Genomic DNA, 40899 nt, shown 5'->3' with positions numbered 1-40899 from the left:
CGTATGGAAATCACGCAAACCCTTCGACCAAGAACTCTTCCTGGCCAAGCAGGCTTGCGTGAAACCATAGAATCTACTTATTCACCAACTTGGCCGGCTGCGCCAACGCCACCAGCGCCCCCACCACCAGGCAGCCGGCCAGCATGTAGAGCCCGGTATTGGTCGTCCCAGTCATATCCTTCAGCCAGCCCACCAGGTAAGGACTGACGAACCCCGCCAGATTCCCCACCGAATTGATGAGCGCGATGCCGGCCGCCGCCGCCGTGCCGCCCAGCAAGGCCGTGGGCAGGCTCCAGAACAGCGGCAGCACCGTGCAGATGCCGATGTTCGCCACCGTCAGCGCCAGGATGGCCAGAACCGTATTGCCGCTCCACACGGCCGAGAAGAACAGGCCCAGCGCGCCGAACAATGCCGGCAGCGCGACGTGCCAGCGGCGTTCGCGGTGCCGGTCGGAATTGCGCGAGATCAGGATCATGCCGATCACGGCGAACAGGTTGGGCACCGCGGTCAAGAGGCCGATCGCCAGCGGGCTTTGCACGCCCGTGCTCTTGATCAGCGTGGGCATCCAGAACCCGACCCCGTACAGCCCCATCACGAACGAGAAATAGATCAGCGCCATGGCCCACACGCGCGGCTTGGCCAGCGCGGCGCGGATCGGAGGATCCTCTTTTTCCTGCTCCTCGGCGGCGATGTTGCGGATCAGCACGGCCTTCTCGCTGGCGGTCAGCCACTTGGCGCGGTTGATGCGGTCGTCGAGATACACCAGCACCAGTATCCCGATGATGATGGAAGGGATGCCCTCCAGCAGGAACAGCCACTGCCAGCCCGACAGGCCGTGGTCGCCGTGGAAGGTGCTCATGATCCAGCCCGAGACCGGGCCGCCGATCAGTCCGGACATGGGCACGGCGGTCATGAAGAAGGTGGTGATGCGCCCGCGCCGCGCGGCCGGATACCAATAGGTCAGGTACAGGATGATCCCCGGGAAGAACCCGGCTTCGGCCGCGCCCAATAGGAAGCGCAGGGCGTAGAACATCTGCACGCTGGTCACGAACATCATGCACGCGGAAATGATCCCCCAGGTGATCATGATCCGCGCGATCCAGACCTTCGCGCCGACTTTGTGCAGGATGATGTTGCTGGGAATCTCGAACAGGAAGTAGCCGATGAAGAAGATGCCGGCGCCCAGCCCGTACACCGTTTCGCTGAATTGCAGCTCCTGCAGCATCTGCAGTTTGGCGAAGCCTACGTTGACGCGGTCCAGGTAGGCCACGACGTAGCACACCACCAACAGCGGCACCAGCCGCCAGCCTACCTTCCGGTAGATCCGGTCCTCCTCAGTCGCCGGGATCACCGGCGAGACCCCGGGGGCCATCGTGTTTTCCATCTATGTCTCCATTCCTCTGTCGGGATAGGCCGGCGGCAAGCCGGCGCGGGTGGCGGTCCGAGGTCCCGGATGGGAACGCTTCGGCCGATATGCGCAGCCTAGAACCGCATAGTTGACAAAAGACTGAACAACTTCACCGTATCCAAGGAAACCCTTATCCTTCATCCGTCCCCCACCCTTGCAAGATCGGCCCACGCGCCGGGACCAAGCGCGGTAAAATGCCAGGTTTCGCACAAAAGTCATCAAGACAGGATCAATCATGGAAGCCGAACGTCAGAACCAGCTCGCAGCCCGCCTCGCCGACTACGCGGAGCGCGAACAGGCTCTACGGAGGTATCTTTGACTACGATGCCAAAGCTGAACGCCTGCAAGTCGTAAACGCCGAACTCGAAGACCCGGCGGTCTGGAACGACCCCAAGCACGCCCAGGACCTGGGCCGTGAAAAGAAGGCCCTGGAAGACGTCGTGGAAACGCTGACGGCGCTGGGCTCGGGGCTGGCGGATTCGAACGAACTGTTCGAATTGGCCGCCTCGGATGACGACGACGCCACGCTCGAATCCATCGAGCAGGACGCCACCGCCTTCCAGGAAAAGCTGGAAGGGCTGGAATTCCGCCGCATGTTCTCCAATCCGGCCGATCCGCTGAACTGCTTCCTGGACATCCAGGCCGGCGCCGGCGGCACGGAAGCGCAGGACTGGGCCTCCATGCTGCTGCGCCAGTACCTCAAATACGCCGAACGCAAGGGTTTCAAGGCCGAAGTGCTGGAAGAATCCGAGGGCGAAGTCGCGGGCATCAAGTCCGCCACCATCAAGCTGGAAGGCGAATACGCCTTCGGCTACCTGCGCACCGAAACCGGCGTGCACCGCCTGGTGCGCAAGAGCCCGTTCGATTCGTCGGGCGGCCGCCACACCTCGTTCGCCAGCGTGTTCGTCTACCCGGAAGTCGACGACTCCTTCGAAGTCGAAGTGAACCCCGCCGACCTGCGCGTGGACACTTACCGCGCCAGCGGCGCGGGCGGCCAGCACATCAACAAGACCGACTCCGCGGTCCGCCTGACCCACATGCCCACCGGCATCGTGGTGCAGTGCCAGAACGACCGTTCGCAGCACCGCAACCGCGCCGAAGCCATGCAGATGCTGAAGTCCAAGCTCTACGAGCTGGAAATGCGCAACCGCATGGCCGAACAGCAGAAGCTGGAAGATTCCAAGACCGACGTGGGCTGGGGCCACCAGATCCGTTCCTACGTGCTGGACCAGAGCCGCATCAAGGACCTGCGCACGAACGTCGAAATTTCCAACACGCAGAAAGTGCTGGACGGCGACCTGGACCCCTTCATCCAGGCCAGCCTGAAGCAAGGCATCTGAGTTTCGCGACACTCCCATTCACCGCACCCCGAGGTTCACGAATGTCCGACACCATCGCAATTCTCACCGGCGCATCGCGCGGCATCGGCGCCGCCATGGCCCGCGGCCTGGTCAAGCCGGGCACGCGCCTGATCACGCTGGCGCGCCGTGAAGATCCCGAACTGGCCGCCTACGCGCGCGCCCAGGACGCGCACCTGGAACAGATGTCCGTGGACCTCTCGGACCTGAACGCGGCGCAGGCGGCGGCCGAGCGCATCGCCGCGTCGCTTCCGCGCGACGCGAAACGCTACCTGCTGATCAACAACGCGGGCACGGTGCACCCCATCCTCGGCACCGGCGCGCTCACCGACGGCGCGGCCATCGCTTCCGCCTTCAACCTGAACGTCTCCGCCGTGATGCTGCTCACCGCCCGCTTCCTGGCCGCCGTCCAGGACCTGAAGGCCGACCGCCGCGTGCTCAACATTTCCTCCGGCGCGGGCCGCAATCCCAACGCGGGCTGGGGCGTGTACTGCGCCACCAAGGCCGCGCTCGACATGTACTCGCGCGTGGTCAAGCAGGAACAGGGCGCCGACGGCGCGCGCATCGTCGCGCTGGCCCCCGGCATCGTCGATACCGACATGCAGGTCGCCATCCGCTCCAGCGATCCGGAGAACTTCCCGGCGCTGTCCAAGTTCCAGGACTTCCACGCGACCGGCAAGCTGTCCTCGCCCGCCAACGTGGCCGCCCGCATCCTCGCCTACCTGGATCGCGAAGATTTCGGCACGACCGAAATCGACGACATCCGCAATTACGACTGATTTCCCTACCATGACCGACCACTCGACCGCTCCGGCACCCGCCCAGGATGAAAACCGCTTGATCGCCGAACGGCGCGCCAAGCTGTCCAAACTGCGCGAAACCGGGGTCGCGTACCCCAACGACTTCGTCCCCGACGCCCGTGCCGCCGCCCTGCACGACAAATACGACGGCGAGGAGCAGGAAGTCCTGGCCGCCAACCCCATCGCCGTCAAGGTCGCGGGCCGCATGATGCTCAAGCGCGTCATGGGCAAGGCCAGCTTCGCCACGCTGCAGGACAGCACCGGCCGCATCCAGATCTACCTGGACCGCGGCACCCTGGGCGAAGACAGCTACGCCGCGTTCAAGCAATGGGACATCGGCGACATCATCGCGGTCGAAGGGTCGGTCTTCAAGACGAACAAGGGCGAACTGTCGGTGCACGCCGCCAGCGCGCGCCTGCTGTCGAAGTCGCTGCGCCCGCTGCCCGACAAGTTCCACGGCGTGGCCGACCAGGAACTGCGCTACCGCCAGCGCTACGTCGACCTCATCATGACGGACGCCACGCGCCGCACGTTCGAGGCGCGCAGCAAGGCCATCGGCAGCATCCGCCAGTTCATGCTGAACGCCGGCTTCCTCGAAGTGGAAACCCCGATGCTGCACCCGATCCCGGGCGGCGCGGCGGCCAAGCCCTTCGTCACGCACCACAACGCGCTGGACATGGAAATGTTCCTGCGCATCGCGCCCGAGCTCTACCTGAAGCGCCTGATCGTGGGCGGCTTCGAGCGCGTCTTCGAGGTCAACCGCAACTTCCGCAACGAAGGCGTCAGCCCGCGGCACAATCCCGAATTCACGATGATGGAGTTCTATGCGGCCTACGCGGAATACCGCTGGCTCATGGACTTCACCGAAGAACTGATCCGTCAGGCCGCCATCTCGGCCACCGGCAGCGCCGTGCTCACCTACCAGGACCGCGAACTGGATCTGTCCAAGCCGTTCGACCGCCTGACCATCTGCGAAGCCATCCTGAAGTACGCGCCGGGCTACACCCAGGCGCAACTGGACGACCCGGCCTTCGTGCGGGCGGAACTCAAGAAGCTGGGCGCCGACGCCGACGGCCCGGTGCTGTCGCGCGCCGGCCTGGGCGCGCTGCAACTGGCGCTGTTCGAGGAAACCGCCGAAGCCAAGCTCTGGAACCCCACCTACATCATCGACTACCCGGTGGAAGTGTCGCCGCTGGCGCGCGCCTCGGATACCCGCGAAGGGATCACCGAGCGCTTCGAGCTCTTCATGACCGGCCGCGAGATCGCCAACGGCTTCTCCGAGCTGAACGACCCCGAGGACCAGGCCGAGCGCTTCCGCGCGCAGGTCGAGGCCAAGGACGCCGGCGATGAGGAAGCCATGTTCTACGACGCGGACTACATCCGCGCGCTGGAATACGGCATGCCCCCGACGGGCGGCTGCGGCATCGGCATCGACCGCCTGGTCATGCTGCTGACCGACAGCCCCAGCATCCGCGACGTCATCCTCTTCCCGCACCTGCGCCGTGAAGACTGACGGGCCGACGGCATCATGATCTTCAAGATCCTGATGCTGCTGCTGGTCGTGGCGGGGCTGGTCTACTGGATCAAACAGCCCCGCAGCGTCCAGGCGGCCGCCCCGTACGCGCCGGCGCGGCCGCGCCGGCCGGCCTTCGTCGCCCTGTGCGTGGCCGCCGCGATCTCCACCGTCGCCTCCCTCTTGAGCGTCGTGTTGTGGATGGGCAGCGTGGCGGGCGGCGTCACCGGCGGCGGCTATCGCGGCGAAGCCGATTTCCTGCTGCCCGTGGCCGGCTCCCTGCTGGCCTTGGCCGTCGCCTGCGCCGTGGGCGCCTTCCTCAAGCGCCGCGGCTGAACCCGGCTTTCAGACCGGCCATCTGCCGGCCCCCGCCGGCAGCGCCGGCAGCGAGGCCTGCAGCATGGCGTCGATGAACTCGGCCGGCGGCAGGCGGCCGCCCGGCTTGTACCACTGCACCGTCAGGTTCATCGCGCCCAGCACGCAGCGCTTGATGACCCGCGCGTCGCCCGCGAGCAGGCCCGCGTCCACCGCCGCCGCGACCGCCTCCTGCCACATTGCCTCGTAGCGGCCGCTCAGCGATTTGACGACGGCCTGGCTGGGCGCGGACAGGCTGCGCCATTCGTACACCAGCGCGTTCATGGCGTCGCCGCCCGCGCCGTGCAGCATGCTCCACATATGCACCCGGAACAGCGCGGCCAGGCGGTCCGCCGGCGCCTGGTAATGCGCCAGCGCCTGCTCGCCCCCGTCGATCACTTCCTGGATGCCGTTGTTCATCACGGCCACCAGGATTTCCTCCTTGCTGCGGAAATGATGGAACAGGCTGCCGGACTGCAACCCCACCGCCCGCGCCAGCTCGCGCACGGTGGTGCGTTCGTAGCCATGGCGGCAGAACAACTGCCCCGCCATCAGGATCACCTCCCGCCGGCGTTCGGACTCCGATCGTTCGTCCCGTCCCGCGGCGGCGGCCGGCATCGCGGTTGCGCTCTTCTCCATCGCCGGTCACTGCCTCTGGATAATGGTCGCGCAAGCCATGCCGTGCCCGATGCACATTAGCTGCATGCCCAGTTCGCCTTCGGTGGCCTCCAGGCCCGCGAGCATCTTGGCCATCAATCCCGCGCCGGTCGCACCCAGCGGATGCCCATGGGCGATCGCGCCGCCCCAGGGGTTCACCCGAGCGAGGTCCGCGCCCATCTCGCGCTGCCAGGCCAGCACGACGCTGGCGAACGCCTCGTTGATCTCGATCCAGTCGATATCCCGCAGGTCCAGGCCGGCGCGCGCCAGGGCCAGGCGGGCCGCGGGGATCACGCCGGTCAGTTGCAGCACCGGATCCGATCCCACCGCCACCCGCGCCAGGAAGCGCGCGCGCGGCCGCAGGCCGTCGGCCAGCGCCGTATCGCGGTCCGCCAGCAGCACCGCCGCCGCGCCGTCCGCAAGCTGGCTGGCGTTGGCCGCCGTCACGCTTCCTTCACCGGGCGGCCTCAAGGCCGGCGCCATGGCCGCCATGCGGCCGGGGTCCGTGTTCTCGCGGATGCCCTCGTCGCGATCGGCCTGCGCGTGCGGCCCCGGCAGCAGTTCGGCATGGCGGCCCGCCCGCGCCGCGGCCCAGGCACGCGCATGGCTCTCGCGCGCCCACTCGTCCATGTCCTGCCGCGACAGTTGCCAGCGTTCCGCGATCCGCTCCGCGCTTTCGATCTGGTGTATCAGCGGATAGCGTTCCAGCAGCTCGGGATTCAGCGAATCGAAGCCGCGGAATTCCTCCCGCCCCAGGGTCACGTCCAGGAACATCGGCACGCGGCTCATGCTCTCCACCCCGCCCGCCACCACGTAGCGCATATCGCCTGCGGCGATGGCCTGCGCCCCGAAATGCACGGCCTGCTGGCTGGACCCGCACATGCGGTTCAAGGCCACGCCGGGCACGCTCTCGGGCAGGCCGGCCAGCATCGCGGCCAACCGGCCGATGTTGGCGCCCTGCTCGCCCGCCTGGCTGACGCAACCCGCGATCAGGTCCTCGACCTTGCCGTCCGGCAGGCCGGCGCGCGCCAGCAGGCCCCGCACGGTCCGGGCCAGGAGCGCGTCCGGCCGCGTGTCCGCCCACCATCCGCCGCGCCGGCCGAATGGCGTGCGCACGGCCTCCACGATCACGACTTCGTTCATGCGGTCGTCTCCTCGATGTAGAGCGCCTCGATCTCGCCTGCGTAGCTGCGGTAGATGCTGGCGCGCCTGACCTTCATGGTCGCGGTCACTTCGCCGTCGTCGTGGTCCAGTTCCTTGGTCAGCAGATGGAAGCGCTTGATCTGCGCCACCGGCGCCAGGCCGGCATTGGCGCGCGCGACTTCCTGCTGGATCAGGTCGCGCACCGGCGCGGACTCCGCGAGCGAACGGAAATGCGTGAAGGCGATGCGGCGCGACTCCGCCCATTTGCCCACCGTGTCGAACTCAAGCTGGATCAGCGCCGACACGTACTTCCGCCCATCGGCGATCACGATGCACTCCTTCACGTAGGGGCTGCCCTTGACCGCGTTCTCGATCTCGGAAGGCGTCAGGTTCTTGCCGCCCGCCGTGATCATGATGTCCTTCAGCCGGTCCACGATGCGCACGCGCCCGTCCTCGTCGGCCACCACGTCGCCGGTGTGCAGCCAGCCGTCGCGCACCGTGTCGGCCGTGGCGTCCGGGTTCTTGTAATAGCCCTGGAACACCATGTCGCCGCGCACCAGCAGCTCGCCCGCCTCGCCCATCCGCCACTCCACGCCCAGGATGGGTTCGCCCACCGTGCCCACTTTCACGCGGTCCGGATGCTGGCCGAAGATCATGCCCGCCGACTCCGTCAGGCCGTACACCTCCACCAGCGGCACGCCCAGCTTGCGGAAGTAGCGCACTACGTCCGGGGGAATGGGCGCGGCCCCCGTCATCGCCACGCGCACCCGCCGCAGCCCGATGAAGTTCCGCAGCGCGCGCAGCACCAGCCAGTACCACAGCCAGCGCGTTAGCCGCTCGCCGGCCGTGTACTGCGCCGGCGACTTCTCCAGAAAGGGCGCGCACGACTCCAGCGCTCGGCGGTACAGCCATTGCTGCACGCGCCCCGCTTCCTGCATCTTGATCGAGATAGCGGCGTGCAGCTTTTCCCAGATGCGCGGCACGCCCAGGAAGATCGTCGGCGCCACCTCGCGCAGGTCTTCCTGCACCGTCCGAATCGACTCGCCGAAATTCACCTGCGTCCCCAGGTAGATGGGCACGAAGGTGGACAGCATCTGCTCCGCCACGTGGCACAGCGGCAGGTATGACAGGTGCACGCTGCCGCGGTCCATCGCCAGCCGGTCCGCGATGCCCGGCGCCACGCCGCGCATGTTACGGTAGCTCAGCATCGCGCCCTTGGGCTTGCCGGTGGAGCCGGACGTATAGATCATCAGCCCCGTGTCGTCCAGCCGCTGGCGGTCCAGCATCGCGTCCAGCGCGGGCAGTTCGACCGCCTCGCGCCCCGCGCCGTCGGCCTCGACCTCGGCGAACGTCACGATGCGCTCGCGCTCGGCCGGCCCGTACGAACGCAGGCCCTTGCTCTCCATCATCACGATCCGCCGCAAGAGCGGCAGCCGCTCGGCCACCTGCAGCACCTTGTCGGTCTGTTCCTGGTCTTCGCACACCACCAGTTCCACGTCGGCGTGCTCCAGCACATAACCCATTTCCTCGGCCGGGCTCGTGGCGTACACGCCCACCGCCACGGCGCCGACCGCGCCCGCCCCCATCTGGGCCAGCAGCCATTCCACGCGGTTCTCGGCCACGATGGCCACCCGTCCGCCGGCGCCCAGGCCCAATGCGCGCAGCCCCAGCCCCACGCGGCAGGCCCGCCGCCAGTACTCGGACCACGAGATAGGCTTCCAGATGCCGAAGTCCTTCTGCCGAATGGCGATGGCGCCGGGCTGCCGGCGGGCCTGTTCGCGCAGCATCTGCGGCAAGGTCAGTTCCGGCCATGCGCTGGCATCGGCCGCGAAGAAATTGCGTTCCTTGTCCATCATGAGAGCCAGCGCTTGCGGCGCTTGTAGTGCTTGATATCGCGAAAGCCGCGGGCCTCGCCCGTGCCGCCCACGCCCAGGTAGAACTCGCGCACGTCCGGATCCGCCGCCAGTTTGTCGGCACTGCCGTCTATCACCACCTTGCCCGTCTCCATGATGTAGCCGTAGTGCGCCACCGCCAGCGCCACCGACGCGTTCTGCTCCACCAGCAGCATCGACACCCCCTGTTCGCGGTTGATGCGGGCGATGATGGAAAAAATGCTCTCCACCAGCATCGGCGACAGCCCCAGCGAGGGCTCGTCCAGCAGCATCAGCCTGGGCTGCGCGATCAGCGCGCGGCCGATGGCCAGCATCTGCTGCTCGCCGCCCGACAGGTAGCCGGCCAGCCCCTTGCGCCGCTCGAACAGGCGCGGGAAGTAGGTATAGACCAGGTCGAAGTCCGCGCGCGCGCCCGGCCTGCCCGTCAGCGCGTAGGTCGCCGCCACCAGGTTCTCCTCCACGGTCAGGTCCTCGAACACGCGGCGGCCTTCCATCACGTGCGCCAGGCCGGCGCGCACCAGGTTCTGCGGTTTGGCGCCGGCCGTGTCGCCGCCGTCGAAGACGATGCGCCCGCGCACCAGCGCGCCGTCCTCCAGGTCCAGCAGGCCGGACACGGCCTTCAGCGTGGTGGACTTGCCGGCACCGTTGCTGCCCAGCAGGGCCACGATGCTGCCCGCCGGCACCGACAGGGACAGGCCGCGCAGCACCTGCACCGCCTTGTTGTAGACGACTTCGATGTTGTTGATATCGAGCACCGCCTGCGCGTCGTGTCCGGGGTTCACGGCCGCCTCACTTCAGCACGATCCAGTCGGACGCCGGCACCATCTGCTTCTGCTTCACGTCGGCGCGGTAGATCCGGCCCACGGGAATCGAGTTGCCCTTGATCGTGACCGGCACGCCGATCAGGCCGCCCGTGTCGAAGTCCTTGATGCCGTCGAGCGCCGCCTTCATGTTGGCGCCGGTCAGTTCCTTGCCCGCGTCCAGCGTGCGCCTGGCCACTTCGGTGAACAGCATGGCGGCCAGGAAGCCCTGCATATAGCCGGTGCTCTGGTACTGCGGGCGCATCTCGCGGATCTTCTTCAGCATGGGCGCGTCGCCCTCGGTGTCGTAGTAGTAGCGATAAGGCATCACGCCCATGAAGCCCTCGGCGTCCTCGCCCATCTGCATCACCGTCGAGTTGTCCATCGTCCAGAACGTGCCCATGTAGCGCGTCTTCAGGCCCATGCGCTTGCCCTGCCCCACGAACTCGGGAATCGGCGCCAGCACGTAGCCGTGGAAAATGGTGTAGTCGGGATCGGCGCGGCGCAGCTTGATCACTTCGGTCGACACGTCCACGCTGCCCGGCGGCGTCATGATCTCGGTCGCGACCTTCAGCCCGAGCTTTTCCGCCACCGCGCGCGAACTCGCGATCGGGTCGCGCCCGAACTCCGTGTCCGAATACACGAACGCCACCTTGGCGCCGGGCTGCTCCTTGGCGATGTAGCGCAGCAGAATGCCGAACATTTCCGTGTAGTCGGGCCCCAGCATGAATTGCGCGGGATACTTGGCCGGGTCGTTCAGTTCCGTGGCGAACGACGCGCCGGTCATGAGGATGTCGCCGCTGCGGTTCAGCTCGGCGTTGATCGTCTTGGAAAAGCCGGTCGAATCGCCGTAGTAGAAATTCACTTTGTTCTGGCTGGTGATCTTCTTGAACGCGGCCACCGACGCATCCACCTTGTAGGCGGTGTCTTCTGGCACGTAGCGCAGCTTGCGTCCCTTCACCCCGCCCTGCTCGTTGACGATCTTCACGTAATCGGTGATGCCGGCGTGGATGCCCTGCCCGGCGAAGGCGAAGACCCCGCTCAACGGGATGGACCCGCCCAGCACCAGGTCCTCCGCCGCGTGGGCGGCGGGCGCCGCCAGGGCCGCCGCCAGGCCCAGCGGGGCCAACAACCTCGATAAACCGCTGCCGATCCGGATGCGCTTCATGGTTTGTCTCCTGAGGGTCTTATGGATGGCCGCCGCCGCGCCGCTCGCGCAGGGCTCAGGTGCGGAAGGGCCAGAGGTGGAAGAAACGGCGCACTCGCCGCCAGATTTCCGCGAGCCCGTGCGGCTCGAAGATCAGAAAGCCCACGATCAGCAGGCCGAAAACAATGGTGCGCACCGGCGAGATCAGGCGCAGCGCATCGCCGCCCACCGGCAGCCACCCGACGATGAGCTTCAGCAGTTCCGGCACCATCGTCATGAAGAGCGCGCCCAGGATGGAGCCCAGGATGGAACCCATGCCGCCCACGATGATCGCCGCCAGGAAGAAGATCGACATGATCAGCGGAAAGCTCTCGGGCGTGACCACGCGGAAGAAATACGCCCACAGGCCGCCCGCCACGCCCGCGTAGAACGACGACAGGCCGAAGGACAGGAGCTTGTAGCGCAGCAGCCGGATGCCCAGCACCTCGGCCGAAATGTCGCGGTCGCGGATGGCGATGAAGGCGCGGCCGATGCGCGTGCGGAACAGGTTCGCCGCGCCCAGCACCATCAGCGCGGTCACGGGCACGATCAGCCAATAGATCTTGAACGACGTGTCCAGGTCCACGCCCAGCACCCGCGCCGGCGGCACCTGCAGCCCCGCGGTGCCGCCCGTGAATTCCCAGTTCGCGAAAATGAAATGCGCGATGAACGAGGCGGCGATCGTGGAAATGGCCAGGTACAGTCCCTTCACCCGCAGGGACGGAATGCCGACCAGGATCCCCCCTGCCATCGCCACCGCTCCGCCGCCCAGCAGGTTGACCAGCACGGGCGTGCCCAGGCGCAGCTCCATCACCGCCACCGTGTAGGCGCCCAGGCCCATGAAGGCGGCCTGCCCCAGGCTGACCAGCCCGGTGTAGCCGGTCAGGATGTTCAGCCCCGTGGCGCTGGCGATGTTGATGGCCACCAGGCAGGCCAGGTACAGCCAATAGGCGTCGGCCATGAACGGGAACAGCGCTAGCGACGCGGCCAGCAGCGCCAGCCACGCCCGCTGCACGCGGGTATCGAACAGCGCTTCGTCGGCAAGATAGGTCTGCTTCGCAGTCGCGATGCGCATCGGTCAGAGCCTCTCGATTTCGCGGGTGCCGAACAGGCCGTAGGGCCTGGCCATCAGCACCACGACCAGCACGATGAAAGTGGCCAGCAATTTGTACTCGCCTCCCAGGTAGGCGCCCGCCCAGGCCTCCAGCAGGCCGATGAACACACCGCCCACCAGGGCGCCGGCCACGCTGTCCAGCCCGCCCACGATCACCACCACCAGCACGGACAGGCCGAACACGCCCATCGACGAGGAGATGCCGCCGATGGCGCCCACGATCACGCCCGACACCGCGGCGATCGCGCCCGCCGCGACCCACGCCAGCGAAAACACGCGCGGCACGTTGATCCCCATCGCGTACGCGGCGCCCTGGTCCGACGCCGTGGCGCGCAACGCCACCCCGCCGCGCCAGTAGCGGAATACCGCCAGCACCAGCACGGCCAGCGCCACCGCCACCCAGAACCCGTAGAAAACCTTGGGCGCGACGAAGGCCTCGCCCACCATCACGGGCGAACGCGGCATGAATTCCGGCAGGCGCCGCTGATCGGCCGTCCAGATCAGTTCCACCGCGCCCACCAGGATGGACGCCAGCCCCACCGTGACCATGAAGACGGAGATCGGCGATTCGCCCAGCATGGGCCGGATGGTCAGCCGTTCGACCACCGCGCCGAACACGCCCGAGGCCACGACGGCGCCCGCGATGGCCAGCCAGATCGGCCATTCCATGCCCGCGGCGAAAGCGTAGAACAGGTAGGCGCCCAGCATCAGGAACTCGCCGATGGCGATGTTCACCACCCGCGTGGCCTTGTAGACGATGACGAACGCCAGTGCCGCCAGCGCATACAGCCCGCCGCTGCCCAGCCCGGCCAGGGTTACCTCCAGGAAGAACAGCCAGTCCATCAGGCCGCCTCCCTCAGCCGGCGGCGCAGGTCGCCCACGTCGCCCGCGCCCAGGTAGGCCTTGATGACCTCGGGATCGGCCTGCACCTCGGACGGCGTGCCGTCGGCGATCACCTGGCCGAAGTTCAGCACCACTACGTGGTCCGACAGGTCCATCACCATGCCCATGTCGTGCTCCACCATCAGCACCGTCACGCCCCACTCGGAACGGGCGTCCAGGATGAAGCGCGCCATGTCGTCGGTTTCCTCGCGGTTCATGCCGGCCACGGGTTCGTCCAGCATCAGCACCTTGGGATTCATGGCCAGCGCGCGCGCCAGCTCCACGCGCTTCTGCAGTCCGTAGGACAGCGCCGCCACCGGCGCGTGGCGGATGTGGTCGATCTCCAGGAAGTCGATGATGCGTTCTTCGATGTCGGCGCGCAGCGCCATCTCTTCGCGGCGCGCCCGCCCCAGGTACAGCAGCGCGTCCAGCACGTTGCAGCGCAAATGGGCGTGGCGCCCGAGCTTGATGTTGTCCAGCACGGTCATGCCGCGGAACAGCGCGATGTTCTGGAAACTGCGGGCCAGGCCAAGCCTGGCGCGTTCGGGCGCCGCCACGCGCGTGATGTCGCGACCCAGGAAGCGGATCAGTCCCGACGATGGCTTGTAGAAACCTGAAATGGTGTTGAACAACGAGGTCTTGCCGGCGCCGTTGGGGCCGATGACCGTGGTGATGGAACCGGGCGCCACGCGAAAACCCACGCCCGTCAACGCCTTGACTCCGCCGAACGCCAAGGTAACCCCATCCACCTCCAGCAAGGGAGGCTGCTCGGACCGATCCACCATTTGTCTCCTCGCTTTTCGACGCGAAGTTCTTTTGCCGCTTGGGGCGGCATTTTTATCAGCGGTGGATCAGGGCGAACCGCGAGGCAGGAAATGCAACGAACCTGTCTTTACCTATGCCAGATCAGCACCGGAAAATCGTTCTATGCGTTACGCTACACGTGCTCAAAAGAAAACCAAGCAAGCGCTCGGTTCAGACCATAGCATCGCGGTTTTTGGATCGACAGTTGGTATTTACCCGATAACGGAGACGCGCCATGCCCCCTGGAATTCCAAGCTTCCCGACGCTGCTTCTGGACACCGACGGCGCGATCGCGACCGTGACGCTGAACCGCCCCGACGCGCTCAACGCCATCGACGTGGCGATGGCGCAGGACCTGCAACGGGCCGCCCAATGGATCGAGGCCCGCGACGAGATCCGCGCCGTGCTGCTGCGCGCCGAAGGCAAGGCTTTCTGCGCCGGCGGCGACATTTCCATGTTCGAAGGCGATGCCGGCCAGGTGCGCGGCGCGCTGCTCGACCTGTTCACGCCGCTCAATGATTTCGTCGCCCGCATCGCGCGCATGGACAAGGTATGGCTGGCGCAGGTGCACGGCATCGCCGCGGGCGCCGGCCTATCGCTGGTGCTCGCCTGCGACCTGGCCATCGCCGCGACGGAATGCCGGTTCATGACGGCCTATCTCAAGCTCGGCGCCACGCCGGACGCCGGCATGACGCACGGGCTGACGCGCGTGCTGGGCGCCCGGCGCGCGCTGGACCTGCTGCTGCGCCCCGACGCCTTCACCGCCGGCGACGCGCTGGCCTGGGGCATCGTCACGCGCACGGCGCCCGCCGCCGAACTCGCCGGCGCGGCGCGCGCCTACGCGCGCGACATCGCCCTCAACGCCCCGCACGGCATCGCGGGCGCCAAGGCGCTGCTGCGTTCGGCTGCGAGCGCCACGCTGGAAACCCAGTTGGCCGAGGAAACCGCGCGCTTCCTGGACTCCGCCGCGCGCGCCGATTTCGCCGAAGGCGTCAGGGCCTTCCGCGAAAAGCGGCCGCCGCGATTCACTGGAAAATAAGGCTAGCCCGCCGCGGCCGGCCAGTCCGGCGCCCGCTTTTCCACGAAGGCGCGCAAGCCCTCGCGCGCCTCGGGCGTGGCGGCCGCGTTGCAGAACACCTCCACCGCCGTGGCGACCCGGCGCCGGTATTCGTTGTCGTTGCTGAACACGAAGGCGCGCCGCCCCATCGCCAGGACCTGCGGCGGCTTGGCCGCCAGGGACCGCGCCAGCGCGCGCGCCTGCTCCAGCAACTCCGCTTCCGGCGCGACGCGCGCCACCAGGCCCAGGCCGCGCGCTTCGGCCGCATCGAAGGTCCTGCCGGTGAACAGCAGGTCGAACGCCCTGTGCTTGCCCACGATGCCCGGCAAGTGCACGTAGTGGATGGCGGGCAGCACCCCCACGTCGATTTCCGGATAGCCGAAGGTGGCGGTGTCCGCCGCGACGATCATGTCGCAGGAAACGGCCACCGTCATGCCGCCGCCGCGCACGGCGCCCGACACCACCGCGATCGACGGCTTGCCCAGGTTGAACTGCGCGTCGTAGAGCTTGATGTACAGCGTCGAGAGCAGGCGATGGATCCGGGCCGGCGCGCTGTCCAGCAGCTTCTTCATATCCAGGCCGGCGCAGAACCGTCCCGGCAGGTCGCTGGCCAGCAGGACCGCGCGCACGCCGGGGTCGGCGTCGGCCCGCGCCAGCGCGGCGATCAGTTCGTCCAGCATTTCCACGTCGAGCGCGTTGACGGGCGCGTGGCACAGATGGATTTCCGCGACCTGTTCGCGGACGGCGTAGCGCAGGAACTTCATGCGGCTTCTCCAGGAAGGGTATGGGCCTGCACACTGCCGGCGGCCAGCATCGCGTCGATCTCCGCTTCGGCGTAGCCGAGTCCGGCCAGGATCTCGCGGCTGTGCTCGCCCAGCAGGGGCGCCGGCAGCGCGGCCTGGCGGGGCTGGCGTCCGAACCTTACCGGCAGCCCCACGTTCCGCACCTCTCCCAGCACCGGATGCTCGCTCTTCACGATCAGGTCGCGCGCGGCGACCTGCGGATGCGCCAGCGCCTGGTCCAGCGTATGGATGGCCGAGCAGGCGATGCCCGCCGGTTTCAGCGACTCCAGCCACTGCGCGACGGTGCGCGTCTCCATGCGCGACTGGACCAGGGCCACGGTCGCGTCGAAGTTGCGTACCCGGTCGGCGTTCCTCGCGAAGTCGGGCGCGTCCACGTAGTCCCGCAGGCCCGCCACCGCGCAGAAACGCTGCCATTGCGCGTCGTTGCCCACGCCGAGCATGATGTCGCCGTCCGCGGCCCGAAAGGCCTGGTACGGGCACATCGCCGGATGCCCGGTGCCCATGCGGCGCGGAATCTTCCCCGTGCGCCAGTAGTTCTGCGCCATGTACGACATCAGGCCCAATGACGTGTCCAGCAAAGAGACGTCCAGGTACTGGCCACGGCCGGTCTGGCCGCGTTCCAGCAGCGCGGCGAGGATCCCGCTCAGCGCGAACGAGCCCGTGCCCAGGTCGACCGGCGAGAAGCTGGCGCGCGCGAAGCTGCCGCCCGGTTCGCCCATGGTGCTGATCATGCCGCTGAAGGCCTGCAGCATGACGTCGTAGCCGGGCTCCTCGCCCATCGGCCCTTCCCGCCCGTAGCCCGAGATCTCGCAGTAGACGAGCTTCGGGTTGATGCCGCTCAGCGTCTCGTAGTCCACGCCCAGGCGGGCGGCGGTGCGCCCGCCGAAACCCTGCAGCACCACGTCCGCCTGCGCGGCCAGCCGGTGCACGACCTCCCGCCCCTGCGCCGTCTTCAAATCCACGGCCAGGCTGCGCTTGTTGTGGTTGACCGCCAGGAACGTGGCGGACTGGCCCGCGTCCTGCGGCAGCCAGGCGCGCGTATCGTCGCCCGTGCCCACCGGCTCGACCTTGATCACGCGGGCGCCCAGTTCGCCCAGGTATTGCCCGCAAAGCGGGCCGGCCAGCACCTTGCTCAGGTCCAGGACCATGATGTTCTTGAGCGGCGTCATGCGCTTGGTGTCGGCCATGCGGTCACTCGGCCTTCAGGCCGATGGCGTTCGCGGCCTCGGTCCACTGCGCGGTCTCCCGCTTGAAGAAGGCGTCCAGCTCGGCCGGCGCCACTTGCAGCGCCTCGGCGCCGCGCTCCTGCATCGCCTTGCGATAGGACTCGCTCGCCACGACCCGCGCGATGGCCTCGCGCAGCTTCTGCACCGCCTCGGGCGGCGTGCCGGCCGGCACCTGCAGAGAGAACCAGAACTTGAGGTCCAGGCCCGGATAGCCGGCCTCCTTCAGCGTGGGGACGCCGGGCAGCAGCGGCGAACGTTCCGCCGAGGTGATCGCCAGGGCCTTCAGCCTGCCAGCCTGGACCTGGCCGATGCTGGTGGACATACTGTCGAACAGAAAATCGACCTGGCCCCCGATCACGTCGGTCACGGCATTGGCGCTGCCTTTGTAGGCGACGCCCACCGCCTGGAAACTGGCCAGTTTCTGCAGCAATGCGCCGTAGACATGGGGCGAGCTGCCGGGTCCGAACGTCGCGTAGCTCAGCCCGTTCGCGGTGGCCTGGCCGCGCTGGACAAGCTCGCCCAGCGTGGCGGCCGGCGTGCGCTCGGGATTGACCACCAGCAGATTGGGCATGGCGCCCGTGATGCCGACCGGCACGTAGTCCTGCAGCGGATGCATTTTCGCGCCGGGATACATCAGCGGGTTGATGGCCTGCATGCCCACCGTGTTGTGCATCAGCGTATAGCCGTCGGCCGGGCCGTTCAGCACGCTCTGGTATCCCACGTTGCCGCTGGCCCCCGGCTTGTTCTGCACAATGACCTGCTGCCCCAGTTCGCGCGCCAGCGGCTCGGCCACCAGGCGCGCGATGAAGTCGGTCGGGCCGCCGGCCGAGAACGGCACCAGCAACGTAATGGGTTTGGACGGCCAGTTGTCGGCGAACGCCGGGGCGGACAGGCTGGCCGCCGCGAGGCAGGCGGCCATGATTTTCTTCAGCGCCATGATGTCTCCATAGTCATTTTCCAGGCTTGCGCTGAATTATGCGAAACCGCTTGCTATATTAGAAATACCGTTTGAATATGCAGGCCATAATAAAATTGTGATACCCCTGCCCGCCGGAGTCCGTCCATGTCGATGTCCCTACGCGCAATGCAGTGCTTCGTCGCGGTGGTCTCCACCGGATCGATCAGCCGCGCCGCCGAAACGCTGCACGTGGCGCAGCCCGCGCTGAGCCTGCTGATCCGCAACCTGGAAGAGGACCTGGGCGTGGTGCTGCTGCATCGCAGCGCCCGGGGCGTTACCCCCACCGCCGCCGGTTCGCGCATGCTGGCGCACGCGCGCGAGATCCTGGGCCGCATCGACGCGGCGCGCGCCGACGTGCGCGAAGATGCGAACGCCCCGCGCGGCGCCGTCTCGGTGGCGATGTCGATGTCCATGGCCAAGCTGCTGACCGTGCCGCTGCTGCGCTTCAGCCTGGAGCACTGGCCGGGCGTCTATCTCAAGATCATCGAATCCAGCACCGGGTATATTCCGGGTTTCGTCAGTTCCGGGCATGCGGCCCTGGGCCTGACGTTCAGCGACGACGCCTCGGCCGACCTGAGCTTCCAACACCTGATCGACGAAGAGCTGGTGGTGGTTTCGCCGCCCGCGGGCGCGCGCGGCAGGAAGCCCCGGCCCGCGGATCCGCGCGCCCTGCCCGCCATGAGCCTGGGCGCGCTGGCGCAATTGCCGCTGGTGCTGCCGGGCAACCCGCACAGCCTGCGGCGGCTGCTGGACCGCTATCAGCAGCGCGAGCGCGTGGAGTTCCGCGTCATCGCCGAGGCCAACGCCATTCCGCAGTTGATCGAATTGGCCCAGGCCGGCGTCGCCCACACCATCCTGTCGTACGAGGCGGTGCGCCAGGAGGCCGAGCACGGCAAGGTCGTGCTGCACCGGATCGGCAGGCCCCGCATGACGCGGCCGGTGTATCTCTGCCGTTCGGACGTCCTGCCGCTGTCGATGGCGGCGTCGGCCGTGGCGGACCGGATCGGGCGGATCATCGCCGATTGCCGGACGGCAGCGGCGGCGCCCGCCCCGGCCCGGGTCAGATGACGCGCTTCTCCACCGCCTGCGCCCAGCGCCGGGCCACCGTGGGCGAGGTGGCGCAGGTGGCCGACTCCGTCACCACGCGCACCGCGCGCTCCAGCAACTGGATGTCCGCTTCGTGCTGGCGCGCCACGTGCGGGTCCTCGAAAAAGATCACGCGCTGGCACTGGTGCTCCAGCACCAGTTCCGCGATCTGCGCGTCGCCGCCCAGCGGCCCGCTCAAATAGCGGTGCACCCAGGGCGTGTCCCTGGGCCACCCGCGCGACCAGGCCAGGTCGTTGAGCCGGCCGCCCGTCGTGCCCGTCGCCACGCGCCGCGCAAAGCGCGACAAGACGTCGAAATGCTCGCTGGCGAACGCGACCATCTCGTCCTTCAAGGCATCGTGCGCGATCAGCGCCAGCGTCTGGCCGGTGAAGTTGAACAGGCGCGAGGCCGAGGCATCGGGCGCCAGGCCCGCGTGCACGCGCTCCACTTCCATCCATTCGATGGCGCCCGCCAGCGTCGAGATGAACGGCCGGCCATGCGTGATGCACTGGCGCTTGAGCGCCAGCGCCTCGGGGAAAATCGAAGAAGGATCGACCGGATCGATCAGGTAGATCGCGCCGTCGAACGGCGCCTGTCCGTCGCGGCCCTCGGTGACCCGGGCCACCAGTTTCATCAGGCCGCCCTCGCGGCCGTAGGGATAGCGGACCAGGCCGCTGTAGCCCTGCAGCATGCCTTCGCGCACGATCGCATCGTGCGTGCGGCCCACCGTGTGCAACTGCACGCCCAGCTCGCGTATTGTCGGCGAGCACGCGCGCAGCCAGGTGAACAAGGCGGCGTCGGGAGTTTCATGGTGAAGCCGGTTGGCGGCCAGGCCAAAACGCAATTGAGCAGCGGGCATCTGTGGACTCGGGAAGGAGAACGGCGGGATCGTTCATGATACCGGGAAAGGAAGTGCCCAAACGCGGCGCCTGCAACGAGCGCGGCGGGGTGTCAGACACCCGGGAACGCCGGCTTCGGACTGGACGGGGATCTCGTACGGGTGTCTGACACCGTGTATCTTGGCCCTCGCGCGCTGGTTATCCGCGTCCCCGGCCCCTACACCGCCACGCCAAAAGAAAAGCTCCCCGGGGGGAGCTTCGTCTTCAGTCGGCCTCGTCGATCCAGGCCATCTGGATGGCCTCCAGGATCTTCTCGCCGCAGTGGGCCGGGTCGTCGCTGAAGCCCGGCAGGGCCAGGACCCATTCGCGCAGTTGCACGAAGCGCAGCGTCTTGGGGTCCACGTCGGGATACGCGTCCACCAGGGCCGCGGCGATCTCGTAGGTGTCGGTCCACTTCATCAATGGCCCTCTTTCGCGTGATTGATGGTGTACTTGGGAATCTCGACCGTCAGGTCGGCGTCCGCCACCAACGCCTGGCAGGACAGGCGCGAAGTCGGGGCCAGGCCCCAGGCCTTGTCCAGCAGGTCTTCTTCGTCGTCGGTGGCGTCTTCCAGCGAAGCATAACCCTGCTTGACCACCACGTGACAGGTGGTACATGCGCAGGACAGTTCGCAGGCGTGCTCGATATCGATGTGGTTATCCAGCAGCACCCGGCAGATCGACACGCCCTTGGGCGCGTCCTCGATCACGGCGCCTTCCGGGCAGTAATCGGGATGAGGCAATACAGTCAGTTTCGGCATAACGTCTTATCAGGCGATCTCATCAAGTTTGCGGCCGGCCAGCGCCGCGCGGATGCTGCGGTCCATCCGCCGCGCGGCGAAGTCGTCGGTCGCGGCCGACAGGGCCTGCACCGCGTCCTTCACGGTATCCGCATCCGGGGCGTCCTGGGCCGCGATGGCGGCCTGCAGGCATTCGTCCACGCGCTTGCGTTCCTCCGCGTCCAGCAGGTCGCCGTCCACGGCCAGCGCCGCCTGCACGGACTCCACCAACTGGCGCGCGTCCACTTGCTGCTCGCGCAGCATGCGGGCCTTCGCGTCCGTGTCCGCCTGCGCCACGCTGTCGGCCAGCATCTGCGCGATCTCGTCGTCCGACAGGCCGTAGGACGGCTTGACGGACACCATGGCTTCGACGCCCTTGCTCTGCTCGCGGGCCGTCACGCTCAGCAGCCCGTCCGCGTCCACCTGGAAGGTCACGCGGATGCGCGCCGCGCCCGCCACCATGGGCGGAATGCCGCGCAGCTCGAAACGCGCCAGCGAACGCGAATCGGCGACCAGGTCGCGTTCGCCCTGGACCACGTGGATGCTCATGGCGGTCTGGCCGTCCTTGAACGTGGTGAATTCCTGCGCGCGCGCCACCGGAATGGTGCTATTGCGCGGAATGATGCGCTCGACCAGGCCGCCCATGGTTTCCAGCCCCAGCGACAGCGGGATCACGTCCAGCAGCAGCCAGTCCTCGCCCGGCGCGCGATTGCCCGCCAGCAGGTTGGCTTGCAGGGCCGCGCCCAGCGCCACCACCTGGTCGGGATCCAGATCGGTCAGGGGCTGTGTGCCGAACAACTGCCCCACGGCCTCGCGCACCACCGGCATGCGGGTGGCGCCGCCCACCATCACCACGCCGCGCACGTCGGCCGGCGCCAGCGACGCATCGCGCAGCGCGCGGCGCGCGCAGTCCAGCGTGCGGCCGATCAGGGGCTGGGCCAGCGCTTCGAAATCCGCGCGCGTCAGCACCGCGTCCACCTTGCGGCCGTCCGCCAGGGCGAGCTGCAAGCGGGCCTCGCCGGCGTCCGACAGCGCTTCGCGCGCCGCTCGCGCCGCCATCAGCAGGCCGCGGCGGTCCGACGGAGTCAGTTCTCCGGCGGCCAGTTGGGACACCACGCGGTCGACGATCAGGGCGTCGAAGTCGTCGCCCCCCAGCGCGGTGTCGCCGCCCGTGGAGATCACTTCGAACACGCCCTGGGTCAGGCGCAGGATGGAAATGTCGAACGTGCCGCCGCCCAGGTCGTAGACCGCGTACACGCCTTCGGCGGCATGGTCCAGGCCGTAGGCGATCGCCGCCGCCGTGGGTTCGTTCAGCAGCCGCAGGACGTTCAGTCCCGCCAGGCGGGCCGCGTCGCGCGTCGCCTGGCGCTGGGCATCGTCGAAGTAGGCCGGCACCGTGATGACGGCGCCCACCAGGTCGTCGCCCAGCACGTCCTCGGCGCGTTGGCGCAGCACCGCCAGGATCTGCGCCGACACCTCGACCGGGCTCAGGTCGCCCTGGACCGTGCGAAGGCGCACCATGCCGGGCGCGTCCACGAATTCGTAGGGCGCGCGCATGGCCCGCGCCTCTTCCAGGGACCGGCCCATGAAGCGCTTCACCGACACGACGGTATTCAGCGGATCCAGGGCTTGCTGGGCCAGCGGCTCGCGGCCCGTGGTGACCTTGCCGCCGGGGAAATAACGCACCGCGGACGGCAGCAAGGCGTGGCCCTGCGCATCCGGCAGCACTTCGGCGACGCTGCTGCGCACAGCCGCGACTAGGGAATTGGTAGTGCCGAGGTCGATCCCGACCGCCAGCTTGCGCTGGTGCGGCGCGGGCGATTCACCGGGCTCGGATATCTGCAATAAGGCCATGATTCTGTTTTTCTGGTCAGTGGGCGGCGGCGCCCGATTCGCGGGCGCCCGGCACGTCTTCGGCTATCCGGCGGGCTGGGCGTGCGCCAGCTCTTCCGCCAGCTTCTCCACGAACATCCATTCCCGCACCTTGAGCCCGGCCGCGGCGTAGTCGCGCTCGTCGTCCAGCAGGCGGGTCAGCGTGGCGCGCATGGTTGCGCGCGCCTGCTCCAGTTCCCCCTGCAAGGCCGCCAAGGCGCCCGCGTCGCCGCGCGCATCGTCCAGCATCTCGCGCCAGGTCATCTGCTGCATCAGGAAGGCGCCGTCCATGGACGTGTTGCTTTCGGTCTGCAGGTCCACGCCCGCCTGTTCGCACAGGTAGCGCGCCCGCAGCAGAGGGTCCCGCAGTTGGCGGTAGGCCTCGTTCGCGCGCGCGGCCCACTGCATGGCCACGCGGCGTTCCGCGGGGCTGGCCGTGGCGTAGCGGTCGGGATGCACCTGCGCGGCGACCGCGCGCCATGCGGTTTCCAGTGCCTGGCCGTCCAGGTCGAAGCGTGCCGGCAAGCCGAACAGGCTGAAGTGGTCGTCTCCAGCCAAGACTTACACCGTGAACGACTCGCCGCAGCCGCAGGTCGCCTTCTCGTTGGGGTTGCGGAACTTGAAACCTTCGTTCAGGCCTTCGCGGGCGTAGTCCAGCTCCGTGCCATCCAGGTAGGCCAGGCTTTTCGGGTCCACGAAGACCTTCACGCCGAAGCTTTCGAACACGACGTCATCCGACGCCACGTCGTCCACGTACTCCAGCTTGTAGGCCATGCCGGAGCAGCCCGTCGTCCTAACGCCGAGCCGCAAGCCGATACCCTTTCCGCGCTTCTGCAAGTAGCGGCCGATATGGGTGGCGGCCTGTTGGGTCAGGGTAACGGACATGTTCAGCCCGCCACGGCTTCGGCCGGAACCGAATGCTTTTCTTTGTAGTTCTGCACCGCGGCCTTGATCGCGTCTTCGGCCAGGATGGAACAGTGCACCTTCACGGGCGGCAGGGCCAGTTCTTCGGCGATCTGCGTGTTGCGGATGTTCATCGCTTCGTCCAGCGTCTTGCCCTTGACCCATTCGGTCACGAGCGAGCTGGAGGCGATGGCCGAGCCGCAGCCGTAGGTCTTGAAGCGCGCATCTTCGATCACGCCGGCTTCATTCACCTTGATCTGCAGCTTCATGACGTCGCCACAGGCGGGCGCGCCGACCATGCCGGTGCCCACCGACTCGTCCGACTTGTCGAACGAACCGACGTTGCGGGGATTTTCGTAGTGATCCAGAACTTTGGTGCTGTAAGACATGTTATTTCTCCACGGATTTCTTGGCGCGGGCGCTCAGTGCGCGGCCCACTGCACGCTGTTCAAGTCGATGCCTTCCTTGGCCATTTCCCACAGCGGCGACATATCGCGCAGCTTGCCGACGCGGCTCTTGATGAGCTCCACCGCGAAATCGACTTCCTGTTCGGTCGTAAAGCGGCCCAGGGTGAAACGGATCGAGCTGTGCGCCAGTTCATCGTTGCGGCCCAGCGCGCGCAGCACATAGGAGGGCTCCAGGCTGGCCGAGGTGCAGGCCGAGCCGCTGGACACGGCCAGTTCCTTGATCGCCATGATCAGGGACTCGCCCTCGACGTAGTTGAAGCTGACGTTCAGGTTGTGCGGCACGCGCTGGTCCATGTCGCCGTTCAGGTAGACCTCTTCGATCTGCGACAGGCCGTTCCAGAGGCGGTCGCGCAGCATGCGGATGCGTTCGTTCTCGGTGCCCATTTCCTCGCGGGCCAGGCGGAACGCTTCGCCCATGCCGACGATCTGGTGGGTGGCCAGCGTGCCCGAGCGGAAACCGCGCTCGTGGCCGCCGCCGTGCATCTGGGCTTCGATGCGGATGCGCGGCTTGCGGCGCACGTACAGGGCGCCGATACCCTTGGGGCCGTAAGTCTTGTGGGCGGAGAACGACATCAGGTCGACCTTGAGCTTTTGCAGGTCGATTTCCACCTTGCCGGTCGCCTGCGCGGCGTCCACGTGGAAGATGATGCCCTTCTCGCGGCAGATTTCGCCCAGCGTTTCCACGTCCTGGATCACGCCGATTTCGTTGTTCACCATCATCACGGACACCAGCACGGTGTCGGGGCGCAGCGCGGCCTTGAAGGTGTCCAGGTCGATCAGGCCGTTGTCCTTCACGTCCAGGTAGGTCACTTCGAACCCCTGGCGCTCCAGCTCGCGACAGGTGTCCAGCACGGCCTTGTGCTCGGTCTTGACGGTGATGATGTGCTTGCCGCGTTCCGCGTAGAAGTTGGCGGCACCCTTGATGGCCAGGTTGTCGGATTCCGTGGCGCCGGAAGTCCAGACGATTTCGCGCGGGTCGGCGTTCACCAGCTTGGCGACTTCCTCGCGGGCGCGCTCGACGGCCTCTTCCGACTCCCAGCCGAACGCATGGCTGCGGGAGGCCGGGTTGCCGAAGTTCTCGTACAGCCAGGGCACCATCTTTTCCACGACGCGGGGGTCGACGGGCGTCGTGGCGGAATAGTCCAGGTAGATCGGGCGGGTGGTCATTTCTACAACTCCTGATACTTCTTATACGGTGGCATTGGCAGCGACGGTCGCGGTCGGGGCGTTGGCGGCATTGGCGCCTCCCACCCTGTTCACGCGCACCGCGCAGGCCTGCGCTTGATTGTTGGCTTCCTGCAATTGGCGCACGCGCTGCTGATCGACCAGATCTTGCAGGGACACCGAATCCAGGTAATCGACCATCTTGCGATTCAACGTCGCCCAGAGCTCGTGCGTCATGCACTTGCCGGGCTTGCCGTCGTTGCCGCTCGTACAGTCCCGCTTTCCGCCGCAACTGGTGGCATCCAGGGGCTCGTCGACGGCGAAGATGATGTCGGCGACGGTCACGTTGCGCGCCAGCCTGGCAAGCGAATAGCCGCCGCCGGGGCCGCGCACGCTGTCCACGAGTTCGTGGCGGCGCAGTTTCCCGAAGAGCTGTTCCAGGTAGGACAACGAAATATTCTGACGCTGGCTGATGGCCGCAAGAGTGACCGGGCCGCTATGCTGCCGCATAGCCAGGTCGATCATGGCAGTCACGGCGAAACGCCCTTTGGTAGTTAGCCGCATGGTAGGTTCCCTGTGATTCGGCAATGGCCGCCAGCGAATCCAGCGACCAATACCCGAGTAATTGGCTCAAGTATAGCCTATTCCCGACTAATTTGGTATGGCACCCGGCTAGAAAAAACCGCGCATTTGCGCGGTTTTTGACTGCCAGGCACGTTCCAGAACCGCGCACGGGCGGCTCCCCCGCAACAGCGGATCAGGCCGCCTGGTACTGGGTGGCGCGCTTGCGCACCAGTTCGAGAACCCCCTGACAGGCGTCCTCGAGGTAGTCGAGCACCTTGCCGAAACCGTCGGCGCCGCCGTAGTACGGATCCGGCACGGTGGCCTCTTCGAACTCGTTGGCGAAGCGCATCAGCAGCATCAGCTTGTGCTGGTAGGCCTTGGGGCACTGCTGCTGCATGGCGGACAGATTGTCCCAGTCCATGGCGAGGATCAGGTCGAAATCGCGGAAATCCTCCGCGGTGACCTGACGCGCTTCGCAGTGCGTGATCTCGTAGCCGCGCTTGCGCGCTGCGGCCTGCGCCCGGGCATCAGGCGCCTCGCCGATGTGAAACGCGTGCGTGCCCGCGGAGTCGATGCGAACCACATCGCCCAAACCCGCGTCGTTCACCAAATGGCGAAACACGCCCTCTGCGCTCGGCGAGCGACAGATATTGCCCATGCAAACGAAAAGTACCTTGGTCATCATGAAAGCAAGTGTGCGGGAAAACCCGAGATAAGGCAAGCTTTTTTTGCGCCCGCGCAATTGGTGTTGCGCGAATGCGTCCCCATGAATTTTCCATACAATTCAATGACTTGCATGACAATTCGAAGGCAATGCCGGAACTTCGCTTTTGGAGAATCGCCCGGATTGCGACACCGCGATTGCAGCGCAGCAGATTGCCGGAAAATTCAGCCCTGTGTCAGTAAAAAGACACAACAAGATACGGCCCGCCCCTAGACGGCGCCATCCAGCAGCACCCGCTGTTTCAGCGCCGTCAGGGCGTCGCGCGCGGCCGCGGCCTGTTCGAATTCCAGGTTGCGGGCGTGGTCCATCATCAGCTTTTCCAGGCGCTTGATCTCGCGCGCCAGGGCCTTTTCGTCCTTCAGGAATTCGGCCGGCACCGCCGCCTCCAGCGCATCGTGCTGGGCGGGCGCCACAATCCCGTCGATCAGTTCGCGCACGGCCTTCTGCACGCCCCGCGCCGTAATGCCGTGGTCGACGTTGAATTGCAGTTGTTTGCTGCGGCGGCGGCTGGTTTCCTCCATGGCGCGCTGCATCGAATCGGTGATGCGGTCCGCATAGAGGATGGCGTGGCCGTTCAGGTTGCGCGCCGCGCGCCCGATGGTCTGGATCAGGCTGCGCTCCGACCGCAGGAAGCCTTCCTTGTCGGCGTCCAGGATCGCGACCAGGGACACTTCGGGGATGTCCAGGCCTTCTCGCAGCAGGTTGATGCCCACCAGCACGTCGAACGTGCCCAGGCGCAGGTCCCGGATGATCTCCACGCGTTCGACCGTGTCGATATCGGAGTGCAGGTAGCGCACCCGCACGCCGTGCTCGCTCAGGAAGTCCGTCAGGTCCTCGGCCATCCGCTTGGTCAGCGTGGTGACCAGCACGCGCTCGCCCTGCGTGACGCGCGCCTTGATCTGCCCCAGCAGATCGTCCACCTGCGTGCGGGCCGGCAGCACTTCGACCAGCGGGTCCACCAGGCCGGTGGGCCGGACGACCTGCTCGACGACGTTGTCGGCGTGCTCTTTCTCGTAGGCGGCCGGCGTGGCCGACACGAACACGCACTGGCGCATGCGGGCCTCGAATTCCTCGAGGCGCAGCGGCCGGTTGTCCAGCGCCGACGGCAGCCGGAAGCCGTACTGCACCAGCGTTTCCTTGCGCGAGCGGTCGCCGCGGTACATGCCGCCCAACTGGCCGATGGTGACGTGGCTTTCGTCGATGAACATCAGCGCATCGGCCGGCAGGTAGTCGATCAGGGTGGGCGGCGGTTCGCCCGCGGCCGCGCCCGACAGGTGGCGGGAGTAGTTTTCGATGCCCTTGCAGAAGCCCAGCTCCTGCAGCATTTCCAGGTCGAAGCGGGTGCGCTGCTCGAGCCGCTGGGCCTCGACCAGGTGGCCGTCGTCCGTGAAGCGCTTGACGCGTTCGCGCAGTTCTTCCTTGATGGTCTCGATGGCGCGCAGCACGGTGTCGCGCGGCGTCACGTAATGGGACCCCGGGTAGACCGTGAAGCGCGGCAGCTTCTGGCGGATGCGGCCGGTCAGGGGATCGAACAGCTCCAGGCTTTCGATCTCGTCGTCGAACAGCGCCAGGCGCAGCGCCAGTTCCGGGCTTTCGGCCGGGAAGATGTCGATCGTCTCGCCGCGCACGCGGAAGGTCCCGCGCGTGAAGTCGGCGTCGTTGCGGGTGTACTGCATGGCGACCAGGCGCGCCAGGATCTCGCGGCGCGAGATCTGGTCCCCGGCGCGCAGGATCAGCACCATCGCGTGATAATCGCCCGGATTGCCGATACCGTAGATGCACGACACCGTGCCCACGATGATGGTGTCGCGGCGCTCCAGCAGGCTCTTGGTGGCCGACAAACGCATCTGCTCGATGTGCTCGTTGATGGACGAGTCCTTCTCGATGAACAGGTCGCGCGTCGGCACGTAGGCCTCGGGCTGGTAATAGTCGTAGTACGAGACGAAGTACTCGACCGCGTTCTTCGGGAAGAACTCGCGCATCTCGGCGTAGAGCTGCGCGGCCAGCGTCTTATTGGGGGCCAGCACCAGCGCGGGCCGCCCCAGCCGGGCGATCACGTTGGCCATGGTGTAGGTCTTGCCCGAGCCCGTGACGCCCAGGAGCGTCTGGAACATCAGGCCGTCCTGCATCCCCTGGATCAGGCCTTCGATGGCGGCGGGCTGGTCCCCCGCCGGCGGATAGGGCTGGTACAGGTGAAACGGACTTCCCGGGAAGTCGACAAATCCGGGGCCCGCCGCAATGGCTGGCGCGCCCTCGCCCCCGGGCGCGGGGTTTTCCGCAATCGGGTCTATTGCGCTTTTAGACATGCTAGACTGTTCCAGGGTAAACCCCCCATTATCCACAGCACTCCGTACTGCGTCCACCCACCTCATCAGACTCCCATGAGCACCCTTTTCGATTCCGTCGAACTCGCGCCGCGCGACCCTATTCTTGGCCTGAACGAACAATACAACGCCGATACGCGTCCCGGTAAAGTCAATCTGGGCGTGGGCGTGTACTACGACGATCAGGGCCGCATTCCGCTGCTGGGCGCCGTCCGCAAGGCGGAAACCGCCCGCATCGAAGCCGCCGCCGCCCGCGGCTACCTGCCGATCGAGGGCATCGCCGGCTACAACGCGGGCGCGCAAGCCCTGCTGCTGGGCAAGGACTCCGCGCTGGCCGCCGCCGGCCGCGTACTGACCACCCAGGCCCTGGGCGGCACGGGCGCGCTGAAGATCGGCGCCGACTTCCTGCGCCAGTTGCTCCCCACCTCCAAGGTCCTGATCAGCAACCCGAGCTGGGAGAACCACCGCGCGCTGTTCGAACGCGCCGGCTTCGAGGTCGGCACCTACGCGTACTACGACGCCGCCACCCGCGGCCTGGACTTCGACGCCATGCTGGCGGACCTGAAGGCCGCCCCGGCCAAGACCGTGGTCGTGCTGCACGCGTGCTGCCACAACCCCACGGGCGTGGACCCCACCATGGACCAGTGGAAGCAGATCGCTGCCGTCGTCAAGGAAAACAACCTGGTCCCGTTCCTGGACATCGCCTACCAGGGTTTCGGCGACGGCCTAACGGAAGACGCCGCGGTCGTGCGCCTGTTCGCCGACCTGGACCTGACCATGTTCATCAGCTCCTCGTTCTCGAAGTCGTTCTCGCTGTACGGCGAGCGCGTCGGCGCGCTGACCGTCGTGGCCGGCAGCAAGGATGAAGCCACCCGCGTGCTGAGCCAGCTCAAGCGCGTGATCCGCACCAACTATTCCAACCCGCCCACCCACGGCGGCACGGTGGTGTCGACGGTCCTGAACTCGCCCGAACTCTTCGCCATGTGGGAAGAGGAACTGGCCGGCATGCGCGACCGCATCCGCCTGATGCGCAAGCAACTGGTCGAGAAGATCCAGGAACACGGCGGCAAGCAGGACTTCAGCTTCGTGCTGCGCCAGCGCGGCATGTTCTCGTACTCGGGCCTGACCGCCGCGCAAGTGGACCGCCTGCGCGAAGAGCACGGCGTCTACGCCGTCTCCAGCGGCCGCATCTGCGTCGCCGCGCTGAACAGCGGCAACATCGACAAGGTGGCCGCGGGCATCGCGGCCGTGCTGTAAGCCAGCAGCCGCCCGGGCCCACGGGCCCGCTTCCGCGAACGGGGCCTTCGGGTCCCGTTTTCATTTGTGCACGCCCGCGGCGGCTCTACTTGTCCAGGAACCGGTTCATCTCTTCGCGGATTATCTGGGCCACGGCCTCCTGGCGCTTTTGCGTCATGCGATTGTCCAGTGCCGCGACACTGATGCCGCCCAGCACGTCGCCTTCTTTATTCATCAGCGTCACGCCCACGCCGGTCACCTTGCTGACCGCGTGGCTGCCTATCACGGCGTAGCCGCGCTTGCGCGCGCGGGCGATGCGCATGCGCAGTTGCTCCAGCGTGAGCGACTTGTACTTGAGGAAGCGGGCCCTGTTGACCTTGAGGTAATGCTCCGTGACGTCGTCGTCGAAACTCGCCAGCATGGCCAGGCCGCCCGCGCCCACGCCGATGGGCTGGCGGTTGCCGACCGGGATGGCCAACGCCTGGATGGGATAGGCGCCCACTTCCCGGCCAATGCAGAGGGTATCGAGGTCTTGCAGGATCACCAGGAAGCTGGCGTCTTCGGTGCGGTCGGAAATACGGCGCAGCAAGGGCCCATAGCGCACGGACAACGACGACTGCGCAGCCAGCGATTCCCCCAGTTTCCGGCAATAGTCGCCCAGGTAGTACTTCTTGCTGCGCGCATCGCGGGCCACCAGCCCCTGCGCCAGCAGTTCGCGCAACAGCCGCAGCGCCGTCGGTTTTTCCAGGCCCTGCTCTCGGCATACATCCGTGAGCCGCAGGCCTTCTTCGTGATGGCGCTGCACAGTCTTGAGCACTCGCAGCGCCTTCTGGATGCTGGAGGATTCCGTCATATCGTCCGGGCCCATACCGGGCAGAAAAGTTTCATATGCCGGAACTTTATCCTCTTTTTCACGGGTAAGCAGGGGTTAATCCGGATCGGCCGGCCACGCAGAATAGAGCCACTCATCGACCAGCCGCCTATACCCACCATGAACGTCTATATCACCGGCATCGCCCATACTCCGCTGGGCCGCCACCCGGATCTCTCGGTCAAGCAACTGACCGAACAAGCCGTCAATACTGCCCTGGCCGACAGCGGCCATGGCCTGGAAGACATGCAAGCCGCATGGTTCTCCAACGTGCGCCAGGGCCAGATGGAAAAGCAGAATTCGATCCGCGGCCAGTGCGCGCTGAACGCGATGGGGGTGAGCGGCATCCCCGTCTTCAATATCGAAAATGCCTGCGCCAGCAGCAGTTCCGGGCTGTTCAACGCCTGCATGGCGATCGAATCGGGCATGTTCGACACGGTGCTGGTGGTCGGCGCGGAGAAGATGTTCTACCCCGACAAGAAGACCGAAATGATGAATGCGTTCTTCGGCGGCACCGACATCCATCTGCTGCGCCAGACATGGGATTTCTTCTGCCAGCAAGAGACCGACCCCGCCATCCGCGAGCGGCTGAACTCTCCCGGCGCCTGGAATACGCAGAGCTTCTTCATGGACATCTATGCGGCCATGGCGCGCCAGCACATGCGCACTTACGGAACCACGCAGCGGCAGATCGCCAGCGCGGCGGCCAAGAACCACGCGCACTCGACCATGAACCCGCTGGCCCAGTACCAGAACGACATGTCCATCGACGACGTGCTTGCCACGCCGGAGATCGCCTGGCCGCTGACGCGCGCCATGTGCGCGCCCATTTCCGACGGCGCTTCGGCCGTCGTGCTGTCCAGCGGCCGCGCCTTGTCCGACGCGCGCAGGCAACGGGCCGTCAGGGTCGCGGGCATCGGCGCGGCCAGCACCGTGATCCGCGACATCGCCGACATGGACCGGCACTGCGTGCACCTGGCCGCGAAGCGCGCCTATGCCATGGCCGAGATCACGCCGCAGGATATCGACGTGGCCGAAGTGCATGACGCGTCCAGCTTCGCGGAACTGCTGCAGATCGAAAACCTGGGCCTTTGCGCCCGCGGCCAGGGCGGCCCCTACACCGAAAGCGGCGCGACCAGCCTGGGCGGAGTCACCCCCGTCAACGTATCGGGCGGCCTGGTGTCCAAGGGGCATCCGATCGCCGCGACGGGCCTGGTGCAGATCCACGAGCTCGTTACGCAACTGCGCCATGAAGCCGGCGCGCGCCAGGTCCGGGGCGCCCGCACCGCGGTGGCCGAAAACGGCGGCGGGTTCCTGCATTACGAAGATGCGGCGGCCGTGGTCACGGTGCTCAGCAACAGGCTCTAGCATGCAGCCTATCGATTTTTTCCTGCATGCCGCCATGCGGTACCCGGATCGCATCGCCGCGATCGATGCGGCCACCGGCCGCACCCATACGTACGAAGCGCTGCGCGGCCAGGCGCTGGCGCTGGCCGCGGCGCTGCAACGCCTGTCGGGCAAGCCTCGTCCGGTGATCGCCACGCTGGCCGGCAATTCGCACGCAATGCTGCTGGGCATATTGGCCACCTACGCCTGCGGCGGCGTGCTGGTGCCGCTGACGCCGACCGTCGTCGAACAGGACATCGCCCGCCAACTGGCGACGGCCGCGCCCGATATCGTGTTGCACGACGCGGCCTACGAGGCGCTGCTGGCTTCCTACCACGGCCCGCGCATCTGCAACGACGAGCGCCGCGAGCTCCATACCGACGCGCTGGTGCGTGAACACGCGGGCCAGTCGCCATCGCGCTCCAACCCGGATCCGGGCGAGACGGCCGCCATCAAGTTCACGGGCGGATCGTCGGGCGTGCCCAAAGCCGTATTGCAGTCGCTGCGCTGTATCAACACCATGGTGGCGTCGCTGGCCATGGCGTATGGCTTCGACAGCGAGGAACGCTTCCTGCTAGCGCCGCCGATGACGCATGGCGCGGGCACGTTCGTGCTGCCGGTATTGCATGCCGGCGGCTGCCTGGTGATCGCCGGCCGTGCCACGGCCGAGCAACTGCATGCCTTGATGGACACCTGCGGGGTGACGTCCACCTGGGTGCCTCCCACCCTGCTCCAGCGGCTGGTGCAGGCACAGCGCGACGCGCCGCGCCACCTGCCGGCGCTGCGCAACCTGCTGTATGGCGGCGCGCCCTGCCCGGCCCCGCTGCTGTCGCAGGCAATTGCGGCGTTCGGCCCCGTGCTGGGCGTTACCTATGGCCTGACGGAAGCGCCGGTCATCATCGCGGGGATGGACGGCGCCACCGGCTCCCGACCCAAAAACCATGGCAGCGCGGGCCGAGTCGGCCCCCTGACGCGGGTCGCGGTCGTCGGCGAAGACGGCCGCGCCACCGCCAGCCCGAACACCTTGGGCGAAATCATCGCGGGCGGCGACCTGCTGATGTCGGGCTACCTGAACATGCCCGAGCAGACCGCGGCCGTCCTGAAAGACGGCTGGTTCCACACCGGAGACATCGGCTACATCGACGAGCGCGGGTTCCTGTTCATCAAAGGCCGCTCCAAGGACGTCATCATTACCGGCGGCTTCAATGTCTATCCCTCCGACGTCGAGAACGCCTATGCGCGACACCCGGACATCGCCGAATGCGTGGTGTTCGGCGTCGCCGACGACTACTGGGGCGAACGCGTCGAAATGGCGGTCGTTCTAGTTCGGCCGGACTCGGTCGGCGCCCAGGCGCTGATCGATTACGGCAAGCAGCAGTTGGGGTCCGTGCGGACGCCCAAAATCATCCACATCGTGCAGTCTTTTCCAAAAAACACACTAGGCAAACTCGACAAGCGGCGAATCATCGACGACTTGCGCGACGCGAGCCAGCAGGAGGAACATCGATCATGACATTCAAGACCTGGATTGCCGCCACGGCTGGCGCGCTGGCCATCACGCTGGGCGGCTCCGCCGCCGCGGCCTTTCCGGACCAGCCCATCCGCTTCGTAGTCGGGTTTCCGCCGGGCGGCTCGACCGATATCGTCGCGCGCGTATTGGCCGAGGGCCTGTCGCGCGAACTGGGCCAGTCCGTCGTCGTCGAGAACAAGGCGGGCGCGGGCGGCACCATCGGCGCCTCGACGGTCGCGCACGCCAAGCCGGACGGCTACACCATCTTCCTGGGCACCGTAGCCACCAACGTGATCAACCCGTTGCTGCGCAAGGAACTGAATTTCGACCCGATCAAGGGTTTCACCATGATCGGCGAGGTCGGCTTCTACACCAATCTGGTGCTGGTCAATGCCGATTCGAAATACCGGGACCTGGGCGCGCTGATCGCCGACGCGAAGCAGCGGCAACTGTCCTACTCCAGCCCCGGGGCCGGCACGTCGCCGCACATGACCGGCGAATACTTCAAGATCCTGACCGGCTCGAACATGCAGCACATCCCCTTTTCGGGCAGCGGCCCGGCGTTGACCGCGCTGATGGGCAGCCACGTCGACCTCGGGTTCGACAATCTGCCCGCCGCCCTGAGCCTGGTGCAATCGGGCAAAGTGCGGGCGCTGGCCATCACCAGCACGACGCGCATCAAGGAACTGCCCGATGTGCCCACCGCCGAGGAGCTGGGCGTGAAGAACATGAGCGTGGACGCCTGGGTCAGCGTCATGGGCCCGGCCGGCATTCCGGCCGACCGGCTGTCGGTGCTGAGTTCCGCCTTGCTGAAAACGCTGGCCATGCCCGACATCGTCCGCAAACTCGAAGACAAGGCCATCACGATCAAGGCCACGCGTCCGGAGGAATTGCAGGACTACATCGAATCCGAGACCCGGAAGTGGCGCGGCGTCATCGAGACGGCCGGCATCAAGCCGGAATAACGCGCGGCGCCTGGTCGAGGTCCGCCCGGGCAAGGTCTGATTTGGCCCGGCGCGCTCGATCCGGGGCATCCTGACCGGCCGGTTGCCGCTTTGAGGCGACCGGCCGGTCAGTTCGGGGAGCAACTTGCTTTTTTGCGCTGCGTCCCCCAGAATGGCGCTGTATATATGTACAGTCCGCTAGCACCGGATCATCGCCATGGCCAGCAAACTCACCGATCGCCAACAACAAATCCTGGATCTGATCAGGCAGACCGTCGCGCGCACCGGCTTTCCGCCGACGCGCGCCGAAATCGCGCAGGCCCTGGGTTTCCGTTCCCCCAACGCGGCGGAAGATCACCTCAAGGCCCTGGCCCGCAAGGGCGCCATCGAACTCACGGCGGGCGCCTCCCGCGGCATCCGCCTGAAAGACGCCTCCACGGCGCCCACGCAAGCCTCGCTGCCCTTGCCCTCCCTGGCGCAACTGCTGCTGCCGCTGGTGGGCCGCGTGGCCGCCGGCAGCCCCATATTGGCCGCGGAACACGTCGAACGCGAGGTCGGCGTGGACCCCAACCTGTTCGCCCAGGCGCCCGACTACCTGCTGAAGGTGCGCGGCATGAGCATGCGCGACGCAGGCATCCTGGAAGGCGACCTGCTCGCCGTGAAAAAAGCCTCCGAAGCCCGCAATGGCCAGATCGTGGTGGCCCGGCTGGGCGATGACGTCACCGTCAAGCGCCTGCAGCGCCAGAACGGCCACATCGAACTCCTGCCCGAAAACCCGGACTTCCAGCCCATCGTGGTCGGCGCCGACCAGGATTTCGCCCTGGAAGGCATAGCCGTGGGCCTGATCCGTACGCACGCGCTGCACTAAGGGCCTCTCCCGCCCTTCCCGGCGCAGGCAAAATGAAACCCGCCTCGGCGGGTTTCTTTTTTGGGCCATGGTTCCCGGGCGCTCCTTGCGGAGACGCCCGGAAGGTCAGGTCAGTGCTTGAGCACCGGATCGGTCGAGCCCGGCTCGGCCGGCTTGGCCACCAGGGGTTCCTTGACCGCTTCTTCCTCGGCCAGGGGCTCCGGCAGGCGTTCCAGGGCCAGTTCCAGCACCTTGTCGATCCAGCGCACCGGCACGATCTCGAGATGGTTCTTGACGTTGTCCGGAATCTCCGCCAGGTCCTTGACGTTTTCTTCCGGGATCAAGACCGTCTTGATGCCGCCGCGATGGGCCGCCAGCAGCTTTTCCTTCAGGCCGCCGATGGGCAGCACTTCGCCGCGCAGCGTGATCTCGCCGGTCATGGCGACGTCGGCGCGCACCGGGATGCGCGACAGGGCCGACACCATGGCCGTGGTGATCGCGATACCCGCGGACGGACCGTCCTTGGGCGTCGCGCCTTCCGGCACGTGCACGTGCATGTCGTGCTTCTCGAAGACGCTATCGGCAAAGCCCAGGCGGCGGGCGCGCGAGCGCACCACCGTGCGGGCCGCTTCGACCGATTCCTTCATCACGTCGCCCAGCGAGCCGGTGCGTTGGATGACGCCCTTGCCGGGCATGTCCGCGACTTCGATCGTCAGCAGGTCGCCGCCGACTTCCGTCCACGCAAGGCCGGTCACCTGGCCGATCTGGTTTTCCTTTTCGGCCATGCCGAAGGTGTAACGGCGCACGCCCAGGTAGTCGCTCAGGTTGTCGCCCGTCACGTTGACCGGCTTGACCTCGAGGGTCTTGCCTTCGGCCTTGGCGCGGTCGCCCTGGGTCAGCAACTGCTTGATGACCTTGCGGCAGATCTTGCCCACTTCGCGTTCGAGCGCGCGCACGCCGGCTTCGCGGGTGTAGTAGCGCACGATGTCGCGCAGGGCGCTGTCGTCGACGGTCAGCTCGCTATCCTTCACGCCGTTGTTCTTCATCAGCTTGGGCAGCAGATGGTCGCGGGCGATGTGGATCTTCTCTTCCTCGGTATAGCCGGACAGGCGGATCACTTCCATCCGGTCCAGCAGGGCCGGCGGAATGTTCAGCGTGTTGCTGGTGGCCACGAACATGACGTCGGACAGGTCGAAGTCGACTTCGATGTAGTGGTCCTGGAACGTGTGGTTCTGTTCCGGGTCCAGCACCTCGAGCAGGGCCGACGAGGGATCGCCGCGGAAATCCATGCCCAGCTTGTCGATTTCATCGAGCAGGAACAGGGGATTGCGCACGCCGACCTTCGACATGTTCTGGACGATCTTGCCGGGCATGGAGCCGATGTACGTGCGGCGATGGCCGCGGATCTCGGCTTCGTCGCGCACGCCGCCCAGCGCCATGCGCACGAACTTGCGGTTCGTGGCCTTGGCGATGGACTGCCCCAGCGAGGTCTTGCCCACGCCGGGAGGGCCGACCAGGCAGAGGATCGGCGCCTTCACCTTGTCCACGCGCTGCTGCACGGCAAGATATTCCAGGATCCGTTCCTTGACCTTTTCCAGGCCATAGTGGTCGTTGTCCAGCACCGTTTCCGCGTTGCTGATGGAATTGTTGATCTTGCTCTTCTTCTTCCAGGGAAGATTGATGAGCGTATCGATGTAGTTGCGCACCACGGTGGCTTCGGCCGACATGGGCGACATGAGCTTGAGCTTCTTGAGCTCGGCATCGGCCTTCTTGCGCGCCTCTTTGGGCATGTGGGCGGCGATGATCTTCTTTTCGAGCTCTTCGATGTCCGCGCCCTCTTCGCCTTCGCCGAGTTCCTTCTGAATGGCCTTGACCTGCTCATTCAGGTAGTAGTCGCGCTGGCTCTTTTCCATCTGCTTCTTCACGCGGCCGCGAATCCGCTTCTCGACCTGGAGGATGTCGATTTCGGTTTCGAGTTGCGTGAGCAAGCCTTCGAGGCGTTCGGAGGTGCCGACGATCTCGAGCATCTTCTGCTTCTGCTCGAGCTTCAGGGGAAGATGCGCGGCGATCGTATCGGCCAGGCGCCCGGCATCGTCGATGCCGGCCAGCGAGGTCAGGATCTCCGGAGGGATCTTCTTGTTCAGTTTTACGTACTGTTCGAACTGGGCGACGATCGCGCGGCGCAGGGCCTCGGTCTCGGAGCCTTGCATGGCGTCCGGTTCGATCGGCGTCACCTGGCAGGTGAAATGCGAATCGGCGTCTTCGATGCTGTTGATGCGGGCGCGCTGGGTGCCCTCGACCAGCACCTTGACGGTGCCGTCGGGCAGCTTGAGCATCTGCAGGATGCCGGCGACGCAGCCGATCTCGTAGACGTCTTCGGGCGTGGGGTCATCCTTGCCGGCGGATTTCTGGGCCACCAGCATGATGCTCTTGCCCGCTTCCATCGCAACCTCGAGCGCGCGGATGGAGCGCGGACGGCCGACGAACAGCGGGATGACCATGTGCGGGAACACCACGACGTCGCGCAGCGGGAGCAGGGGCAGGTCGATCGGGTCGGAAGGCAGGGTCTGGCTGGCAGACATAGGAGGTTCCTCGGTATGACTCGGCGTATCGGGGACGGGTGGCCCGGGTATACCCGGACCAGCCACGTCGGTTACGTCTGTTATGGGAACAATAGCCGAAAATTCAAGATCTCGGCGCCTGGATAACCCAAAGGCTGAAAAAATCCCCCGGGGGGACACTCACAGTATGCGAGTGTCGCGCCCGCGAGAAAAGCGTGTTTCCACTCGGGAATGGCCCCCAGGCAAAAAAACCCGTTACGGGAACGGGCTTTTTTGAAATATCAGGCTGCCGCGTCGCGGACTTCCCCGCGCTCCGGCTTGTCCGAAGCGGCGGCTTCGTCGGCGTAGATGAGCAATGGCTTGCCCTCGCCTTCGATGGCGTTTTCGTCCAGCACCACGCGCTTGACGTTGCCCTGGGAAGGCAGGTCGTACATGGTGTCGAGCAAGGCCTGCTCGATGATGGAACGCAGGCCGCGGGCGCCCGTCTTGCGCTTGAGCGCCTTGCGAGCGATCGCCTTCAGGGCGGCGGGCCGCACGTCGAGTTCGGCGCCTTCCATGGCGAACAGCTTCTGGAACTGCTTGAGCAAGGCGTTCTTGGGCTCGGTCAGGATCTGCACCAGGGCCGCCTCGTCGAGTTCGTCCAGCGTGGCGACCACCGGCAGGCGGCCGACCAGTTCCGGAATCAGGCCGAACTTGATCAGGTCTTCGGGTTCGACTTCGGAGAACAACTCGCCCACGCCACGCTCGGACTTGGCGCGCACCGAGGCCGAGAAGCCGATGCCCGATTTCTCGGTGCGGTCGCGGATGACTTTTTCCAGCCCGTCGAAGGCGCCGCCGACGATGAACAGGATGTTGGTCGTGTCCACCTGGACGAAGTCCTGGTTGGGGTGCTTGCGTCCGCCCTGCGGCGGCACCGAGGCCACCGTGCCTTCGATCAGCTTCAGCAGCGCCTGCTGCACGCCCTCGCCCGACACGTCGCGGGTGATGGACGGGTTGTCGGACTTGCGGGAGATCTTGTCGATTTCATCGATGTAGATAATGGCGCGCTGCGCCTTTTCCACTTCGTAGTTGCAGTTCTGCAGCAACTTCTGGATGATGTTTTCGACGTCTTCGCCCACGTAGCCGGCTTCGGTCAGCGTGGTGGCGTCGGCCATGACGAACGGCACGTTCAGCATGCGCGCCAGCGTCTGGGCCAGGAGCGTCTTGCCCGACCCGGTGGGGCCGATCAGCATGATGTTGCTCTTGGACAGCTCGACTTCGTCGCCCTTGATCTCGCCGTGGCGGATGCGCTTGTAATGGTTGTAGACCGCCACCGCCAGCATGCGCTTGGGCGAGTTCTGCCCAATGACGTACTGGTCGAGGAAGGTCTTGATTTCGGCCGGAGTGGGCAGTTCGGAACGAATCGCCGCGCGCGCGGTGGCTTGCGCCTCCTCGCGGATGATGTCGTTGCACAGATCTATGCATTCATCGCAGATGAATACCGACGGACCCGCGATCAGCTTGCGGACTTCATGCTGGCTTTTATTGCAAAACGAGCAATGCAGCACTTTTGCGTCTGCCGATCCCTTTTTTTCAGGCATATTTCTTCGTATCTCAGGTAAAGATGCGCCAGGCTGGAAAAAAGCCTAGCGCATGCGCTTACTCAAACATGGTGGCAGCGGGTTCGGATCAACCGGAGGAAGTCAGCCTTCCGAGCGGGAGGTCATCACCTTGTCCACCAGTCCATACGATACCGCATCTTCGGCCGACATGAAGTTGTCACGCTCCGTGTCTATGCCGATGCGCTCCATCGTCTGGCCGGTGTTCGTGGCCAGGATGCGGTTCAGGCGTTCGCGCAGGTCCAGGATTTCGCGGGCCTGGATCTGGATGTCCGAGGCCTGCCCCTGGGCGCCGCCGGAAGGCTGGTGGATCATGATGCGCGAGTTGGGCAGCGTGAAACGCTTGCCCTTCTTGCCCGCCGCCAGCAGGAACGCCCCCATGCTGGCCGCCAGGCCGGTGCACAGGGTGGATACGTCCGGCTTGACGAACTGCATGGTGTCAAAAATGGCCATTCCCGCGTAGACCGACCCGCCGGGCGAGTTGATGTACAGGGAAATGTCCTTGTCAGGATTCTCCGATTCCAGGAACAGCAACTGCGCGACGACCAGGTTGGCCGTGGCATCGTTGACCGGACCCACCAGGAAAATGAGCCGCTCGCGGAGCAAACGCGAATAGATGTCGTAGGCGCGTTCGCCGCGCCCCGACTGCTCGATCACCATGGGAATGTAGCCCAGGCCGGTGGGGGTCACCGACGACCCGCCATTCATTGCCGCATAGAAATCGGTGAATCTCTGCATAGTGTTACGCCATCCCCATCAACTGATCGAAAGGCACCGTTTCGTCGGTGACCTTGGCCTTGTCCAGCACGTGCGCGACGACATTGTCTTCCAGCACGATCGCCTCGATTTCAGCACGACGCTGGCGGTCGGCCAGGTAATAGCTGACAACCTGGGCGGGTTGTTCGTAGTTCTGGGCGAACTCTTCGATGCGCGCGCGCACCTGCTCGGGCTTGGCTTGCAGTTGGGCTTGCTTGACCAGTTCCGACACCAGCAGGCCCAGGCGGACGCGGCGTTCCGATTCGGTCGCGAAGGCTTCGGCCGGGATCGGCACGGATTCGGCGTTCGGGATGCCGCGCTGCTTCAGTTCTTCGCGGGCGGCGGCCACGCGGCCTTGCACGTCGTTGTCGACCAGGGCCTTCGGCACGTCGAACGTGCCGGCTTCGACCAGGGCGTCCATCACGCTGGACTTGGTGCGGCCTTGCGAGCGCACCTTGACTTCGCGCTCGATGT

At 66.4% G+C, this 40899-nt stretch carries 39 protein-coding genes (1 of these 39 cut by a window edge); 11 read left to right on the top strand and 28 right to left on the bottom strand.

All coding sequences use genetic code 11. The features are described from left to right. Positions 1-73: 73 nt before the first annotated feature. On the bottom strand, positions 74-1384 hold the full coding sequence (locus tag AVE30378_RS04280; RefSeq protein WP_129239520.1) for an MFS transporter: 1311 nt from the start codon (positions 1382-1384) through the stop codon (positions 74-76). Positions 1385-1643: 259 nt separating this feature from the next. Here AVE30378_RS04280 and prfB point away from each other — a divergent pair. From prfB to AVE30378_RS04260, 4 genes are all read left to right on the top strand, one after another. Continuing rightward, positions 1644-2748, top strand: a protein-coding gene (gene prfB / locus AVE30378_RS04275; RefSeq protein WP_129239519.1) for a peptide chain release factor 2 whose coding sequence is annotated in 2 segments (ribosomal slippage) — positions 1644-1724 and positions 1726-2748 — 1104 coding nt in all. Because the reading frame shifts where the segments join, the coding sequence is not laid out codon by codon here. A gap of 41 nt (positions 2749-2789) precedes the next feature. Next, entirely contained in the window at positions 2790-3545 is a 756-nt protein-coding gene (locus tag AVE30378_RS04270) for an SDR family oxidoreductase (protein WP_129239518.1), read from the top strand. Positions 3546-3555: 10 nt separating this feature from the next. Then, the gene (gene lysS, locus AVE30378_RS04265; RefSeq protein WP_129239517.1) at positions 3556-5079 is read left to right on the top strand and encodes a lysine--tRNA ligase; all 1524 of its coding nucleotides are present in this window, start codon (positions 3556-3558) and stop codon (positions 5077-5079) included. A 15-nt stretch (positions 5080-5094) separates the two neighbouring features. Next, positions 5095-5415, top strand: a complete 321-nt coding sequence (locus tag AVE30378_RS04260; RefSeq protein WP_129239516.1) for a preprotein translocase subunit TatB — start codon at positions 5095-5097, stop codon at positions 5413-5415. Positions 5416-5424: 9 nt separating this feature from the next. On the opposite strand, the gene AVE30378_RS04255 is transcribed toward AVE30378_RS04260, so the two are convergent. From AVE30378_RS04255 to AVE30378_RS04220, 8 genes are read right to left on the bottom strand one after another with little or no spacing between them, the layout of a single operon-like run. Continuing rightward, on the bottom strand, positions 5425-6051 hold the full coding sequence (locus AVE30378_RS04255; RefSeq protein WP_165360079.1) for a TetR/AcrR family transcriptional regulator: 627 nt from the start codon (positions 6049-6051) through the stop codon (positions 5425-5427). Between the two features lie 27 nt (positions 6052-6078). Continuing rightward, complete coding sequence (locus AVE30378_RS04250; protein ID WP_129239514.1) at positions 6079-7233, bottom strand: thiolase family protein; 1155 nt, start codon at positions 7231-7233, stop codon at positions 6079-6081. Next, positions 7230-9089 carry an AMP-dependent synthetase/ligase gene (locus AVE30378_RS04245; protein WP_129239513.1) on the bottom strand — a complete coding sequence of 620 codons (1860 nt, stop codon included), beginning with the start codon at positions 9087-9089 and terminating at the stop codon, positions 7230-7232. The genes AVE30378_RS04250 and AVE30378_RS04245 overlap by 4 nt, the downstream gene beginning before the upstream one ends. Continuing rightward, entirely contained in the window at positions 9086-9880 is a 795-nt protein-coding gene (locus tag AVE30378_RS04240; protein WP_129239538.1) for an ABC transporter ATP-binding protein, read from the bottom strand. The genes AVE30378_RS04245 and AVE30378_RS04240 overlap by 4 nt, the downstream gene beginning before the upstream one ends. A gap of 34 nt (positions 9881-9914) precedes the next feature. Then, positions 9915-11093, bottom strand: a complete 1179-nt coding sequence (locus tag AVE30378_RS04235; RefSeq protein WP_129239512.1) for an ABC transporter substrate-binding protein — start codon at positions 11091-11093, stop codon at positions 9915-9917. A gap of 55 nt (positions 11094-11148) precedes the next feature. Further along, positions 11149-12186, bottom strand: a complete 1038-nt coding sequence (locus AVE30378_RS04230) for a branched-chain amino acid ABC transporter permease (protein WP_129239511.1) — start codon at positions 12184-12186, stop codon at positions 11149-11151. Positions 12187-12189: 3 nt separating this feature from the next. Beyond that, the gene (locus AVE30378_RS04225) at positions 12190-13068 is read right to left on the bottom strand and encodes a branched-chain amino acid ABC transporter permease (protein WP_129239510.1); all 879 of its coding nucleotides are present in this window, start codon (positions 13066-13068) and stop codon (positions 12190-12192) included. After that, positions 13068-13892, bottom strand: a complete 825-nt coding sequence (locus AVE30378_RS04220) for an ABC transporter ATP-binding protein (RefSeq protein WP_165360074.1) — start codon at positions 13890-13892, stop codon at positions 13068-13070. Before AVE30378_RS04220 ends, AVE30378_RS04225 begins: the two co-directional genes overlap by 1 nt. 254 nt (positions 13893-14146) lie before the next feature. On the opposite strand from AVE30378_RS04220, the gene AVE30378_RS04215 reads away from it, so the two are divergent. Next, positions 14147-14950 carry an enoyl-CoA hydratase/isomerase family protein gene (locus AVE30378_RS04215; protein WP_129239509.1) on the top strand — a complete coding sequence of 268 codons (804 nt, stop codon included), beginning with the start codon at positions 14147-14149 and terminating at the stop codon, positions 14948-14950. A gap of 2 nt (positions 14951-14952) precedes the next feature. Here the strand turns inward: AVE30378_RS04215 and AVE30378_RS04210 are convergent, their stop codons facing one another. Genes AVE30378_RS04210 through AVE30378_RS04200 form a run of 3 tightly spaced genes read right to left on the bottom strand, consistent with a single transcriptional unit; the run spans position 14953 to position 17934 of the window. Further along, entirely contained in the window at positions 14953-15732 is a 780-nt protein-coding gene (locus AVE30378_RS04210; protein WP_129239508.1) for an enoyl-CoA hydratase/isomerase family protein, read from the bottom strand. After that, positions 15729-16940, bottom strand: coding sequence for a CaiB/BaiF CoA transferase family protein (locus tag AVE30378_RS04205; protein ID WP_129239536.1), 1212 nt, complete (start codon positions 16938-16940; stop codon positions 15729-15731). Before AVE30378_RS04205 ends, AVE30378_RS04210 begins: the two co-directional genes overlap by 4 nt. Before the next feature lie 22 nt (positions 16941-16962). Further along, on the bottom strand, positions 16963-17934 hold the full coding sequence (locus tag AVE30378_RS04200; RefSeq protein ID WP_129239507.1) for a Bug family tripartite tricarboxylate transporter substrate binding protein: 972 nt from the start codon (positions 17932-17934) through the stop codon (positions 16963-16965). 126 nt (positions 17935-18060) lie between these two features. Between AVE30378_RS04200 and AVE30378_RS04195 the strand changes: the two genes are divergently transcribed. Then, entirely contained in the window at positions 18061-19023 is a 963-nt protein-coding gene (locus AVE30378_RS04195) for a LysR family transcriptional regulator (protein WP_129239506.1), read from the top strand. Here the strand turns inward: AVE30378_RS04195 and AVE30378_RS04190 are convergent. The 11 genes from AVE30378_RS04190 to uvrB form a co-directional block, all read right to left on the bottom strand. Then, the gene (locus AVE30378_RS04190) at positions 19016-19900 is read right to left on the bottom strand and encodes a methylglyoxal synthase (protein ID WP_129239505.1); all 885 of its coding nucleotides are present in this window, start codon (positions 19898-19900) and stop codon (positions 19016-19018) included. The genes AVE30378_RS04195 and AVE30378_RS04190 overlap by 8 nt on opposite strands. Before the next feature lie 244 nt (positions 19901-20144). Continuing rightward, positions 20145-20339: a Fe-S cluster assembly protein IscX gene (gene iscX / locus AVE30378_RS04185; RefSeq protein ID WP_129239504.1), complete on the bottom strand. Its 195-nt coding sequence runs from the start codon at positions 20337-20339 to the stop codon at positions 20145-20147. Beyond that, a complete protein-coding gene (gene fdx / locus AVE30378_RS04180) occupies positions 20339-20680 on the bottom strand; it encodes an ISC system 2Fe-2S type ferredoxin (protein ID WP_129239503.1) in 342 nt (113 codons plus the stop codon). The genes iscX and fdx overlap by 1 nt, the downstream gene beginning before the upstream one ends. Before the next feature lie 9 nt (positions 20681-20689). Further along, positions 20690-22552 (bottom strand): Fe-S protein assembly chaperone HscA, encoded by a 1863-nt coding sequence (gene hscA / locus AVE30378_RS04175; RefSeq protein WP_129239502.1) that lies wholly within the window; start codon positions 22550-22552, stop codon positions 20690-20692. A 63-nt stretch (positions 22553-22615) separates the two neighbouring features. After that, the gene (hscB, locus tag AVE30378_RS04170) at positions 22616-23128 is read right to left on the bottom strand and encodes a Fe-S protein assembly co-chaperone HscB (RefSeq protein ID WP_129239501.1); all 513 of its coding nucleotides are present in this window, start codon (positions 23126-23128) and stop codon (positions 22616-22618) included. A 3-nt stretch (positions 23129-23131) separates the two neighbouring features. Next, a complete protein-coding gene (gene iscA / locus AVE30378_RS04165; RefSeq protein ID WP_129239500.1) occupies positions 23132-23455 on the bottom strand; it encodes an iron-sulfur cluster assembly protein IscA in 324 nt (107 codons plus the stop codon). Between the two features lie 2 nt (positions 23456-23457). Continuing rightward, positions 23458-23862 (bottom strand): Fe-S cluster assembly scaffold IscU, encoded by a 405-nt coding sequence (gene iscU / locus AVE30378_RS04160; protein WP_129239499.1) that lies wholly within the window; start codon positions 23860-23862, stop codon positions 23458-23460. A 33-nt stretch (positions 23863-23895) separates the two neighbouring features. Continuing rightward, positions 23896-25107, bottom strand: coding sequence for an IscS subfamily cysteine desulfurase (locus AVE30378_RS04155; RefSeq protein ID WP_129239498.1), 1212 nt, complete (start codon positions 25105-25107; stop codon positions 23896-23898). Positions 25108-25128: 21 nt separating this feature from the next. Beyond that, positions 25129-25668 (bottom strand): Fe-S cluster assembly transcriptional regulator IscR, encoded by a 540-nt coding sequence (iscR, locus tag AVE30378_RS04150; protein WP_062682794.1) that lies wholly within the window; start codon positions 25666-25668, stop codon positions 25129-25131. A 193-nt stretch (positions 25669-25861) separates the two neighbouring features. Then, on the bottom strand, positions 25862-26353 hold the full coding sequence (locus AVE30378_RS04145) for a low molecular weight protein-tyrosine-phosphatase (RefSeq protein ID WP_006386176.1): 492 nt from the start codon (positions 26351-26353) through the stop codon (positions 25862-25864). 248 nt (positions 26354-26601) lie between these two features. Further along, the gene (uvrB, locus tag AVE30378_RS04140; protein ID WP_422393616.1) at positions 26602-28764 is read right to left on the bottom strand and encodes an excinuclease ABC subunit UvrB; all 2163 of its coding nucleotides are present in this window, start codon (positions 28762-28764) and stop codon (positions 26602-26604) included. A gap of 9 nt (positions 28765-28773) precedes the next feature. Here uvrB and AVE30378_RS04135 point away from each other — a divergent pair, with 9 nt between their 5' ends. Beyond that, positions 28774-29973: an amino acid aminotransferase gene (locus AVE30378_RS04135; protein ID WP_129239497.1), complete on the top strand. Its 1200-nt coding sequence runs from the start codon at positions 28774-28776 to the stop codon at positions 29971-29973. Positions 29974-30058: 85 nt separating this feature from the next. On the opposite strand, the gene AVE30378_RS04130 is transcribed toward AVE30378_RS04135, so the two are convergent. After that, on the bottom strand, positions 30059-30805 hold the full coding sequence (locus tag AVE30378_RS04130; RefSeq protein ID WP_165360073.1) for an IclR family transcriptional regulator: 747 nt from the start codon (positions 30803-30805) through the stop codon (positions 30059-30061). Positions 30806-30943: 138 nt separating this feature from the next. On the opposite strand from AVE30378_RS04130, the gene AVE30378_RS04125 reads away from it, so the two are divergent. The 4 genes from AVE30378_RS04125 to lexA all read left to right on the top strand — a co-directional run bounded on the left by AVE30378_RS04125 (position 30944) and on the right by lexA (position 35531). Further along, the gene (locus AVE30378_RS04125; RefSeq protein ID WP_129239495.1) at positions 30944-32191 is read left to right on the top strand and encodes a thiolase family protein; all 1248 of its coding nucleotides are present in this window, start codon (positions 30944-30946) and stop codon (positions 32189-32191) included. Between the two features lies 1 nt (position 32192). Next, positions 32193-33722, top strand: a complete 1530-nt coding sequence (locus tag AVE30378_RS04120) for a class I adenylate-forming enzyme family protein (RefSeq protein ID WP_165360072.1) — start codon at positions 32193-32195, stop codon at positions 33720-33722. After that, positions 33719-34684 (top strand): Bug family tripartite tricarboxylate transporter substrate binding protein, encoded by a 966-nt coding sequence (locus AVE30378_RS04115; protein WP_129239493.1) that lies wholly within the window; start codon positions 33719-33721, stop codon positions 34682-34684. Before AVE30378_RS04120 ends, AVE30378_RS04115 begins: the two co-directional genes overlap by 4 nt. Before the next feature lie 196 nt (positions 34685-34880). Beyond that, positions 34881-35531: a transcriptional repressor LexA gene (gene lexA, locus AVE30378_RS04110; RefSeq protein WP_129239492.1), complete on the top strand. Its 651-nt coding sequence runs from the start codon at positions 34881-34883 to the stop codon at positions 35529-35531. 110 nt (positions 35532-35641) lie between these two features. Here lexA and lon read toward each other — a convergent pair whose 3' ends face one another. The 4 genes from lon to tig all read right to left on the bottom strand — a co-directional run. Then, positions 35642-38092, bottom strand: coding sequence for an endopeptidase La (gene lon / locus AVE30378_RS04105; protein WP_129239491.1), 2451 nt, complete (start codon positions 38090-38092; stop codon positions 35642-35644). A 260-nt stretch (positions 38093-38352) separates the two neighbouring features. Continuing rightward, the gene (gene clpX / locus AVE30378_RS04100; RefSeq protein ID WP_129239490.1) at positions 38353-39651 is read right to left on the bottom strand and encodes an ATP-dependent Clp protease ATP-binding subunit ClpX; all 1299 of its coding nucleotides are present in this window, start codon (positions 39649-39651) and stop codon (positions 38353-38355) included. 102 nt (positions 39652-39753) lie between these two features. Continuing rightward, the gene (gene clpP, locus AVE30378_RS04095) at positions 39754-40407 is read right to left on the bottom strand and encodes an ATP-dependent Clp endopeptidase proteolytic subunit ClpP (protein WP_129239489.1); all 654 of its coding nucleotides are present in this window, start codon (positions 40405-40407) and stop codon (positions 39754-39756) included. Positions 40408-40411: 4 nt separating this feature from the next. Continuing rightward, on the bottom strand, positions 40412-40899 hold the 3' end of the coding sequence (tig, locus tag AVE30378_RS04090) for a trigger factor (protein ID WP_129239488.1). It continues 823 nt past the right edge of the window; only the last 488 of its 1311 coding nucleotides appear in the window; its start codon lies off the right edge, out of view; it ends in the stop codon at positions 40412-40414.

The organism is Achromobacter veterisilvae, assembly GCF_900496975.1.
Classification (GTDB): Bacteria; Pseudomonadota; Gammaproteobacteria; order Burkholderiales; family Burkholderiaceae_B; genus Achromobacter; species Achromobacter veterisilvae.
The sequence above is the reverse complement of the archived record's forward strand: the minus strand, read 5'-3'. Positions and strand labels throughout refer to the sequence as shown.

What these genes read in the sequence shown, in the direction of transcription:
- AVE30378_RS04190 (WP_129239505.1), bottom strand. Translation starts at nt 19,900, where the DNA reads ATGCCCGCTGCTCAATTGCGTTTTGGCCTGGCCGCCAACCGGCTTCAC.
- AVE30378_RS04115 (WP_129239493.1), top strand. Translation starts at nt 33,719, where the DNA reads ATGACATTCAAGACCTGGATTGCCGCCACGGCTGGCGCGCTGGCCATC.
- AVE30378_RS04125 (WP_129239495.1), top strand. Translation starts at nt 30,944, where the DNA reads ATGAACGTCTATATCACCGGCATCGCCCATACTCCGCTGGGCCGCCAC.
- AVE30378_RS04120 (WP_165360072.1), top strand. Translation starts at nt 32,193, where the DNA reads ATGCAGCCTATCGATTTTTTCCTGCATGCCGCCATGCGGTACCCGGAT.
- AVE30378_RS04260 (WP_129239516.1), top strand. Translation starts at nt 5,095, where the DNA reads ATGATCTTCAAGATCCTGATGCTGCTGCTGGTCGTGGCGGGGCTGGTC.
- AVE30378_RS04250 (WP_129239514.1), bottom strand. Translation starts at nt 7,233, where the DNA reads ATGAACGAAGTCGTGATCGTGGAGGCCGTGCGCACGCCATTCGGCCGG.
- AVE30378_RS04230 (WP_129239511.1), bottom strand. Translation starts at nt 12,186, where the DNA reads ATGCGCATCGCGACTGCGAAGCAGACCTATCTTGCCGACGAAGCGCTG.
- AVE30378_RS04235 (WP_129239512.1), bottom strand. Translation starts at nt 11,093, where the DNA reads ATGAAGCGCATCCGGATCGGCAGCGGTTTATCGAGGTTGTTGGCCCCG.
- AVE30378_RS04145 (WP_006386176.1), bottom strand. Translation starts at nt 26,353, where the DNA reads ATGATGACCAAGGTACTTTTCGTTTGCATGGGCAATATCTGTCGCTCG.
- AVE30378_RS04195 (WP_129239506.1), top strand. Translation starts at nt 18,061, where the DNA reads ATGTCGATGTCCCTACGCGCAATGCAGTGCTTCGTCGCGGTGGTCTCC.
- iscU (WP_129239499.1), bottom strand. Translation starts at nt 23,862, where the DNA reads ATGTCTTACAGCACCAAAGTTCTGGATCACTACGAAAATCCCCGCAAC.
- AVE30378_RS04225 (WP_129239510.1), bottom strand. Translation starts at nt 13,068, where the DNA reads ATGGACTGGCTGTTCTTCCTGGAGGTAACCCTGGCCGGGCTGGGCAGC.
- AVE30378_RS04255 (WP_165360079.1), bottom strand. Translation starts at nt 6,051, where the DNA reads ATGCCGGCCGCCGCCGCGGGACGGGACGAACGATCGGAGTCCGAACGC.
- AVE30378_RS04135 (WP_129239497.1), top strand. Translation starts at nt 28,774, where the DNA reads ATGAGCACCCTTTTCGATTCCGTCGAACTCGCGCCGCGCGACCCTATT.
- uvrB (WP_422393616.1), bottom strand. Translation starts at nt 28,764, where the DNA reads ATGAGGTGGGTGGACGCAGTACGGAGTGCTGTGGATAATGGGGGGTTT.
- AVE30378_RS04210 (WP_129239508.1), bottom strand. Translation starts at nt 15,732, where the DNA reads ATGAAGTTCCTGCGCTACGCCGTCCGCGAACAGGTCGCGGAAATCCAT.
- AVE30378_RS04245 (WP_129239513.1), bottom strand. Translation starts at nt 9,089, where the DNA reads ATGATGGACAAGGAACGCAATTTCTTCGCGGCCGATGCCAGCGCATGG.
- iscA (WP_129239500.1), bottom strand. Translation starts at nt 23,455, where the DNA reads ATGTCCGTTACCCTGACCCAACAGGCCGCCACCCATATCGGCCGCTAC.
- AVE30378_RS04130 (WP_165360073.1), bottom strand. Translation starts at nt 30,805, where the DNA reads ATGACGGAATCCTCCAGCATCCAGAAGGCGCTGCGAGTGCTCAAGACT.
- iscR (WP_062682794.1), bottom strand. Translation starts at nt 25,668, where the DNA reads ATGCGGCTAACTACCAAAGGGCGTTTCGCCGTGACTGCCATGATCGAC.
- lexA (WP_129239492.1), top strand. Translation starts at nt 34,881, where the DNA reads ATGGCCAGCAAACTCACCGATCGCCAACAACAAATCCTGGATCTGATC.
- clpX (WP_129239490.1), bottom strand. Translation starts at nt 39,651, where the DNA reads ATGCCTGAAAAAAAGGGATCGGCAGACGCAAAAGTGCTGCATTGCTCG.
- AVE30378_RS04270 (WP_129239518.1), top strand. Translation starts at nt 2,790, where the DNA reads ATGTCCGACACCATCGCAATTCTCACCGGCGCATCGCGCGGCATCGGC.
- iscX (WP_129239504.1), bottom strand. Translation starts at nt 20,339, where the DNA reads ATGAAGTGGACCGACACCTACGAGATCGCCGCGGCCCTGGTGGACGCG.
- lon (WP_129239491.1), bottom strand. Translation starts at nt 38,092, where the DNA reads ATGTCTGCCAGCCAGACCCTGCCTTCCGACCCGATCGACCTGCCCCTG.
- AVE30378_RS04220 (WP_165360074.1), bottom strand. Translation starts at nt 13,892, where the DNA reads ATGGTGGATCGGTCCGAGCAGCCTCCCTTGCTGGAGGTGGATGGGGTT.
- hscA (WP_129239502.1), bottom strand. Translation starts at nt 22,552, where the DNA reads ATGGCCTTATTGCAGATATCCGAGCCCGGTGAATCGCCCGCGCCGCAC.
- AVE30378_RS04205 (WP_129239536.1), bottom strand. Translation starts at nt 16,940, where the DNA reads ATGACGCCGCTCAAGAACATCATGGTCCTGGACCTGAGCAAGGTGCTG.
- lysS (WP_129239517.1), top strand. Translation starts at nt 3,556, where the DNA reads ATGACCGACCACTCGACCGCTCCGGCACCCGCCCAGGATGAAAACCGC.
- AVE30378_RS04280 (WP_129239520.1), bottom strand. Translation starts at nt 1,384, where the DNA reads ATGGAAAACACGATGGCCCCCGGGGTCTCGCCGGTGATCCCGGCGACT.
- fdx (WP_129239503.1), bottom strand. Translation starts at nt 20,680, where the DNA reads ATGCCGAAACTGACTGTATTGCCTCATCCCGATTACTGCCCGGAAGGC.
- clpP (WP_129239489.1), bottom strand. Translation starts at nt 40,407, where the DNA reads ATGCAGAGATTCACCGATTTCTATGCGGCAATGAATGGCGGGTCGTCG.
- AVE30378_RS04200 (WP_129239507.1), bottom strand. Translation starts at nt 17,934, where the DNA reads ATGGCGCTGAAGAAAATCATGGCCGCCTGCCTCGCGGCGGCCAGCCTG.
- AVE30378_RS04155 (WP_129239498.1), bottom strand. Translation starts at nt 25,107, where the DNA reads ATGACCACCCGCCCGATCTACCTGGACTATTCCGCCACGACGCCCGTC.
- AVE30378_RS04215 (WP_129239509.1), top strand. Translation starts at nt 14,147, where the DNA reads ATGCCCCCTGGAATTCCAAGCTTCCCGACGCTGCTTCTGGACACCGAC.